This is a genomic window from Salmonella sp. 741265055_HSA (assembly GCF_046569525.1).
In the GTDB taxonomy this organism is placed as follows: domain Bacteria; phylum Pseudomonadota; class Gammaproteobacteria; order Enterobacterales; family Enterobacteriaceae; genus Salmonella; species Salmonella enterica.
The window spans coordinates 1-56,613 of the sequence record NZ_JBKFSQ010000031.1 but is presented as its reverse complement, the minus strand read 5'-3'; the positions used below and the strand labels follow the sequence as shown (position 1 = coordinate 56,613).

The 56,613-nt window shown below is 53.0% G+C and carries 51 protein-coding genes; 28 read left to right on the top strand and 23 right to left on the bottom strand.

What is annotated here, in order from left to right; all coding sequences use genetic code 11:
- The first annotated feature begins 242 nt into the window (after positions 1 to 242).
- Complete coding sequence (gene adk / locus ACLD4K_RS16645; protein ID WP_174896609.1) at positions 243 to 887, top strand: adenylate kinase; 645 nt, start codon at positions 243 to 245, stop codon at positions 885 to 887.
- 184 nt (positions 888 to 1,071) lie between these two features.
- Positions 1,072 to 2,034 carry a ferrochelatase gene (hemH, locus tag ACLD4K_RS16640; protein WP_001250078.1) on the top strand — a complete coding sequence of 321 codons (963 nt, stop codon included), beginning with the start codon at positions 1,072 to 1,074 and terminating at the stop codon, positions 2,032 to 2,034.
- On the opposite strand, the gene aes is transcribed toward hemH, so the two are convergent.
- Positions 2,031 to 3,002 (bottom strand): acetyl esterase, encoded by a 972-nt coding sequence (gene aes / locus ACLD4K_RS16635; RefSeq protein ID WP_411012180.1) that lies wholly within the window; start codon positions 3,000 to 3,002, stop codon positions 2,031 to 2,033. The genes hemH and aes overlap by 4 nt on opposite strands.
- A 152-nt stretch (positions 3,003 to 3,154) precedes the next feature.
- On the opposite strand from aes, the gene gsk reads away from it, so the two are divergent.
- Positions 3,155 to 4,459 carry an inosine/guanosine kinase gene (gene gsk / locus ACLD4K_RS16630; RefSeq protein ID WP_411012179.1) on the top strand — a complete coding sequence of 435 codons (1,305 nt, stop codon included), beginning with the start codon at positions 3,155 to 3,157 and terminating at the stop codon, positions 4,457 to 4,459.
- Positions 4,460 to 4,507: 48 nt separating this feature from the next.
- On the opposite strand, the gene ybaL is transcribed toward gsk, so the two are convergent.
- Complete coding sequence (gene ybaL, locus ACLD4K_RS16625; protein ID WP_411012178.1) at positions 4,508 to 6,184, bottom strand: YbaL family putative K(+) efflux transporter; 1,677 nt, start codon at positions 6,182 to 6,184, stop codon at positions 4,508 to 4,510.
- Positions 6,185 to 6,398: 214 nt separating this feature from the next.
- Positions 6,399 to 7,619, bottom strand: a complete 1,221-nt coding sequence (locus ACLD4K_RS16620; RefSeq protein ID WP_411012177.1) for an MFS transporter — start codon at positions 7,617 to 7,619, stop codon at positions 6,399 to 6,401.
- A gap of 172 nt (positions 7,620 to 7,791) precedes the next feature.
- Here ACLD4K_RS16620 and ushA point away from each other — a divergent pair, with 172 nt between their 5' ends.
- On the top strand, positions 7,792 to 9,444 hold the full coding sequence (ushA, locus tag ACLD4K_RS16615; RefSeq protein WP_000670398.1) for a bifunctional UDP-sugar hydrolase/5'-nucleotidase UshA: 1,653 nt from the start codon (positions 7,792 to 7,794) through the stop codon (positions 9,442 to 9,444).
- A 116-nt stretch (positions 9,445 to 9,560) separates the two neighbouring features.
- Here the strand turns inward: ushA and ybaK are convergent, their stop codons facing one another.
- The 4 genes from ybaK to copA form a co-directional block, all read right to left on the bottom strand.
- Positions 9,561 to 10,040 (bottom strand): Cys-tRNA(Pro)/Cys-tRNA(Cys) deacylase YbaK, encoded by a 480-nt coding sequence (ybaK, locus tag ACLD4K_RS16610; protein WP_000186618.1) that lies wholly within the window; start codon positions 10,038 to 10,040, stop codon positions 9,561 to 9,563.
- A gap of 201 nt (positions 10,041 to 10,241) precedes the next feature.
- Entirely contained in the window at positions 10,242 to 11,036 is a 795-nt protein-coding gene (locus tag ACLD4K_RS16605) for a TraB/GumN family protein (RefSeq protein ID WP_080250582.1), read from the bottom strand.
- An 85-nt stretch (positions 11,037 to 11,121) separates the two neighbouring features.
- Positions 11,122 to 11,949, bottom strand: a complete 828-nt coding sequence (locus ACLD4K_RS16600) for a lysozyme inhibitor LprI family protein (protein ID WP_411012176.1) — start codon at positions 11,947 to 11,949, stop codon at positions 11,122 to 11,124.
- Between the two features lie 152 nt (positions 11,950 to 12,101).
- Entirely contained in the window at positions 12,102 to 14,603 is a 2,502-nt protein-coding gene (copA, locus tag ACLD4K_RS16595; protein ID WP_000083913.1) for a copper-exporting P-type ATPase CopA, read from the bottom strand.
- A 109-nt stretch (positions 14,604 to 14,712) separates the two neighbouring features.
- On the opposite strand from copA, the gene cueR reads away from it, so the two are divergent.
- Positions 14,713 to 15,129 (top strand): Cu(I)-responsive transcriptional regulator, encoded by a 417-nt coding sequence (gene cueR, locus ACLD4K_RS16590; protein ID WP_001026760.1) that lies wholly within the window; start codon positions 14,713 to 14,715, stop codon positions 15,127 to 15,129.
- Here the strand turns inward: cueR and ACLD4K_RS16585 are convergent, their stop codons facing one another.
- Together ACLD4K_RS16585 and ACLD4K_RS16580 are read right to left on the bottom strand one after the other, a co-directional pair.
- Positions 15,130 to 15,582, bottom strand: a complete 453-nt coding sequence (locus ACLD4K_RS16585; RefSeq protein WP_000561177.1) for an NfeD family protein — start codon at positions 15,580 to 15,582, stop codon at positions 15,130 to 15,132. It lies immediately after the preceding gene.
- Positions 15,579 to 16,496 carry an SPFH domain-containing protein gene (locus tag ACLD4K_RS16580; protein ID WP_000906146.1) on the bottom strand — a complete coding sequence of 306 codons (918 nt, stop codon included), beginning with the start codon at positions 16,494 to 16,496 and terminating at the stop codon, positions 15,579 to 15,581. Before ACLD4K_RS16580 ends, ACLD4K_RS16585 begins: the two co-directional genes overlap by 4 nt.
- A 146-nt stretch (positions 16,497 to 16,642) precedes the next feature.
- Between ACLD4K_RS16580 and fetA the strand changes: the two genes are divergently transcribed.
- Positions 16,643 to 17,320, top strand: coding sequence for an iron efflux ABC transporter ATP-binding subunit FetA (gene fetA / locus ACLD4K_RS16575; RefSeq protein WP_411012175.1), 678 nt, complete (start codon positions 16,643 to 16,645; stop codon positions 17,318 to 17,320).
- Positions 17,307 to 18,086, top strand: coding sequence for an iron efflux ABC transporter permease subunit FetB (fetB, locus tag ACLD4K_RS16570; protein ID WP_001002130.1), 780 nt, complete (start codon positions 17,307 to 17,309; stop codon positions 18,084 to 18,086). The genes fetA and fetB overlap by 14 nt, the downstream gene beginning before the upstream one ends.
- 85 nt (positions 18,087 to 18,171) lie before the next feature.
- Here the strand turns inward: fetB and cnoX are convergent, their stop codons facing one another.
- From cnoX to tesA, 3 genes are all read right to left on the bottom strand, one after another.
- Positions 18,172 to 19,026: a chaperedoxin gene (gene cnoX, locus ACLD4K_RS16565; RefSeq protein ID WP_411012174.1), complete on the bottom strand. Its 855-nt coding sequence runs from the start codon at positions 19,024 to 19,026 to the stop codon at positions 18,172 to 18,174.
- A 59-nt stretch (positions 19,027 to 19,085) separates the two neighbouring features.
- On the bottom strand, positions 19,086 to 19,856 hold the full coding sequence (locus ACLD4K_RS16560) for an SDR family oxidoreductase (protein WP_411012173.1): 771 nt from the start codon (positions 19,854 to 19,856) through the stop codon (positions 19,086 to 19,088).
- Positions 19,857 to 20,010: 154 nt separating this feature from the next.
- Positions 20,011 to 20,625, bottom strand: a complete 615-nt coding sequence (tesA, locus tag ACLD4K_RS16555; RefSeq protein ID WP_001010574.1) for a multifunctional acyl-CoA thioesterase I/protease I/lysophospholipase L1 — start codon at positions 20,623 to 20,625, stop codon at positions 20,011 to 20,013.
- On the opposite strand from tesA, the gene ybbA reads away from it, so the two are divergent.
- From ybbA to ACLD4K_RS16525, 6 genes are all read left to right on the top strand, one after another.
- The gene (gene ybbA / locus ACLD4K_RS16550) at positions 20,596 to 21,282 is read left to right on the top strand and encodes a putative ABC transporter ATP-binding protein YbbA (protein WP_001110598.1); all 687 of its coding nucleotides are present in this window, start codon (positions 20,596 to 20,598) and stop codon (positions 21,280 to 21,282) included. The genes tesA and ybbA overlap by 30 nt on opposite strands.
- Positions 21,279 to 23,693, top strand: coding sequence for a putative ABC transporter permease subunit YbbP (gene ybbP, locus ACLD4K_RS16545; protein WP_411012172.1), 2,415 nt, complete (start codon positions 21,279 to 21,281; stop codon positions 23,691 to 23,693). The genes ybbA and ybbP overlap by 4 nt, the downstream gene beginning before the upstream one ends.
- Positions 23,694 to 23,879: 186 nt before the next feature.
- Complete coding sequence (locus ACLD4K_RS16540) at positions 23,880 to 25,013, top strand: porin (RefSeq protein WP_411012171.1); 1,134 nt, start codon at positions 23,880 to 23,882, stop codon at positions 25,011 to 25,013.
- Positions 25,014 to 25,257: 244 nt separating this feature from the next.
- Positions 25,258 to 26,088 (top strand): MetQ/NlpA family ABC transporter substrate-binding protein, encoded by an 831-nt coding sequence (locus ACLD4K_RS16535; RefSeq protein ID WP_000524315.1) that lies wholly within the window; start codon positions 25,258 to 25,260, stop codon positions 26,086 to 26,088.
- A 36-nt stretch (positions 26,089 to 26,124) separates the two neighbouring features.
- A complete protein-coding gene (sfbB, locus tag ACLD4K_RS16530) occupies positions 26,125 to 27,141 on the top strand; it encodes a virulence-associated ABC transporter ATP-binding protein SfbB (protein WP_000569662.1) in 1,017 nt (338 codons plus the stop codon).
- Entirely contained in the window at positions 27,134 to 27,793 is a 660-nt protein-coding gene (locus ACLD4K_RS16525) for a methionine ABC transporter permease (RefSeq protein WP_000342247.1), read from the top strand. Before sfbB ends, ACLD4K_RS16525 begins: the two co-directional genes overlap by 8 nt.
- A gap of 38 nt (positions 27,794 to 27,831) precedes the next feature.
- Here the strand turns inward: ACLD4K_RS16525 and mnmH are convergent, their stop codons facing one another.
- Together mnmH and allS are read right to left on the bottom strand one after the other, a co-directional pair.
- Entirely contained in the window at positions 27,832 to 28,926 is a 1,095-nt protein-coding gene (gene mnmH / locus ACLD4K_RS16520) for a tRNA 2-selenouridine(34) synthase MnmH (protein WP_411012170.1), read from the bottom strand.
- 69 nt (positions 28,927 to 28,995) lie between these two features.
- Positions 28,996 to 29,922, bottom strand: a complete 927-nt coding sequence (allS, locus tag ACLD4K_RS16515; protein ID WP_411012169.1) for an HTH-type transcriptional activator AllS — start codon at positions 29,920 to 29,922, stop codon at positions 28,996 to 28,998.
- Between the two features lie 226 nt (positions 29,923 to 30,148).
- Between allS and allA the strand changes: the two genes are divergently transcribed.
- The 10 genes from allA to glxK all read left to right on the top strand — a co-directional run bounded on the left by allA (position 30,149) and on the right by glxK (position 41,992).
- The gene (gene allA / locus ACLD4K_RS16510; protein ID WP_000764659.1) at positions 30,149 to 30,631 is read left to right on the top strand and encodes an ureidoglycolate lyase; all 483 of its coding nucleotides are present in this window, start codon (positions 30,149 to 30,151) and stop codon (positions 30,629 to 30,631) included.
- A gap of 78 nt (positions 30,632 to 30,709) precedes the next feature.
- Positions 30,710 to 31,528 carry an HTH-type transcriptional repressor AllR gene (gene allR / locus ACLD4K_RS16505; RefSeq protein ID WP_000141265.1) on the top strand — a complete coding sequence of 273 codons (819 nt, stop codon included), beginning with the start codon at positions 30,710 to 30,712 and terminating at the stop codon, positions 31,526 to 31,528.
- Positions 31,529 to 31,612: 84 nt separating this feature from the next.
- Positions 31,613 to 33,394 (top strand): glyoxylate carboligase, encoded by a 1,782-nt coding sequence (gene gcl / locus ACLD4K_RS16500; protein WP_079945074.1) that lies wholly within the window; start codon positions 31,613 to 31,615, stop codon positions 33,392 to 33,394.
- Positions 33,395 to 33,406: 12 nt separating this feature from the next.
- Positions 33,407 to 34,183 carry a hydroxypyruvate isomerase Gip gene (gene gip / locus ACLD4K_RS16495; protein ID WP_411012168.1) on the top strand — a complete coding sequence of 259 codons (777 nt, stop codon included), beginning with the start codon at positions 33,407 to 33,409 and terminating at the stop codon, positions 34,181 to 34,183.
- A gap of 99 nt (positions 34,184 to 34,282) precedes the next feature.
- Positions 34,283 to 35,161, top strand: a complete 879-nt coding sequence (gene glxR, locus ACLD4K_RS16490; protein ID WP_411012167.1) for a 2-hydroxy-3-oxopropionate reductase — start codon at positions 34,283 to 34,285, stop codon at positions 35,159 to 35,161.
- 65 nt (positions 35,162 to 35,226) lie between these two features.
- Positions 35,227 to 36,474, top strand: coding sequence for an MFS transporter (locus tag ACLD4K_RS16485; protein ID WP_061377223.1), 1,248 nt, complete (start codon positions 35,227 to 35,229; stop codon positions 36,472 to 36,474).
- A gap of 95 nt (positions 36,475 to 36,569) precedes the next feature.
- A complete protein-coding gene (locus tag ACLD4K_RS16480; RefSeq protein WP_411012166.1) occupies positions 36,570 to 38,024 on the top strand; it encodes an allantoin transporter in 1,455 nt (484 codons plus the stop codon).
- 78 nt (positions 38,025 to 38,102) lie between these two features.
- A complete protein-coding gene (gene allB / locus ACLD4K_RS16475; RefSeq protein ID WP_411012165.1) occupies positions 38,103 to 39,464 on the top strand; it encodes an allantoinase AllB in 1,362 nt (453 codons plus the stop codon).
- Between the two features lie 58 nt (positions 39,465 to 39,522).
- The gene (locus ACLD4K_RS16470) at positions 39,523 to 40,821 is read left to right on the top strand and encodes a uracil/xanthine transporter (protein WP_411012164.1); all 1,299 of its coding nucleotides are present in this window, start codon (positions 39,523 to 39,525) and stop codon (positions 40,819 to 40,821) included.
- A gap of 22 nt (positions 40,822 to 40,843) precedes the next feature.
- The gene (gene glxK / locus ACLD4K_RS16465) at positions 40,844 to 41,992 is read left to right on the top strand and encodes a glycerate 3-kinase (RefSeq protein WP_023138422.1); all 1,149 of its coding nucleotides are present in this window, start codon (positions 40,844 to 40,846) and stop codon (positions 41,990 to 41,992) included.
- Between the two features lie 79 nt (positions 41,993 to 42,071).
- Here the strand turns inward: glxK and allE are convergent, their stop codons facing one another.
- Genes allE through allD form a run of 3 tightly spaced genes read right to left on the bottom strand, consistent with a single transcriptional unit; the run spans position 42,072 to position 45,174 of the window.
- The gene (allE, locus tag ACLD4K_RS16460) at positions 42,072 to 42,857 is read right to left on the bottom strand and encodes a (S)-ureidoglycine aminohydrolase (RefSeq protein WP_411012163.1); all 786 of its coding nucleotides are present in this window, start codon (positions 42,855 to 42,857) and stop codon (positions 42,072 to 42,074) included.
- Positions 42,858 to 42,867: 10 nt separating this feature from the next.
- Entirely contained in the window at positions 42,868 to 44,103 is a 1,236-nt protein-coding gene (allC, locus tag ACLD4K_RS16455; protein ID WP_000589769.1) for an allantoate deiminase, read from the bottom strand.
- 21 nt (positions 44,104 to 44,124) lie between these two features.
- Entirely contained in the window at positions 44,125 to 45,174 is a 1,050-nt protein-coding gene (gene allD, locus ACLD4K_RS16450) for an ureidoglycolate dehydrogenase AllD (protein ID WP_411012162.1), read from the bottom strand.
- Positions 45,175 to 45,489: 315 nt separating this feature from the next.
- Between allD and ACLD4K_RS16445 the strand changes: the two genes are divergently transcribed.
- Genes ACLD4K_RS16445 through ACLD4K_RS16430 form a run of 4 tightly spaced genes read left to right on the top strand, consistent with a single transcriptional unit; the run spans position 45,490 to position 50,141 of the window.
- Complete coding sequence (locus ACLD4K_RS16445; RefSeq protein ID WP_411012161.1) at positions 45,490 to 47,154, top strand: acyl-CoA synthetase FdrA; 1,665 nt, start codon at positions 45,490 to 45,492, stop codon at positions 47,152 to 47,154.
- Positions 47,155 to 47,163: 9 nt separating this feature from the next.
- Positions 47,164 to 48,423 carry a DUF1116 domain-containing protein gene (locus ACLD4K_RS16440; protein ID WP_000495330.1) on the top strand — a complete coding sequence of 420 codons (1,260 nt, stop codon included), beginning with the start codon at positions 47,164 to 47,166 and terminating at the stop codon, positions 48,421 to 48,423.
- A gap of 11 nt (positions 48,424 to 48,434) precedes the next feature.
- Complete coding sequence (locus tag ACLD4K_RS16435; protein ID WP_017465363.1) at positions 48,435 to 49,244, top strand: DUF2877 domain-containing protein; 810 nt, start codon at positions 48,435 to 48,437, stop codon at positions 49,242 to 49,244.
- A gap of 3 nt (positions 49,245 to 49,247) precedes the next feature.
- On the top strand, positions 49,248 to 50,141 hold the full coding sequence (locus ACLD4K_RS16430; protein ID WP_000855337.1) for a carbamate kinase: 894 nt from the start codon (positions 49,248 to 49,250) through the stop codon (positions 50,139 to 50,141).
- A 40-nt stretch (positions 50,142 to 50,181) separates the two neighbouring features.
- On the opposite strand, the gene purK is transcribed toward ACLD4K_RS16430, so the two are convergent.
- From purK to ppiB, 4 genes are all read right to left on the bottom strand, one after another.
- Positions 50,182 to 51,249, bottom strand: coding sequence for a 5-(carboxyamino)imidazole ribonucleotide synthase (gene purK, locus ACLD4K_RS16425; RefSeq protein ID WP_000815601.1), 1,068 nt, complete (start codon positions 51,247 to 51,249; stop codon positions 50,182 to 50,184).
- A complete protein-coding gene (gene purE, locus ACLD4K_RS16420) occupies positions 51,246 to 51,755 on the bottom strand; it encodes a 5-(carboxyamino)imidazole ribonucleotide mutase (protein WP_000098736.1) in 510 nt (169 codons plus the stop codon). Before purE ends, purK begins: the two co-directional genes overlap by 4 nt.
- 117 nt (positions 51,756 to 51,872) lie before the next feature.
- On the bottom strand, positions 51,873 to 52,595 hold the full coding sequence (gene lpxH, locus ACLD4K_RS16415) for a UDP-2,3-diacylglucosamine diphosphatase (protein ID WP_411012160.1): 723 nt from the start codon (positions 52,593 to 52,595) through the stop codon (positions 51,873 to 51,875).
- 2 nt (positions 52,596 to 52,597) lie between these two features.
- Complete coding sequence (ppiB, locus tag ACLD4K_RS16410) at positions 52,598 to 53,092, bottom strand: peptidylprolyl isomerase B (protein ID WP_000255991.1); 495 nt, start codon at positions 53,090 to 53,092, stop codon at positions 52,598 to 52,600.
- A 172-nt stretch (positions 53,093 to 53,264) separates the two neighbouring features.
- On the opposite strand from ppiB, the gene cysS reads away from it, so the two are divergent.
- Positions 53,265 to 54,650 (top strand): cysteine--tRNA ligase, encoded by a 1,386-nt coding sequence (cysS, locus tag ACLD4K_RS16405; protein ID WP_411012159.1) that lies wholly within the window; start codon positions 53,265 to 53,267, stop codon positions 54,648 to 54,650.
- A 109-nt stretch (positions 54,651 to 54,759) separates the two neighbouring features.
- Here cysS and ybcJ read toward each other — a convergent pair whose 3' ends face one another.
- Both ybcJ and folD read right to left on the bottom strand, forming a co-directional pair.
- Positions 54,760 to 54,972 (bottom strand): ribosome-associated protein YbcJ, encoded by a 213-nt coding sequence (ybcJ, locus tag ACLD4K_RS16400; RefSeq protein ID WP_183059514.1) that lies wholly within the window; start codon positions 54,970 to 54,972, stop codon positions 54,760 to 54,762.
- Between the two features lies 1 nt (position 54,973).
- Positions 54,974 to 55,840, bottom strand: coding sequence for a bifunctional methylenetetrahydrofolate dehydrogenase/methenyltetrahydrofolate cyclohydrolase FolD (gene folD / locus ACLD4K_RS16395; protein ID WP_000729165.1), 867 nt, complete (start codon positions 55,838 to 55,840; stop codon positions 54,974 to 54,976).
- Positions 55,841 to 56,613: the final 773 nt, after the last annotated feature.

Genomic DNA, 56,613 nt, shown 5'->3' with positions numbered 1-56,613 from the left:
GGTACTGTTTTGTGACTGCCGGATGGCGACGCGAAGCGTCTTATCCGGCCTACGGGCGAGTACTGTTTGTAGGCCGGATAAGCGCCAGCGCCATCCGGCATTTTTTATAATACCTTCTCTTTTCTGGATTTCTCTTCGTTAACCGTTTCAGCATCAGGCGGCTTCCTTGAGCGAAATGCGTGATGGTGGTATCGTTTAGCGCTTTTTAAAAAATATCGACAACCTTTGAGGGGATTTTCGTAATGCGTATTATTCTGCTTGGCGCTCCGGGCGCGGGTAAAGGAACTCAGGCTCAGTTCATCATGGAGAAATATGGTATTCCGCAAATCTCCACTGGCGATATGCTGCGCGCCGCAGTGAAATCAGGCTCCGAGTTGGGCAAACAGGCGAAAGATATCATGGACGCCGGTAAACTGGTGACCGATGAACTGGTGATTGCGCTGGTTAAAGAGCGTATCGCCCAGGAAGACTGCCGTAACGGTTTTCTGCTGGACGGTTTCCCGCGCACGATCCCGCAGGCTGACGCGATGAAAGAAGCGGGCATTGCCGTGGATTACGTGCTGGAATTCGACGTACCGGACGAACTGATCGTTGACCGTATTGTGGGTCGTCGCGTACACGCCGCCTCTGGCCGCGTTTACCACGTTAAGTTTAATCCGCCGAAAGTGGAAGGCAAAGATGACGTCACCGGCGAAGATCTGACCACCCGTAAAGACGATCAGGAAGAGACCGTTCGCAAACGTCTGGTGGAATATCATCAGATGACCGCGCCGCTGATTGGCTACTACCAGAAAGAAGCGGAAGCGGGCAACACCAAATACGCTAAAGTTGACGGTACGCAGGCCGTTGCCGACGTGCGCGCAGCGCTGGAAAAAATCCTCGGTTAATTTTTTCGCGTAGTGAAGCACTTATCAGGCCTGCCATTATCCCGCAGGCCTGAACGCCTTATCCGGCCTACTGGCATCGTTAGCGCCATTCGGCAAATTCTCGTCTTACCTCTCGCAGCAATTAGTTCTTCTTTATCGCTTTTCCGCTACAATTATCAACAATTTGAATAGATAAGAGGCGGCAATGCGTCAGACGAAAACCGGTATCCTGCTGGCTAACCTTGGCACGCCAGATGCCCCAACTCCTGAAGCGGTAAAGCGCTACCTGAAACAATTTTTAAGCGACAGACGCGTGGTGGATACTCCTCGTCTGCTGTGGTGGCCGCTGTTGCGTGGCGTTATTTTACCGCTGCGTTCGCCGCGCGTCGCGAAACTCTATCAATCTATCTGGATGGATGGCGGTTCGCCGCTCATGGTATATAGCCGCGAACAGCAACAGGCGCTGGCCGCGCGGTTGCCAGACACGCCCGTCGCGCTGGGGATGAGCTACGGCTCGCCCTCGCTGGAAAGCGCTGTCGATGAACTGTTAGCAAGCGACGTCGACCATATCGTCGTGCTGCCGTTGTACCCGCAATACTCTTGCTCAACGGTGGGCGCAGTCTGGGACGAACTGGGGCGGATACTGGCGCGTAAACGCCGTATTCCCGGTATCTCATTTATTCGCGATTACGCAGATGACGGCGCTTATATCGATGCGCTGGCGAAAAGCGCGCGTGAGTCGTTCGCCAGACACGGCGAGCCGGATGTGCTTCTGCTCTCTTATCACGGCATTCCACAACGTTATGCGGATGAAGGCGATGACTACCCGCAGCGCTGTCGCGATACCACGCGCGAACTGGTTTCCGCATTGGGACTGCCGCCGGAAAAGGTAATGATGACGTTCCAGTCGCGCTTTGGCCGTGAACCGTGGCTGACGCCGTACACCGATGAAACGCTAAAAATGTTGGGTGAAAAGGGGACTGGCCATATTCAGGTCATGTGTCCGGGATTTGCCGCGGATTGTCTGGAGACGCTGGAAGAGATAGCGGAACAGAACCGCGAGATTTTCCTTGAAGCGGGCGGTAAAAAATATGCGTACATTCCGGCGCTGAACGCGACGCCGGAACATATTGATATGATGCTGAAACTCACGGCGCCGTACCGTTAACGCGGCGTCTTCATCCTCGCCATAAAGAAGCGTGCGCCGTCCTGCAAGGCATCGTCGGCGATTGTCATCATTCGCGAATAGTGCAGAAAGGCGTGCAGCGTGCCGGGATACATTTTGTATTCGCAGGGCTGCTGGTGCGCCTGTAATGTCTGGTGCAGCAAGCGGCTGTCATCAATGAGCGGATCAAACTCCGCGCTGGCAATAAAGCAGGGCGGCACATCGCGCGTGAGATCGTTATTAAACAGACAATACCAGGGCGATTCCCGATCTTCATCGTTACGCAGATAGGCCTTTTCGTACATGTCCAGATCTTCACGCGTCAGGCCGTCCCATGCGCCGCCGAACAGACGGCGGCTTACCGAATCCTGCAACCCATACAGCCCATACCACAACAGAATCGCGATAATGTTACCGCAGCGAATGTGCTTATCACGTAACCAGAGCGCGCTGGCAAGCGCCAGCATGGCGCCTGCGGAATCTCCGGCGAAACCGATTTTCTCCACATTGAGCGAGTATTCATCGGCATGTTGAGAGAAGTAGCTGCATACCGCGACGGTTTCTTCAATGGCCTGCGGATAACGCGCTTGCGGCGACAGCGAATAATCAATACCGATCACGGTGCAGCCGGCATAACGCGCCAGCAGACGCATTATCCGGTCATGCGTATCCAGGTTACCGAGGATAAATCCGCCGCCGTGCAGATAGTATAAGGTGGCCTGACTGGTCGGCTGCGGCGAGTAGAGCCGGGTTGTTACATCGCCATAAGGCGTAGGGACGACGCAGGTGCGGGTGGTCATGGACGGCGCGTCGGCATTCCAGAAACGGCGCTCAAGAAGATAATACTGACGCTGGGTCTCAATATCGCCATCGGCAGGCCAGGGGGGAAGGCCTGGTTGCTGGAAGTTTACGACGGCTGTCATTTCGTCAGATAGTCGGGTGAGTACGGGAATTTTATTTTCCGGCTTCATAAAACGCTCCTTGTGAAAGTGAACCATTGTAAAAAACGCGGCTGGAGAAACTGCGATCTCGTCGTCCGATATTGAAACGCCATCGTCCGTCGCGCGCAGCAGGGGGAATGTGCTACCATGCAGCGCTCCGTTATTCATCCGTAAGCACAATCATGAAATTTCCCGGTAAACGTAAATCCAAACACTATTTTCCCGTCAATGCGCGTGACCCGTTGTTGCAACAAATTCAGCCAGAACAGGAAACCAACGCCTCCTGGGTCGTCGGTATCGACCAGACGCTGGTGGATATTGAGGCGAAAGTGGATGACGATTTTATTACACGCTATGGATTAAGCGCCGGGCATTCTCTGGTGATAGAAGACGAGGTGGCGGAGAAGCTGTATCAGGAACTGACGCGGGAAAATCTGATCACCCATCAGTTTGCTGGCGGCACCATAGGCAATACGATGCACAATTACTCGGTACTGGCGGATGACCGTTCGGTGTTACTGGGCGTGATGTGCAGCAACATTGAGATTGGCAGCTACGCTTATCGCTACCTGTGTAATACTTCCAGCCGTACCGACCTGAATTATCTGCAAGCGGTAGATGGCCCGATTGGCCGCTGTTTCACGCTGATTGGCGAATCCGGCGAGCGTACCTTCGCTATCAGCCCCGGCCATATGAATCAGCTACGGGCGGAAAGTATTCCGGAAGCGGTGATCGCTGGCGCTTCCGCGCTGGTGTTGACCTCATATCTGGTGCGCTGTAAGCCTGGCGAACCGATGCCTGACGCGACGATGAAAGCGATCGAATACGCGAAAAAGCATAACGTGCCGGTTGTCATGACGCTGGGCACCAAATTTGTGATCGCCGATAATCCGCAGTGGTGGCAGGCGTTTCTCAAAGAGAATGTCTCGATTCTGGCAATGAATGAAGAAGAAGCGGAAGCGCTGACCGGCGAAAACGACCCGCTGCTGGCGGCGGATAAGGCGCTGGACTGGGTCGACCTGGTGTTATGCACCGCCGGGCCGATAGGGTTATATATGTCGGGCTTCACCGAAGAGGAAGCAAAACGTAAAACCCAGCATCCTCTGCTGCCGGGGGCTATTGCTGAATTTAACCAGTATGAATTTAGCCGGGCAATGCGCCATAAAGATTGTATTAATCCGCTACGCGTTTATTCGCATATTGCGCCATATATGGGCGGGCCGGAAAAAATCATGAACACCAACGGCGCGGGCGATGGCGCGCTGGCGGCGCTGCTGCACGATATTACGGCGAACAGTTACCATCGTAGCAACGTACCGAACTCCAGTAAGCACAAATTTACCTGGCTGACCTATTCGTCGCTGGCGCAGGTGTGTAAATATGCTAACCGTGTCAGTTATCAGGTACTGAACCAGCATTCTCCGCGTCTGACACGCGGGCTGCCGGAGCGTGAGGACAGCCTGGAAGAGTCGTACTGGGATCGCTAATCTGGCTTGCCCGATGGCGCTGCGCGCATCGGGCCGTCCGGCAAACCCTTAACTGGCGACGACCTCACCCGCGGGCGGCGTTTCAAGCAGTTCCAGCATCGCCCGGGCAATTTCTCGCTCGCCCATCACTACCTGATTGGCTCCCCGCTCGGTAATATATTTCACTTCATCATCATAGTGCGCGCGGGCGATTATCTCGATATCAGGACTTTTTTCCCGCGCTGAGGCGACAATCTCGCCGGCTTCGTAACCGTTGGGGATGGTCAATAACAGCCAGCGGGCGCAGTCCAGATGCGCCAGATTCATGATTTCTTCGTTAGCGGCGTTGCCCAGCACGGCGCGAATCCCGCGTTCGCGCAGCTCATCCACGCGGGTACGGGACGTTTCGATAACCACCAGCGGAATCCCCGCCGCCAGTAATTTTTCTCCCAGCAGACTGCCTACGCGGCCAAAACCCACCAGCAGGGCATGATTACAGATATCCACCGGAATTTGCTTCTCTTCTTCGATAGCCTCTTCCAGCGTTTGCTCTTCCAGCGTTTCGGTTTTCGCCAGATACTTCTCCAGCAGGGTAAACAGTACGGGATTAAGCATAATCGACAAAATAGCGCCTGCCAGCACCAGGTTCTGTCCCGCCTGCGGCAGCAGGTTGAGCGCCATGCCGAGTCCGGCGAGAATAAAGCCGAACTCGCCGATTTGCGCCAGGCTGGCGGCAATGGTCAGCGCGGTTCGCGGCGAGTGGCCGAACATACGCACCAGGAAAAACGCAGCGATCGATTTACCAAAGACGATAATGGCAAGCGTCGCCAGCACAGCCAGCGGCTGTTGAATCAAGACTAACGGATCGAACAACATGCCGACGGAAACAAAAAACAGGACGGCAAAGGCGTCGCGCAGCGGCAACGTATCGTGCGCCGCCCGGTGACTCAGTTCCGACTCATTAAGCACCATTCCAGCGAAGAACGCGCCCAGCGCAAAAGAGACGTCAAACAGTTCTACCGCGCCAAACGCAATGCCTAACGCCAGCGCCAGTACGGAAAGGGTAAATAATTCGCGCGAGCCGGTGGCGGCGCTGCGGGCCATAATCCACGGCACCAGGCGGCGTCCGACCAGCATCATGATGGCGATAAACGCCACCACTTTACCAATGGTTATCCCCATATCGACTGTCAGCGAGGCTATGCCGACATCGCCTTTTTCCACCATGCCGGCAACGGCGGGCAGCAAGACCAGCGTCAGCACCATCACCAGATCTTCGACAATCAGCCAGCCGATGGCGATTTGCCCGCGCTGGCTATCAAGGAGTTGTCGCTCCTCAAGCGCGCGCAGCAGGACGACGGTACTGGCGGTAGACAGACAGAGCCCAAAAACGATGCCGGTCATTAATGACCATCCCAGCACGGCGGAAAGCGCCATACCCAGCAGCGTCGCCACCGCTATCTGAGCGACAGCGCCGGGAATGGCGATAGACTTTACCGCCATCAAATCCTTCAGCGAAAAATGCAGCCCGACGCCGAACATCAATAGAATCACGCCGAGCTCCGCCAGCTCCGGCGCCAGTTTGGTATCCGCAACAAAACCCGGGGTAAAAGGTCCCGCCAGAACGCCCGCTAACAGATATCCCACCAGTGGAGAAATACGCAATTTGTTGGCAATCATGCCGAGAATAAAAGCGAGCACAAGGCCGCCGACAATGGTGGTGATAAGCGGGGTAGCGTGATGCATTCCGTCTCCTTTGGTTGCTGGACTCCAAAACTCCGGGTAATAGTTTATGACAATTTCAATCAGGATGTTTATAAAAAATGGTTGTGTTTTATAAAAAGATACAATCTGACGGTAAAAAGAGCACGGAACGGAAAAGTGATAAGTATGGGATGGGCAAAGCAAGATGGCATCAGGATGTACAGGCGGTTAAAGCGTACCTTTAACCGCCATAAAATCATGCTTTATGTCGATTATCAGGTAAGAATATGGTCAGTATCCCCAGAAGCGGCAGGAAAGCACAGATTTTATAAACTAAATAGATACTGGTATGGTCGGCAATCAGCCCCAGCACCGCTGCGCCCAGGCCTCCCATCCCGAAGGCAAACCCGAAAAACAGGCCGGAAACCATACCGATGCGTCCTGGCAGCAGCTCCTGGGCATACACCAGAATGGCGGAAAACGCCGACGCGAGAATAAAGCCGATAATTACTGTTAAAATCCCCGTCCAGTACAGTGTGGCGTAGGGTAAAACAAGGGTAAACGGCGCGACGCCGAGAATAGAGCCCCAAATCACATATTTCCTGCCGATTTTATCGCCCACCGGCCCGCCGATTACCGTCCCGGCAGCCACCGCAAACAGGAAGGCAAACAGATGGAGCTGCGCGTTTTGTATTGATAATCCGAATTTTTGCATCAGATAAAAGGTGTAATAGCTACTGATGCTCGCCATATAGAAATATTTCGAGAAAATGAGTAGCAATAACACGCTGACCGCCAGCACGACCTTATTGCGCGGCAGCGGGTTAGCGATTATCGCTTTTGGCTTGCCTTTCGCTATCCGGTGCTGGGCTGCGTACCAGCGGCTGATCTGCGCCAGCACTACGATCGCCAGCAGCGCGGCCAGCACAAACCAGGCGACATTCCCTTTGCCATAGGGCGCGATAATCACGGCAGCCAGCAGCGGGCCCAATGAACTGCCGAAGTTACCGCCGACCTGGAAGATAGACTGCGCCAGACCATGACGTCCGCCGGAGGCCATGCGCGCCACGCGGGACGATTCCGGGTGAAAAACGGACGAGCCGGTACCCACCAGCGCCGCAGCGAGCAATACGCCGCCAAAACTTCCCGCCATTGCCAGCAGTACCAACCCGCTCAGGGTAAAACACATGCCGACAGGCAGCGACCACGGCATGGGATATTTATCCGTCCAGTAGCCGACGACCGGTTGCAGTAGTGATGAGGCGAGCTGGAACGTCAGGGTGATCAAACCTATCTGGACGAAGGTCAGCGAGAACTCCGCCTGCAGCAGGGGATAAATGGCTAAGATTAGCGACTGGATCATATCGTTCAGTAGATGGGAAAGACTGATCGCGCCCAAAATACCAAACGAAGTACGTGCTTTAGCGGCCGCGGCGGGCGCGTCGGCTAACGGCTGGGTTGGTTCACTCATGGCCATAGAAAGTCACTTAAATTTTATGCGATGTTGGAGATAGTAGGATGTGTAATTATTACTTGCCTAACATACCTGTGAAATGTGTTTGAAGGAAGTCTCAATTCTGAAAACATATTTGTCTATTATTGCAAGGAAAGGTAATTTCTGCGGTTGATATTGAGTCAGGGAGAGAAAGATGAAATTTTTGAAACGGGGTGTGGCGCTGGCGTTACTGGCGGCGTTCGCGCTGACGACTCAGCCTGCACAGGCTTACGAAAAAGATAAAACCTATAAAATTACTATCCTGCATACCAACGATCACCACGGTCACTTCTGGCGCAGCGAATATGGCGAATATGGTCTGGCGGCGCAAAAAACGCTGGTGGACAGTATCCGTAAAGAGGTGGCGCAAGAGGGGGGAAGCGTCCTGTTGTTATCCGGCGGCGACATTAATACCGGGGTGCCGGAATCCGATCTCCAGGATGCGGAGCCCGATTTCCGCGGGATGAATCTGATTGGCTACGACGCTATGGCCGTCGGTAATCATGAATTTGATAACCCGCTCACCGTATTGCGCCAGCAGGAAAAGTGGGCGAAGTTTCCCTTTCTTTCCGCCAATATTTATCAAAAAAGTACCGGCGAGCGTCTGTTTAAGCCGTGGGCTATTTTTACACGCCAGGATATAAAAATCGCGGTAATCGGCTTAACCACCGATGACACGGCGAAAATAGGCAACCCGGAATATTTCACCGATATTGAGTTTCGTAAACCTGCTGAAGAAGCAAAGGTGGTGATTCAGGAACTTAATATGAATGAAAAACCGGACGTGATTATCGCGACCACACATATGGGGCATTATGACAACGGCGATCACGGTTCGAACGCGCCGGGCGACGTTGAGATGGCGCGTAGCCTGCCTGCCGGTTCGCTGGCGATGATTGTGGGCGGTCACTCACAAGACCCGGTATGCATGGCGTCGGAAAACAAAAAACAGGTGAATTACGTACCGGGAACGCCCTGCGCGCCGGATAAGCAAAATGGCATCTGGATCGTGCAGGCGCATGAGTGGGGTAAATATGTGGGTCGCGCGGATTTCGAATTCCGTAACGGCGAGATGAAAATGGTTAACTACCAGCTTATTCCGGTAAATCTCAAGAAAAAAGTGACCTGGGATAACGGGAAAAGCGAGCGTGTACTTTACACGCCGGAAATCGCCGAAAATCCGCAAATGCTCTCGTTATTAACGCCGTTCCAGAATAAAGGTAAAGCGCAACTGGAGGTGAAAATTGGTAGCGTGAATGGCCTTCTTGAAGGCGATCGCAGTAAGGTCAGATTTGTCCAGACCAATATGGGACGGGTGATTCTGGCTGCGCAGATCGCGCGCACCGGCGCCGATTTTGGCGTGATGAGCGGCGGCGGTATTCGCGACTCGATTGAGGCGGGAGATATTACCTATAAAAGCGTGCTCAAGGTACAGCCGTTCGGCAACATTGTGGTGTATGCCGATATGAGCGGCAAAGAGGTGGTTGATTATCTCACCGCCGTAGCACAGATGAAACCGGACTCCGGCGCCTATCCACAGTTCGCCAATGTGAGCTTTGTCGCCAAAGAGGGCAAGCTCACCGATCTGAAAATCAAAGGCGAGCCTGTTGATCCGGCTAAAACCTATCGCATGGCGACGCTGAGTTTCAACGCCACGGGCGGCGATGGTTATCCGCGCATCGATAACAAACCGGGATACGTGAATACCGGGTTTATTGACGCGGAAGTGCTGAAAGAGTTTATTCAGCAGAATTCACCGCTGGATGCGGCGGCGTTTACGCCAAAAGGCGAGGTGAGCTGGCTGTAGCGGTACGGATAGCCATCACTGCCTGATGGCGCGCAGCCTTAAGGCCTACGGATTATGTCTGCTGTAGGCCGGATAAGGCGTTTGCGCCGCTATCCGGCAATGTATTTTACGCAGGCTTAATCCCGACGCGCGATATCAGCGAATTTAGCACCCAGTATGGCGGCCAAATCGTCAGCCGCCAGTTCAATATCCAGCCCGCGTTTACCACCGGAAACATAAATAGTGGCAAACGTGCGGGCTGGCGCGTCAATCAGCGTGGGCAGCCGTTTCTTCTGTCCCAGCGGACTGATCCCGCCGACCAGATATCCCGTGGTGCGTTGCGCCACCATCGGGTCGGCCATATCGACCTTTTTCGCGCCCAGAGCTTTGGCGACTTTTTTCAAATCCAGCTGTCCGGCTACAGGCGTCACGGCGACGGCCAGTTGCTTCATATCGCCATTCACGGCAACCAAAAGCGTTTTATACACCTGATCGGCGTTTAGCCCGAGCTTACGCACCACTTCATCGCCAAAGTTAGTTTCATTCGGATCGTGATCGTAGGTGTGAATGTTAAACGGAATCTTGTTTTTTTCGAGTAACTTAACTGCGGGTGTCATAACGTTCCTTCTTACTACAGACGTGATTTGCCATCAGCATACGCCCGAAAGCGGACTAAAAAATAGTATAATCTTGTGCATTAGGTCTTGGCAGTTGCGGCAACTTTGAGCGACAATCTGAAGATCCGAAGCGAAAGCGTCGGGATAATAATAACGATGAAATTCCTCTTTGACGGGCCAATAGCGATATTGGCCATTTTTTTATTTCAATATTTGCGGTAGGTTGCCTTCGCCGTACAGATGTAGCGCCCCTACGGCTACCACGTAGCGTCCCGGCGGCAGCGCCAGCAGCGCGTCGCGCCAGGCTTCATTGCGTTTCACCATCAGTACATCATACAGCGGCTGGCTAAACGTTCTGGGGAGCGAAGCGCCAACGCTGGTCGGGGGCTGTTCAAGCCACCAGCCGATCATCACCTGCAAAAGCCGTGCGTTGGTGTGCCAGTGCGTCAGCGTGTCGTCAAGCAGCGCCATCCCGCCATCGGGCAGATCGCAGAGTAGTTCGAGCTGGTGTTTCGCCCCTTCCAGCTCTTGCACCGGCAGCGACATTTCGCGGGCAGCCTGTAATAGCTGATAATCAATGCCATAGTCCGGGCGCAATCCCAGCCGTTGCGCCTGCGTGACCTGTAGCACCATAGCTATCTGCCATAAAGGTTGATTATCAAAATGGATCAGCGGCATACCCAACTCGCTGACCCGTTTTTCCAGTGCGCTTAGCTGCCCGGCGCTGAGACGTTCGACCAATGGCGGGCATTTGGGGAGATTGCTGAATGGCGTTTCGTTACCAGAAATATCCGCTTCAACGACCAGCGCGTCGGCCTGGCGTAGCTTTTTCACCAGCTTTGCTGGAAGAGGAGCCATATCGCGTGTCCCCATATGAATACTGCCAACCAGATGCAGATGACGACCGCCGGGCAGGGAGAGATCGATAGCAGGCCAACTATTTGGGGTACCACGCAGCGCGCGCCATAAACGTTTAAGTTGATTTAATAGCTCCATACGCGCTCCCTTTGAAAAAGCTCATGCTAGCGCGTTGGAGAAAAGGGCGCAATGCGCCCTGACGGGATGTCAACGATCGGTCAGGTTATTCGCTGCCGTCGAGATAGGCCGTTCTGGCGATGGTCATTTCAAGCTGGCATTTATAAATACTGATGCGCTTCTCAGCAGGTATGGCCTCGGATTTTGCATCGCTAAGTTTGCCGCACTGCTGCTCTTTTTTGGTCACCCAGACTCGCTGCTCTTGTTTTAATGCCGTTCGGGCAGAGGCGGGTAGTGAATTCCAGACCTGATTAAGCTCGCGATCTCTACTCTCAAATTTCTTTGCTGCGATTTCAATCAGTGAGCTATTTTTTTTCTTTATGAGATTATCACCAGATACCGTCATTCTTGCCATTACATAAATAGACCACGCCAATTTATCGGTTTTTTTCACAGGGGTGACGACAATATCTTTGTTGTTGTCAGCTAGCTGGATATTGTAGTTAACCTCTTTCCAGGTCACCGTATTGTTTATTACCTGTCCATTCCCTTGTGAAATATAGAATAGAGTATCTGGTAAATATTTAATTACTTTAAACAATGACTGAGGAATGCCCATGGCGACGGTAGCCGAGCAAATTCGTAGATTGGCATTTTCTGATTGAGGATTTTGCGTTATTACATCACTGAATTGAACAGGAATAGCCCGGAGTTGCTGCTCGTACTGAGTCTGGGGGATATCGAAGAAAAGCGTGGAAGGCGCTTTAATATAGTCTTGCTGTAAACGACTTAATGCTTCATTGTAAATCCACTCTTTTGCTGCCGTGACTGCATTATCATTGCCGCATTTTAACTCTGGAGTGGAATCAAATAATCCTGCATAACTGACGGCGGGAGAAAGCAGGAAAAGAAACGTAACTGCTTTTCTAAACATAAATAACACATCCTTATGATTCAAAAAAATATTATAAAATGTTGTTTTTTATTTTTCTATAGGATGTGCGGTTAAATTTTTATATATTGATACGGTAAATTACTGATGGCTTAATAATATATCAGGCAACTGATGCTGCCTGATAGGACTTTTTACGCTTTCGGTTTAAAGCGTAATAGCCGGTTGGCATTGCTGACGACGGTAATGGAAGACAGCGCCATTGCCGCGCCCGCTACTACCGGGTTTAACAAGGTACCGGTAAACGGCCACAGAATACCGGCGGCCACCGGGATACCAATGCTGTTGTAGATAAATGCGCCAAGCAGGTTTTGCTTCATATTGCGCAACGTCGCGCGCGAAATGGCCAGCGCATCCGCCACGCCCATCAGACTATGGCGCATCAGCGTAATCGCCGCGGTTTCAATCGCCACATCGCTGCCGCCGCCCATCGCGATACCGACGTCCGCCTGCGCCAGCGCGGGCGCATCGTTGATACCATCGCCGACCATCGCAACCTGACGACCCTGGCTTTGCAGACGTTTAATCGCATCGGCTTTGCCATCCGGCAGAACGCCCGCAATCACTTCATCAATACCCGCTTCTTTGGCAATCGCGTTAGCCGTCGTTGGGTTATCCCCGGTGAGCATTACCAGACGGTATCCGGCGTTGTGCAGGCGTTCAAGCGCGGCAATACTATCGCTGCGCAATGGATCGCGTACCGCCAGTAACGCCGCCGCTTTACCGTCAATCGCCAGCAGGACCGGAGTAGAGCCTTGCGAGGCCTGCGCGGTGATTTCCGCCGTCATATCATCCGTGGCGACGTGCTGTTCGTTCAGCAACGCCTGGTTCCCCAGAAGCAGTTGATGACCTTCCGCTTCACCGCTGACGCCCAGTCCGCGCAGCGTTCTGAAACCGTTCACCTGCGGCAGTTTATCGTCGCCGGCTTTTTCCAGAATCGCATGGGCCAGCGGGTGGCTGGAGCCTTGTTCGAGCGCGGCTGCCAGACGTAATGCCTGAGCTTCCTCAACGCCGTTAAAGGTTTTTACCGCCACCACTTGCGGCTTGCCTTCCGTCAGCGTCCCGGTTTTATCAAAAACGAGGGTATCCAACGTACTGGCGCGTTGCAGGGCATCGGCGTCGCGTACCAGCACGCCGAATTCGGCAGCGCGGCCTACGCCGGAAATAATCGACATTGGCGTCGCCAGGCCTAATGCGCAAGGGCAGGCGATAATCAGTACGGTGGTGGCGATGACCAGCGTATAAACAATTTGCGGCGCCGGCCCGAAGAAATACCAGATAGCGGCGCTGAACAGCGCAATAGCCACGACGACGGGAACGAATACCGCAGAGATTTTATCGGCCAGTTGGCCAATTTCCGGTTTACTGCTTTGCGCCTGGCGTACCATGCGAATAATGCGTGACAGCGTGGTATGACTGCCCACCGCGCTGGCGCGGAACAGGACGCTGCCGTCCTGGACGACGGTGCCGGCATGAACGCTGTCGCCTTCGCCTTTTTGCTGCGGAATAGGTTCGCCGGTCAGCATGGCTTCATCAAGCCACGCTTCGCCCTGGGTAATTTCGCCATCCACCGGCACGCGATCGCCGGTAGTGAGCCGCAGTAGCATCCCTGGCTGAACGTCCGCCAACGGGACGCTTTTTTCGCCGTCTTCTGTCACGACGCGTGCGGTGGGCGGGGTGAGATCGAGTAATTTTTCCAGCGCTTTTGAGGAACGCTGACGGGCGCGCGCTTCCAGCATGTGTCCGAGATTAATCAGACCGATAATCATCGCACTGGCTTCGTAATAGAGGTGCCGCGCTTCCATCGGGAACCACTGCGGCCACAGGTTGACGCTCATGGAGTAGAGCCAGGCGACCCCGGTGCCGAGCGCCACCAGCGTATCCATCGTCGCCGTGCCGTTCAGCAGGCTTTTCCACGCGTTACGGTAAAAGTGACCGCCCGCAAAGACCATCACCGCAAGCGTGATCAGGCCAATAGCCAGCCACAGGCTGCGGTTGTCGCCGGTCACCATCATGTTATCGCCGATCATCCCCCAGACCATGACCGGTATACCGACCGCCAGGGCGACGATGGCCTGCCAGCGAAAACGTTTCATGGTGGCGATGGCGGTTTCCTGCTGGCGCTCGCGGCGTTTGATGTCATCTTCAATCGCCTCTGCGCCGTAGCCGGCTTTTTCCACCGCCTGCACTAAATCAGCGGCGGAGGCGCTGCCCATCACCAGCGCAGTGCGTTCCGCCAGGTTTACCCGTGCCTGCGTGACGCCCGGTACGCTTTGTAACGCATGTTGTACGCGGGTGACACAACTGGCGCAGCTCATGCCGCTTAACAGCAACTGTTGGCTTTCTTCATCGGCCGTCGCTACCGGAAGCTCATGAGGAACCGCTGCCAGTGCTTCCGACGGGATTGATGACTCCGTCAGCGGTTTAGCCTTTGGGTGGCTTAACGTCGCGCCATACCCGGCTTGTTTGATGGTTTCAATTAACGCGTCCGCACTGGCGGTACCGGTAACGTGCGCTTCGGTTACGGTGACGTCCGCCAGCTCAACATCCGGACGTTGTTCAAGACTTTCTTTCACGCGTTTAACGCAATGACCGCAGGACAAACCGTCCAGGGTCAGGTCGATAGTTTGAGACATAGTAAAAACTCCTTTATGATTGGTCATCAATTCATTGACCTTAGTAATCTTAGTGACTCACTGTGATAAAGGTTAAACCTTCCAGCAAGGTTAAGGTCAAGGGGGAAATATGAATATTAGCGATGTGGCGAAAAAAACCGGTTTAACCAGCAAAGCCATTCGGTTTTATGAAGAGAAAGGGCTGGTGACGCCGCCATTACGTAGCGAAAATGGTTATCGCACCTACACGCAGAAGCATTTAAACGAGCTGACGTTGCTGCGACAGGCGAGGCAGGTGGGGTTTAATCTGGAAGAGTGTGGCGAACTGGTCAATCTGTTTAACGATCCGCGACGCCATAGCGCAGATGTAAAAAAGCGGACGCTGGAAAAGGTCGCGGAGATCGAGCGCCATATCAGCGAGCTGCAATCAATGCGCGATCAACTGCTGGCGTTGGCGGAGAGTTGTCCCGGCGATGACAGCGCCGACTGCCCGATTATTGATAATCTTTCCGGCTGCTGTCATCACAAGGCGCAAAAGCCACGTTGATTAAACGGCGCGAATGCGTAAGGTGATGCCTTCCACGGCGATCACTTCGACATGCGTACCTGCGCGCAGGTCTTCGTCAGCGCATACCGGCCACGAGCTGTCGCCGACACGCATATGACCCCGTCCGTTCACTAACGCGGCATCAAGCATAAACCGGCGGCCTACCAGTTGTTGTCCGCGTTGGTTAAGGCGGCTGTCGGTCGGCTTCTGTTCCCGCACGCGACGCGCCAGCCAGCGCCACCAAAGCCAGGCTGCCAGCAACGTTAAGGCCGCAAACAGCACGCCCTGCCATTCCCAGCCGAGCGGTAAGAGCCAGACGGTTAAGCCGGTAATCACTGCCGCCACGCCGCTCCACAGCAAATAACCGTTACCGCCGAGCATTTCCGCAGCCAACAACAGGCCGCCGAGGCTAAGCCAGAAGATATGCGGATGTACCAGAATCATCGCTATCATGCTTTTTTCCGTTCGCTGGCGCTGTCCTTAACCAGCTCGCTGATCCCGGCGATAGCACCCATCAGACTGCTGGCATCCAGCGGCATCATGACCACTTTGCTGTTATTCGCCGAGCCGATTTGCTGTAACGCTTCGGTGTATTTCTGCGCCACAAAGTAGTTTATCGCCTGAATATCCCCGGCGGCGATGGCTTCAGACACCATCTGCGTAGCGCGGGCTTCCGCTTCGGCGGAACGTTCGCGGGCTTCCGCCTGCAGGAAAGCGGACTGACGTTCGCCTTCAGCTTTCAGAATCTGCGACTGTTTTTCCCCCTCGGCTTTGAGGATTTCCGCCTGACGTACCCCTTCGGCCTCAAGGATATAGGCGCGTTTGGTACGTTCCGCTTTCATCTGGGCGTTCATCGAGGAGATCAATTCCGCGGGCGGGCGGACATCGCGAATTTCGATACGGGTAACTTTAATTCCCCACGGATTGGTGGCTTCATCGACAATATGCAGCAGCCGCGTGTTGATGCTGTCGCGCTGGGAGAGCATTTCATCCAGCTCCATCGAACCGAGCACCGTACGGATATTGGTCATGGTCAGGTTAATGATCGCCAGTTCCAGGTTACTGACTTCATAGGCGGCGCGCGGCGCATCGATAACCTGAATAAAACAGACCGCATCGATAGTGACGTTGGCGTTATCTTTTGAGATCACCTCCTGCGACGGAATATCCAGCACCTGCTCCATCATATTGATCTTGCGGCCAATTCTGTCCATAAACGGTACAACAAGGCTTAATCCCGGCTGCAGGGTTTTGGTGTAACGTCCAAAGCGCTCCACCGTCCACTGGTATCCCTGCGGAACGATTTTGACGCCCGCGCCGACGATCACCAGCGCGACGAAAATGAGAATAGGGATAAGAATGAGCATAGCTAAACCTCCTGTTGCGTTGTCCATAAACCGATTTTGCTGACGAATTAAGCGAATTATACCTGATTCAGTAAAGCATGTTCCCCCCTTATTAATTACAGGGATACACTATCGCTATAAAAATATGAACAACGGATGCGAAATAAATGACAGAACGTAGCATGTTGCTTGAGTTAAAGCAGGTCGGTTACCGGACTGCGACGACAAAAATAGTGAATAACATCAGTTTTACGCTGCAACGCGGCGAATTTAAGTTAATTACCGGTCCTTCTGGCTGCGGAAAAAGTACGTTGTTGAAAATGGTGGCCTCGTTAATAAGTCCTGATATCGGCATGATTCTTTTTGCGGGGCAGGATATTACTACTCTGAGTCCGGAAGCCTATCGCCAGCAGGTTTCTTATTGCGCTCAGACGCCAGCGCTATTTGGCGATACGGTTTACGATAACCTGATTTTTCCCTGGCAAATTCGCCATCAGCGCCCGCAGCCGACAGCCTTCGCAGACGATCTGTCGCGTTTTGAACTGCCGGAGACGATTCTGCAAAAACCGATTACCGCGCTTTCCGGCGGGGAAAAACAGCGTATTGCTCTAATTCGTAATCTACAGTTTCTGCCGAAAATACTGTTACTCGACGAAATAACCAGCGCGCTGGATGAACATAACAAACGGAATGTGAATGATATTATTCATCGCTATGTTCGCGATAAGCAGGTCGCTGTCTTGTGGGTAACGCATGATAAAGATGAAATTCAACACGCGGATAAGGTGATAACGTTAACGCCATCTGCCGGAGAGATGCAGGAGGCGCGTTATGAACGAGCATAATATTACCAATACCTCGCTGGCGTTATCGATGCTGCTGGTGGTGGTCGCGATGCTCATCAGTCACAAGGAAAAGCTGGCGCTGGAAAAAGATATTCTGTGGAGCGTATGCCGGGCGGTGATACAGCTCATTATTGTCGGCTATGTACTGAAATACATCTTTGGCGTTAATCATGCCGCCCTGACGCTGCTGATGGTGCTGTTCATCTGTTTTAACGCCGCCTGGAACGCGCAAAAGCGCAGTAAATATATCGATAAGGCATTTCTCTCCTCGTTTATCGCCATCACCGTCGGCGCCGGACTAACGCTGACGGTACTGGTGCTTACCGGTTCGATTGAATTTGCGCCGATGCAGGTGATTCCCATCGCTGGCATGGTCGCCGGCAATGCGATGGTGGCGGTAGGGCTGTGCTACAACCAACTGGGGCTGCGTTTTCATAGCGAGCAGCAGCAAATCCAGGAAAAGTTAAGTTTGGGCGCAACGCCGAAAATGGCCTCCGCCGGGCTTATCCGCGATAGCATCCGCGCATCGCTTATCCCGACGATCGACTCGGCAAAGACCGTTGGGCTGGTGAGCCTGCCGGGGATGATGTCCGGGCTGATTTTTGCCGGGATCGATCCGGTAAAAGCGATTAAATATCAAATTATGGTAACGTTTATGCTGTTGTCGACAGCCAGCCTGTCTACCATCATTGCCTGCTATTTAACCTACCGGAAGTTCTATAATTCGCGTCATCAGTTGGTAGTAATGCCGCTCAAGAAATCATGATAGTTGCCGGATGATGGCGCAAGCGCCTTATCCGGCCTGAGGACGACAGGTAGGCCAGATAAGCGCGCCATCAGGCAAGAGAGGATTAATACAGTAGCGCGTACAACTGGCGGCGGTATTTCGACGCCAGCGCGTCGCCGGTGCCGAGCGCGGCAAGGATCTCCTGGAAGGTTTTGCGCGTCTGTCCCTCGGCGGCGGCAAGATCTTTTCTCAGATGGCTGAACAGCAATTCCAGCGCTTCTTCATTACGTCCGACCTGGTGCAACTGCAACGCCAGTTGCGTTGCCAAAGCCGCATCCTGCGGATTCTCCGCGACTTGCTGCTGAAGTTGCTGAATTTCCGGCGTATCTGCCGCCTGTTTAAGCAGTTCGATCTGCGCAACCAGCCCCTGATAACGGGTATCCTGATCCTGTAGCGGTATAGTTTTTAACACCGCTTCGGCCTCTTCAGAGCGGTTCAGCGCAATTTGCGCTTCCGCCAGTAACAGGCCAATCTCACTCTTCTGCGAAGAGAGCTGCCAGGCGTCTTTGAGCAACGGCAGCGCGTCAATGTAGTTGCCCTCCTGCATTAACTGCATCGCTTGTTGCGCTTTTAGCTCTTCTTCACGCGGCAGTACTTTATCCAGCAGGGCGCGGATCGCCTCTTCCGGCTGCGGCCCCTGGAAACCATCGACCGGTTGGCCATTCTGGAACAGATAGACAGTCGGGATGGCGCGCAGACCAAACTGAGCGGCGATCATCTGTTCGGCGTCGCAGTCCAGCTTTGCCAGAATAAACTGACCGTGGTACTGGGCAGCCAGACTTTCCAGCACTGGCGTTAATTGCAGACAGTGTTGGCTGCGTTCAGACCAGAAATAGAACAGTACCGGCGTGGTCATAGACTGCTCTAAGGTCTGCTGCAGGTTGGATTCATTAATATTGACAATGTTCTGTACGGACATGGCGTCGCTCTCTTTTGTCTGTGTCACGTTTACATGGGGGCTGACGGGCGCACTTCAACTCAGCTTTGTAAAATTTTATCCAGTATCCGGCCCGGCAATAGGCGTTTCAGCGCCATCACCGCCCAGGTGACCAGCGTAACGGGATAGCGCAGCCTGGGTTTATCGCTTGCAAAAGCATGACGTACTTTCGCTACTACCGCGTCAGGATCGCGGGTGAAACGTGCGGCGATGCCGGGATTTTCTACCGGTTTATCACGCTGCGTCTGGTTAACGTTATCCGTAAAACGGGTACGAATCGGCCCCGGTTCTATCAGGCTCACTTTAATGCCTGTGTGCCGTAGCTCCATACGTAGCGCGTCAGACCAGGCTTCGAGCGCATATTTGCTGGCGGCGTAAGCGCCGCGCCCTGGGGTGGAAATCAGCCCCATCACCGATGAGGTCATCACAATGCGTCCTTCGCCATGCGGCAACATGGCGGGAAGTAAGCGCATAGTAAGCTGATGCGCGCCGAAGAAATTACTGGAAAACTGTTGCTCCATCTGCTCACGGCTGATGGTGGAAAGGGGGCCATATACGCCGTAGCCGGCATTGTTAAAGATCCCATACAGACGATTATCGGTCAGGGCGATCACTTCATCGGCGGCACGATCCACGCTTTCAGGGGAGTCGAGATCGATCAACACGCCGGTAAATCCCATACTGTTCATCCGGGCGACATCATCAGGTTTGCGGCAGCCCGCCAGGATTTGAAAGCCCTGGCGTTTAAGCTCAAGCGCGCTGTCCAGACCGATTCCGCTGGAACATCCTGTTATTAAGACCGATTTTTGCATAACTTTACCTGTCAGGATCTCCGTTGATTTAAGAGTCGTGGTTAACTATATCCGTCATACTTCAAGTTGCCTGTGCGTTCGTTTACGCCAGTCACATAGGTATCTATGCTCCTGGAAATTCTCTTACGTGCCGCCTTCATGCAACTCGAATTATTCAGGAGAGAAAAGGGGTCAACTGCTTCGCCATCCAGTCGGCAATAAACGGCTGGGCGTCGCGGTTGGGATGAATGCCGTCATCCTGCATCCACTGCGGTTTCAGATATACCTCTTCCATAAAAAACGGTAACAGAGGAATATCGAACTCTTTGGCGAGCTTAGGATAAATGGCGCTAAAGGATTCATTATAACGGCGACCGTAGTTTGCGGGCAGATGAATTTGCATCAGTAACGGTTGGGCATCGGCGGCTTTCACCGTCTGAATGATTTTACGTAGCGTCTGTTCGGTTTGCGCAGGCGCAAAACCGCGTAGGCCATCGTTGCCGCCAAGTTCCACCACTACCCAGCGCGGGTGATGCTGTTGCAACAGCGCCGGCAAACGCGCCAGTCCCTGCTGCGAGGTATCTCCGCTTATACTGGCATTAACGACCGACGTTTTGTTTTGCCATTTATCATTAAGGAGCGACGGCCATGCCGCGCTGGCGGCCATACGGTAACCGGCGCTGAGGCTATCGCCCAGAATTAATAAGGTGTCTGCGGCGGCGGCACGGAAAGTTAACAGGATCAAAAACAGGAAGGGCAAATGCCAGCGGAAAACAGTGTTGAAGTTCATCGTCTCAGGAAGTCCGTCGGTCAGGGTGAGCATGAGCTTTCCATCCTTACCGGAGTTGAACTGGTTGTCAAACGCGGTGAAACCATTGCGCTGATTGGCGAATCAGGATCGGGAAAATCTACGCTGCTGGCGATTCTCGCCGGACTGGATGACGGCAGTAGCGGAGAGGTCAGTCTGGTGGGGAAACCGCTTCACCAGATGGACGAAGAGGCGCGGGCGCAGCTTCGCGCTCAGCATGTCGGTTTTGTTTTTCAATCCTTCATGCTTATTCCTACGCTTAACGCGCTGGAAAACGTTGAGCTACCGGCCCTGCTACGCGGTGAAAACAGCGGTCAGAGTAAGGCGGGGGCGAAAGCGCTGCTCGAACAACTGGGACTGGGAAAACGGCTTGACCACCTTCCGGCACAGCTTTCCGGCGGCGAACAGCAGCGCGTAGCGCTGGCGCGCGCGTTTAACGGGCGTCCTGATGTGCTGTTTGCCGATGAGCCGACGGGCAACCTTGACCGTCAGACCGGAGATAAAATCGCCGACCTGCTATTTTCGCTTAACCGCGAACACGGCACCACGCTGATTCTGGTGACGCACGACCCGGCGCTGGCGGCGCGCTGCGACCGGCGGCTGCGGTTGGTCAACGGTCAGTTACAGGAGGAGGCATGATAGCTCGCTGGTTCTGGCGCGAATGGCGCTCGCCGTCGCTGATTATTGTCTGGCTGGCGTTGAGTCTGGCGGTGGCCTGCGTACTGGCGCTCGGCAGTATCAGTGACCGGATGGAAAAAGGATTAAGTCAGCAAAGCCGTGAGTTTATGGCAGGCGATCGGACGCTGCAAAGTTCGCGGGAGGTACCGAAAGCCTGGCTTGAAGAGGCGCGTAAACGCGGCCTTAACGTGGGCGAGCAGTTAACCTTTGCGACCATGACGTTTGCCGGCGATACGCCGCAACTGGCCAGCGTGAAGGCGGTAGATAGCGTTTATCCGATGTACGGCGAATTGCAAACCCGTCCAGGCGGAGTGAAACCGCAGCCGGGTAGCGTACTGCTGGCGCCGCGTCTGATGGCGCTGCTTAATTTGAAAACGGGCGATGCCATTGATGTCGGCGACGTGACCTTGCGTATTGCCGGTGAAGTGGTACAGGAGCCGGATTCCGGATTTAACCCTTTTCAGATGGCACCGCGTCTGATGATGAATATGGCCGATGTGGCAAAAACCGGTGCGATACAGCCGGGGAGCCGCGTGATGTGGCGGTATAAATTCGGCGGAACGCCGCAACAGCTTGCTGGCTATGAAAGCTGGCTGTTACCGCAGCTTAAACCGGAACATCGCTGGTACGGACTGGAGCAGGATGACGGGGCATTGGGGAAATCGCTCGAACGTTCGCAGCAGTTTTTGCTGCTTTCGGCGTTATTAACGCTACTGCTGGCGGTAGCTGCCGTCGCGGTGGCGATGAGCCATTACTGCCGTAGCCGCTACGATCTGGTGGCGATTTTAAAAACGTTGGGCGCGGGCCGGGCCCAGTTGCGTAAACTTATTATCGGACAGTGGTTGATGGTGCTGGGGCTTTCCGCCGTCACGGGAGGCGCGATTGGGTTACTGTTTGAAAACATATTGCTGGTGCTGCTAAAACCGGTATTGCCCGCCGATTTGCCGCCCGCCAGCCTGTGGCCCTGGCTGTGGGCGCTGGGTGCGATGACGGTCATCTCTCTGCTGGTCGGTTTACGGCCTTATCGATTGTTGCTGGCGACCCAGCCGCTACGGGTGCTGCGCCGCGATGTTGTCGCTCGCGTCTGGCCGTTAAAAATTTATTTGCCTGTCGCCTGCGCCGTCGTGGTGGCGCTGCTCGCCGGATTGATGGGCGGAAGTATGCTGTTGTGGGCGGTTCTGGCGGGTGCAGTGATACTGGCGCTGCTGTGCGGTCTGGTGGGCTGGATGCTGCTTAACGTGCTGCGCGGCATGACGTTGACGTCGCTACCGCTGCGTCTGGCCGTCAGCCGACTTCTGCGTCAGCCGTGGTCAACGTTGAGTCAGCTTTCGGCGTTTTCGCTTTCGTTTATGCTGCTGGCGCTCTTGCTGGTGCTGCGCGGCGACCTCCTTGATCGCTGGCAACAGCAGCTCCCGCCGGAAAGCCCGAACTATTTCCTTATCAATATTGCTTCAGAGCAGGTCGCGCCGCTGAAAGCCTTTTTGGCGGAACATCAGGTGATTCCGCAGACGTTTTATCCGATTGTGCGGGCGCGGTTAACCAGGATAAACGGTAATCCGACGGAAGGTCAGCAGGATGAGTCGCTCAACCGTGAACTGAATTTGACCTGGCAGGATACGCGCCCGGCGCATAATCCGCTGGTCGCCGGTCACTGGCCGCCAAAACCGGGCGAAGTCTCTATGGAAGAGGGGCTGGCGAAGCGGTTGAACGTCAAACTCGGCGATAGCGTAACCTTTATGGGCGATACCCAGGCATTTAGCGCTAAAGTCACCAGCCTGCGTCAAGTGGACTGGGAAAGCCTGCGGCCCAACTTTTTCTTCATTTTTCCTTCCGGGGCGCTGGACGGGCAACCACAAAGTTGGTTGACCAGTTTTCGCTGGGAGAATGGCAACGGCATGTTAACGCAGCTTAACCGCGAGTTTCCTACCGTCAGCCTGTTAGATATCGGGGCGATCCTGAAACAGGTGGGACAGGTGCTGGAGCAGGTCAGCCGGGCGCTGGAGGTGATGGTTGTGCTAGTCACCCTCTGCGGCATGTTGCTATTACTGGCCCAGGTACAGGTCGGGATGCGTCAGCGCCATCAGGAGCTGGTGGTGTGGCGCACGTTAGGAGCCGGAAAGAAACTGTTGCGTACCACACTCTGGTGCGAATTCGCCATGCTGGGGTTAGTTGCCGGGCTGGTCGCCGCGATTGGCGCGGAAACGGCGCTGGCGATCTTACAAATCAACGTTTTTGATTTCCCCTGGGAGCCGGACTGGCATTTATGGGGCGCACTGCCGTTTTGCGGCACGCTGCTGCTTTCCGTATGCGGCGGCTGGCTTGGCGTTCGTTTGCTGAAAGGCAAAGCGCTATTCCGCCAGTTTAGCGGATGATTCATGATGTGAATAATTTCGCGCCGGTTTTTAAAACGGCGCGTACTTTATTTAGTCGCACAAATTGCTAACTCTTTGATTTTTAGTAGCACAAATCATTAAAAAATACACAACACGTAAGGTTTTATAACAGTTATTATTTGCCTGCTAAATGATTTGGATTGGCTATCTATCAAGGAAAATATAATGACAATTAAAATAACAGCGTTGGCGGCATCGATCGGCGCGGCAATGGCTTTCATGCCTTTCGCCACTCAGGCGGAAATCACCGTTTTAAAACAAGATCCCCGGGCGGGTAATCCACTCAGCCGACTCAATTTCACCGTTGGCGGGAGTATTCGTCCGCAGTTCCAGAATATGACCGGCAATGACGGCGCGAACGGTTATAAACGTAATGGTTTTGATGGCGGGACGCGTTTCCGCTTCGCCGCGGATTATTATCTGTTTGATGATATCAGTTGGATTAGCTATTACGAGCTGGGCGTCAATATCCCTGCGGTATTTGACTGGGATAACCATTATGCGAAGGGCGCGACTGATACCACTCGCCGTATGCTGTATACCGGCTTCAAGAGCGCGACGTGGGGAACGCTGACCTTCGGTCAACAGAACAGCATTTATTACGATGTGGTGGGCGTAAAAACCGATATCTGGGATTACGACATGATAGGTCAGGCGCCGGGCAACGGGATTAACGGCGACTACGATGGTTCTTATCGCACGCGTAAGTCATTGAAGTATAAGAAAAGCATTGGCAATGTCGATCTCTACGCGTCTTATCTGTTCAGCGACGATTATAATGCCAATAACGGCCTGAATTACAAACGTAAAGGCGGCGGTTCTTTAGGCGCGGACTACCATCTCACCGACGATCTGACCTGGGGGACGGCATGGAACTATACCCGTGCGGAGATGCGCGGCAACGGCAATAAAACTTACGATCAAAATATTGTCGGTACCGCGTTAAGCTGGACGCCGGAAAACTGGACTATTGCCGCAGGCGGCGGTTGGTATCAGAACTTTATGACGACCAAAAAAGTGTCTGTGAATGATTACTTTGCCGGCGATGCGTGGGGTCTGGAATATTTTGTCGGTTACGCTTTCCCGATTGGTCAGTATGCCGTGAAAGCTATTCAACCGTACTTTATGGGCGACCGCATTGAATATGTGAATGGCCGCGACTATCTGCGCACCGATAACGGCGTGGGGATCACCTTCCAACTGGATTATGGTTTCCGCGTTGATTATGAACATGTTTTCACCTCCAGCACTGACAATCTGGGCGATATGAACCTGGTGCGTCTGCGTTACGATTTCTAAAGCGTTTTCCTCTGCCGGATGTTGGCGTTAAGACCTCTTATCCGGCATTTCCCTTTACGCCATTCCCGCCTGACACACGCCTCGTACATTTAACGACACACCAGGAAACATCATGAAATAATTTCAAGGACAGCAGGCTGTGATCTGTGTCATGTTAAGAAATAGCCTTTCGTTTGGGCCAAAACAGACGATGCCGCATGAACGGCATCCGGCACAGCATCACACTATTTAAAATGGAGAAATTATGGGATTGCGTCAGAGTTTACGCATTGCGGCCAGCACGCTATTACTGGCCTGCGGATTACAGTTTGCCCATGCCGATAGTTCCCCGCAAACGATCGTATTTGGCGTCGCGCCAGGGCCGTATGGCGACATGGTGAAGCAGGCGATTGCGCCGACATTAAAAGAAAAAGGGTATAAGGTCGTGGTGCGCGAGTTTAGCGACTATGTCCAGCCCAATATGGCGTTAGCTAACGGCAGCATTGACGCCAACCTCTTTCAACATACCCTCTATTTTGACAAATTCACCGCTGACAAAGGGCTGAAGCTCAGCAAACTTATTGTGGTACCTACCGCCGGGATGGGCTTCTATTCACGTAAAATCAACAGTCTGGATGCGCTTAAAAAAGGGGACATTATTACCCTCTCCAACGATCCGACCAACCTGGCGCGCGGCCTTCGCTTCCTGCAATCGTTGGAGCTGATCACGATTAAGGACAATATCGATCCGACCAAAGCCTCTGAACGAGATATCGCCAGCAATCCAAAAGGACTGGTTTTCAAACCGCTGGAAGCCGCACAGCTACCGCGCACGCTGGATGGCGTGACCGGCGCGCTGGTTAACGGGAACTTTGCGGTGGCGGCAGGACTCGATCTCTCCAGCGCGATTAAGCAGGAACACCTGGATGAGAATCTGAAAAATATCATTGCGGTACGCAGTGAAGATGCCGATAAGCCGTTTGCCAAAGATATTGTCGAGGCGGTGAAATCGCCGGCTTATCGCGCGGTTATCGACGATCCAAAGAATATTTATAGCGCCTTCCAGAAACCGGAATGGATGACCGCGACACCCTGATCGCAGCGGTGGCCATCCCCAATTTCTGAGGTGAATATGATTGAAATAGAAAAAGTCTGCGTCGATTTTACCGCCGGTCGCGGTACCCCCACGCGCGCGGTGGATGATGTGAGCCTGCATATCGCCGCGGGCGAGATTTTTGGCATTGTCGGTACCAGCGGCGCAGGAAAAAGCACTCTGCTGCGTACCCTGAACGCCTTAACGCGTCCCAGCCAGGGGCGCGTCAACGTCAACGGCGTGGAAATTTCGGCGCTGGACGGAAAAGCGTTACGCCAGGCGCGGCAGCGTATTGGTATGATTTTCCAGCATTTTAACTTAATGCATACCCGGACAGTGGCGCAAAACGTTGCGTTTAGCCTGAAAGCGGCTGGCTGGGAACGCAGCAAAATCGCGCCACGGGTGGCGGAAATTTTAACGCTGGTGGGCCTTGCCGATAAAGCGAACCGTTTTCCGGTACAGCTCAGCGGCGGGCAAAAACAGCGGGTGGGGATAGCCCGCGCCATCGCTAACCATCCGGATGTGTTGCTGTGTGACGAACCGACTTCCGCTCTGGATCTGGAAACTTCCGCCACGATTCTGGCCCTGCTCAGACAGATCAACGCACAGCTCGGGATTACTATTGTGCTGATCACCCATGAAATGAACGTGATCAAATCTATTTGCGATCGCGTGGCGGTGATGTCGGGCGGTAAGGTTGTGGAATCGGGCGAGGTGTTTGATGTGTTTGCCCACCCGCAACACGCTTTCACACAGCAACTGGTGTCTCATACTCTTAATTTGACCCTGCCGGAACGTTTACGGGAACACCTGCCCGGGCAGTTGCTGAAAATTTTGTTTATCGGCGATTCGGCGGAGCAGCCGGTACTGTCAGAGGTGGCGATCACGTTTGGCGTCGCGGTCAATATCCTGCATGGCAAGATTGAGTATATCGGCGAACGCGCGTTGGGCATTCTGGTGGTGCAATTAACCGCGCCGCATAATCCAACGGCGGTGGCCGCCGCCGTGGAGCATATCCGTCAACGTACCGCACAGGTGGAGGTGATCCGTGGATGATTTATTGCCGGATTTAACGCTGGCGTTCAATGAAACTTTCCAGATGTTGAGTATTTCAACGGTGCTGGCGATTCTTGGCGGTCTACCGCTCGGTTTTCTGATTTTTGTCACCGATCGTCATCTGTTCTGGCAGAACCGTTTTATTTATCTCGTCGCCTCGGTTCTGGTGAATATTATCCGCTCGGTGCCATTTGTTATTTTACTGGTGCTGTTACTGCCGCTAACGCAGCTTTTGCTGGGCAATACCATTGGCCCGATTGCAGCCTCCGTCCCGCTGTCGGTGGCCGCAATCGCGTTTTATGCACGCCTGGTAGATAGCGCGCTCCGTGAAGTCGATAAAGGGATTATTGAGGCGGCGCTGGCATTCGGCGCTAGTCCGATGCGTATTATCTGTACCGTACTGTTGCCGGAAGCCAGCGCAGGGCTGCTGCGCGGCCTGACGATTACATTGGTAAGCTTAATCGGCTACTCGGCGATGGCCGGGATTGTCGGCGGCGGCGGGGTAGGCGACCTGGCGATTCGCTATGGCTACTACCGTTACGAAACCGAAGTGATGGTTGTTACCGTGGTGGCGCTGATTGTGCTGGTTCAGGTCGTTCAGATGCTGGGCGACTGGCTGGCAAAACGTGCCGACAAGCGCGACAGACACTAAGCCGGCTCAATGTAGCGTCAGCCGGCAATAAAAGTAAGCTATTGCGCTTTTAGCCAGTTGGCAACCTCTTGCCATGGGCCGCGAAAAACGATATTCGCGGCTTTTTTCTCCAGTTGATAGCGATACATTGGGTCGTAATATTTGTTAAGTAGCGGAACCAGCCATGCCATGTGGCCGTCGGTGCTGCCGCTGGATAATTGTTCCGCCAGCGCCCTATCCAGCGTGTCCGTCAGTTCGGCAAAGCGTTGCAACCCCAGACGGCGGCGAATAGCGAACAGTCCATGATGAAGATATTCACTATACGCCTGCCAACCGGCTTCATCGCCGTAGGCGTGGGTGAAGTCGTGATGCATACGGATGAAATACTCTTCACGCAGTCGTTCCAGACGAAGCGCAAACGGATCTTCCACTACCGCAATGGGGGCCTGCGCCATTCTTTCGCGTAAACACTCAGGCAGATGGTTGGCGCCGATCGTTCGCCCTTCATCTTCCAGTACCCACCTTTTTAGCGTCTGACGCGCGTTAATTTTCAGCAATTCAACGGCAAGTTTATTTTCAAAACTGGCCTGACTGAGCTGGGGTTTCAGCGTGCGGCCAAAAGAGGAGCCGCGATGACGCGCGAGACCTTCCAGATCCACGCCGTTGGGCTGTTGTCGCACCAGTTGCGTTTTGCCGCTGCCCGTACAGCCGCCAATTAAAAGTATCGGTTTTTGCGCCAGTTGCCAGGTCGCCTGAATTGCTGTCTGGCGCAGCGCTTTATAGCCGCCTTCAATAAGCGGGCAGTCAATCCCTGTTTCTTGCAGCCAACGTTGTACGATATGTGACCGCTGACCGCCGCGCGCGCAGCACAGATACCCGTTGGGGAAACGTTGATACGCGGCTTTCCAGGCCTCAAGCCTCTGCTGGCGAATGTCGCCGCAAACCAGCCGATGCCCCAGCGCTAACGCCGCATCCGCGCCCTGACGTTTGTAGCAGGTGCCGACGACGGCCCGCTCGTCGTCCATCATCAATGGCAGGTTGATAGCGCCCGGCATGGCGCCCTGTTCAAACTCAATCGGCGCGCGTACATCAATTAAAGGCGTATCGGCAAGGAGGAGCGCGCGATAGTCCTGTGCTTTTTGTCTGTCTTGCATAACGTAAAACGTAACCTTAAATCATCCTTTGCGCTATTTTACGCGCCAATTCGCAAAGTGGCTTGATTTTTAACAGCGTACCGTGTTGAAAATGGATAAAAAATCGGCTATTTCGGGTTGTCGTTGGGTAAATAATTTCACAATGTCTTCAACCGCTTTGCCTCCGCCAAATTTATGCCAGGCGAGGCTTAACGGTGAGGGCGGACGCATCGTCGGGATGGTACAGCTTACCAGTTCGTTTTTGTCGATCAGCGTTTGACAGAGCGGCTGCGGGACAAAACCGATACCGACGCCTGCCAGATGAGCGGCGATTTTGGTTTCCATATCAGGCACGATAATTTCCTTCTGCCCTGGAAGGCGCCAGGCTACCCGCTTGGTCAGCGTACGCGCGCTGTCTTCGATATTAATTGCCGGGAAACGGCGCAACTGCGCTTCTGTTAGAGGCCCGCTGACGTGAGCTAAAGGATGATCCGCGGACATCACAAAACGCCATTGTACGGAACCTAAAGGATCGAGCATAAAGGTATTAGCCAACGGCTCGGTGCCAGTTACGCCAATCGCCAGCGAAAAACCTTCATACAGGAGCGAATCCCAGACGCCCATATAAATTTGCCGGGAAAAGTGAAACTGAGTGAAAGGGTAACGCACATTAAGCCACGATAAGAGACTGGCGACCGCTTGCGGGCTATAGAGCAGGTTATTCACCACAATATTGACCTGACGCTCTACGCCGTCGTTAACCTGGCGTAGCTCGTCAGGCATACTGTCCAGCCACGCAAGCCAGTCTTTTGCCTGAGAGAGAAGGTGAGAGCCCGCCGCCGTCAACGAGACGCTTCGCGTTGTGCGAAAGAACAGCCCTACGCCGGTATTTTCCTCCAGCAGTTTGATGCGGTAGCTAATGGTTGCCGTGGTTTTACACAGACGCTCCGCCGCTTTGGAGAAACTCCCCGTTTCGGCAACGCTGATAAAGGTACGCAGTGTTTCCGGGTCAAACATCGTCAGACGCCTCCTTACGATCCTGATAAAAACAGAATTGTTTTCCTATGATTTTTAAGTAGTTTTACATAATAGCCATGTTTGATTTGTGGTCTAAATCTACTTTTGGAAAAATATTCCAACTTTTATGTTGATGTTAAATCCCGAAGGTTTTAGATTGCATGGTATTGAAACCGGACAGAGTCCAAACCGCGGTTAAACGGAATCGAGCTACAAGGGAAAAATAATGAAACTTGAGGTATTACCGTTAGATCAGAAGACGTTCAGCGCTTATGGCGATGTTATTGAGACGCAGGAACGTGACTTTTTTCATATAAACAACGGGTTAGTTGAGCGATATCACGACCTGGCGAAGGTTGAAGTTCTGGAGCAGGATCGCACGCTGATCAGTATTAACAGGGCGCAACCGGCCGCGATGCCTATTGTGGTACATGAACTGGAACGTCATCCTTTAGGTACGCAGGCGTTTGTGCCGATGAACGGCGAGGCTTTTGTCGTTATTGTGGCGCTCGGCGATGATAAACCCGATCTCTCCACGCTGCGGGCGTTTATTAGCAATGGACGGCAGGGCGTCAATTATCACCGTAATGTATGGCATCACCCGCTGTTTGCGTGGCAGACGGTTACCGATTTTCTGACGGTGGATCGCGGTGGCAGCGATAACTGTGATGTTGAAAGTATCCCGACACATGAACTCTGTTTTGCGTGACGCTATTGGCCTTCTTGCATAAGATGAACATATTGTTCATTGTTTATGCTCATATTTTGGGCCGGAGTTAACGTAAATATGACGGAAGTAAGACGACGCGGCAGGCCAGGACAGGCAGAGCCGACTGCGCAGAAAGGCGCACAGGCGCTGGAGAGGGGCATAGCGATATTGCAATATCTCGAAAGAAGCGGCGGCAGTTCATCAGTTAGTGATATTTCCGGCAGCCTGGATTTACCGCTTTCTACGACGTTTCGCCTGTTAAAGGTACTGCAAGCGGCTGATTTTGTGTACCAGGATAGCCAGCTTGGCTGGTGGCATATTGGTTTAGGCGTATTTAATGTGGGCTCTGCGTATATTCATAATCGCGATGTCCTCTCGGTGGCCGGACCCTTTATGCACCGACTTATGCTGCTTTCTGGCGAGACGGTCAACGTAGCGATTCGCAACGGTAATGAAGCGGTGTTAATCGGTCAAAAGGAGTGCAAATCGATGGTCAGAATGTGCGCGCCCTTAGGGAGTCGTCTGCCGTTACATGCTTCCGGCGCCGGAAAAGCGCTGCTTTACCCGCTCACCGAAGAAGAGCTGGTGGGGATCGTCGTCAATACCGGTTTGCGGCGGTTTACGCCGACCACTCTGGTGGATTTACCTATCCTGCTTAAAAATCTGGAGCAGGCGCGTGAACAGGGCTACACCGTTGACCAGGAAGAACATGTTGTCGGGCTGAATTGTATCGCCTCCGCTATCTATGACGATGCGGGCAGCGTGGTCGCCGCTATCTCAATATCGGGACCGGCTTCCCGGCTGACGGAAGATCGCTTTATCAGCCAGGGTGAACTGGTACGGGATACCGCGAAAGACATCAGTACGGCGCTTGGGCTAAAACCCCCTGTAGCCTGAGCCGCATCCCGCTCGCTGGAGCGGGACTTTTTTAAAATTTTTAAAAGTTGGAAACTTTTTCCAATAAAAAGAGGTAGCAATAAAATGGCAAAAATGAGAGCCGTGGATGCGGCAATGTATGTGCTGGAAAAAGAAGGTATCACCACAGCATTCGGCGTTCCTGGGGCTGCAATCAACCCCTTCTATTCTGCAATGCGTAAGCATGGAGGCATTCGCCATATACTGGCGCGTCATGTGGAAGGCGCTTCGCATATGGCTGAGGGCTACACACGTGCGGCGGCAGGTAATATTGGGGTCTGCCTGGGCACTTCCGGCCCGGCGGGAACCGACATGATCACCGCGCTCTATTCCGCTTCTGCCGACTCTATCCCGATTTTATGCATTACCGGTCAGGCGCCACGAGCGCGTCTGCACAAGGAAGATTTCCAGGCAGTCGATATTGAAGCGATTGCAAAACCAGTCAGCAAGATGGCAGTGACGGTTCGTGAGGCGGCGCTGGTACCGCGCGTATTACAACAGGCTTTTCATCTGATGCGCTCAGGCCGCCCAGGTCCTGTGCTGGTTGATTTACCGTTTGATGTCCAGGTTGCGGAGATCGAATTCGATCCGGATATGTATGAGCCGCTGCCGGTATATAAGCCAGCCGCCAGCCGCGTACAGATTGAAAAGGCGCTGGAGATGCTGATTCAGTCCGAGCGTCCGGTAATTGTCGCGGGCGGCGGGGTTATTAACGCCGACGCCGCGCCACTGCTGCAGCAGTTTGCCGAACTGACCAGCGTACCGGTGATCCCTACTCTGATGGGCTGGGGCTGTATCCCGGACGATCACCCCTTAATGGCGGGGATGGTCGGCCTGCAAACGGCGCACCGCTACGGCAACGCCACTCTGCTGGCATCTGATATGGTTTTTGGCATCGGTAACCGTTTCGCCAACCGTCATACGGGGTCCGTTGAGAAATATACTCAGGGGCGAAAAATCATCCATATCGATATTGAACCAACGCAAATTGGCCGCGTGTTGTGCCCGGATCTGGGCATCGTTTCTGACGCCAAAGCGGCGCTAACGTTGCTGATCGATGTCGCGCAGGAGATGCAAAAAGCGGGGCGTTTGCCATGCCGGAAGACCTGGGTGGGCGAATGCCAGCAGCGTAAACGGACTTTGCTGCGTAAAACCCACTTTGACAACGTGCCAGTGAAGCCGCAGCGCGTCTATGAAGAGATGAACAAAGCCTTTGGTCGCGATGTGTGCTATGTCACCACCATTGGATTGTCGCAAATCGCGGCAGCGCAGATGCTGCATGTGTTTAAAGATAGACACTGGATCAACTGCGGCCAGGCGGGGCCTCTTGGCTGGACAATCCCGGCGGCATTAGGGGTTTGTGCTGCCGATCCGCAACGCAATGTGGTGGCGATTTCCGGCGATTTCGACTTCCAGTTCCTGATTGAAGAGTTAGCCGTCGGCGCGCAGTTTAACATTCCGTATATCCATGTGCTGGTTAACAACGCTTATCTTGGCCTGATTCGCCAGTCGCAACGCGCATTTGACATGGACTACTGCGTACAGCTCGCCTTTGAAAATATCAACTCCAGCGAAGTGAATGGCTATGGCGTTGACCATGTAAAAGTGGCGGAAGGGTTAGGCTGTAAAGCAATTCGTGTCTTTAAACCGGAAGATATTGCGCCTGCATTTGAACAAGCCAAAGCGCTAATGGCGCAATATCGCGTTCCGGTGGTGGTGGAAGTCATTCTGGAACGCGTAACCAATATTTCCATGGGCAGCGAACTGGATAACGTAACCGAGTTTGAAGAGGTTGCGGATAGTGCGAAAGATGCGCCAACAGAAACCTGTTTTATGAAATATGAGTAAGGGAGGTAATCGATGTTACGTTTCTCTGCCAATCTTTCTATGCTGTTTACGGAATATGATTTCCTGGAACGCTTTGATAAAGCGGCGTTGTCGGGATTTTGCGGCGTGGAATTCATGTTTCCCTACGATAACGACATCGAAGTGTTAAAACGTAAGCTCAGGGATAATAATCTGGAACATACGTTACATAATTTACCGGCTGGCGACTGGGCGGCTGGCGAACGTGGAATTGCCTGTATTCCTGGGCGTGAAGAAGAGTTTCGCGATGGCGTAGCGGCCGCAATCCGCTATGCACGTGCGTTAGGCAATAAGAAAATAAATTGTCTGGTGGGTAAAACGCCGTCAGGATGCTCCGCAACGGAGATCCACGACACGTTGGTCGAAAACCTGCGCTATGCGGCAAATATGCTGGCGAAAGAAGACATTTTATTACTTATCGAACCTATTAATCACTTTGATATGCCGGGATTCCATCTCACCGGCACTCAACAGGCGTTAGCATTAATTAAGGATATCGGCAGCGATAATATCAAAATTCAGTATGATATTTATCACATGCAACGCATGGAAGGGGAATTAACGCAAACCATGACGGCATGGGCCGATAAAATAGGCCATTTACAAATTGCTGATAACCCGCGTCGCGGCGAGCCGGGGACCGGGGAAATCAATTATGACTTTATTTTTAATGTCATTAAACAGTCTGATTATGATGGCTGGGTTGGCTGTGAATATAAACCACTGACTACCACGGAAGCGGGATTATTGTGGATTAATCAGTACCGTTAAAACGCAGAATAATTCGGGCAGCGCTTTTTTTCCACTGTGTTGGAAGGGGATTGTGTTGCCTGAATCTGGAAACACCGAAAGCAATAAAAGAGGTTGTATATGAAACTGGGATTTATTGGCCTGGGAATTATGGGCTCGCCAATGGCTATCAATCTGGCACGCGCCGGTCATCAATTACACGTTACGACTATTGGTCCGGTCGCGGACGAACTGCTCTCGCTGGGGGCGGTAAATGTTGAGACTGCACGTCAGGTAACTGAATTTGCAGACATCATCTTCATAATGGTGCCGGATACGCCGCAGGTTGAAGAGGTGTTATTTGGCGAACACGGTTGCGCTAAAACATCGCTTCAGGGAAAAACCATCGTCGATATGAGTTCTATTTCTCCTATCGAAACCAAACGTTTTGCCCAGCGCGTTAATGAAATGGGCGCTGATTACCTGGATGCCCCGGTTTCCGGGGGCGAAATCGGGGCGCGTGAAGGCACTCTGTCGATTATGGTCGGCGGCGAGCAGAAAGTCTTTGACCGCGTTAAACCGCTCTTTGACATCCTGGGAAAAAATATCACCCTGGTGGGCGGCAATGGGGATGGGCAAACCTGTAAGGTGGCTAACCAAATTATTGTTGCGCTGAATATTGAAGCGGTTTCTGAAGCCTTAGTGTTTGCTGCAAAAGCAGGTGCCGATCCGGTACGCGTGCGCCAGGCGTTAATGGGCGGGTTCGCCTCTTCACGCATTCTGGAAGTTCACGGCGAGCGGATGATCAACCGGACGTTCGAGCCTGGTTTCAAAATCGCGCTTCATCAGAAAGACCTTAATCTTGCATTGCAAAGCGCAAAAGCGCTGGCGCTGAATTTACCGAATACGGCGACCTGCCAGGAATTATTCAATACCTGTGCGGCAAATGGCGGGAGCCAGCTTGATCATTCGGCAATGGTGCAGGCGCTGGAATTAATGGCCAATCATAAATTGTCCTAATTATGTGTATCGCTGCGGCTGCAGCGATACCTGTTCACAAGGAACACTCTGTAAAGGTGAAGAACATGAGTGAAACTAAAAAATCCGGGATTGATTACTGGAAACAAATTGTTGTCGTAATGAGTCTGGGCTGGGTAGCGATTTGGATCTATCGCACCGTGCTTACGCCAATTTATCCAGAAATTCAGGCATCTTTAGACAATGTAAGTAATGCAGAAATAGGCGCTATTGCAAGTTTTTACTTTTTTGCTTACTGCAGTATGCAAATTCCTTGCGGAATATTGGTCGATAAATTCGGTCAAAAAATCATGCTGATGGCCGGATTTACGCTATTTATTATTGGTACACTCTGTATCGCGAAAGCCAATGGCCTGACCATGATCTATATAGGGTCGCTAATGGCAGGTGGCGGATGCGCTTCTTTCTTTAGCTCGGCTTATTCACTCTCTTCGGCAAACGTGCCGCAGGCCCGTCGGGCATTAGCCAACGCGATTATCAACAGTGGGTCGGCTATAGGGATGGGGATTGGCTTAATCGGTTCCAGCGTATTAGTAAAAAACATGAGCATGGCCTGGCAAAATGTACTGTATATCGTGGCCGCGATATTAGTAATCATGCTGTGCGTCTTTACGCTGATCATTCGCGGTAAAGCCAAAAGCGACTCTGCGCAAGCGGAAAAGCAAACCCAAACCGTTACGGAAGATGAGAAACGCGCGCCTTTATTCTCTGGTTTATTGTGTAGCGTTTACTTCCTCTATTTCTGTACCTGCTACGGTTATTATTTGATAGTGACCTGGCTGCCCTCTTATCTACAGACTGAAAGAGGATTTGATGGCGGAGCTATCGGGCTGGCATCAGCGCTGGTAGCGGTGGTTGGCGTACCGGGAGCGTTATTTTTTAGCCATCTGTCAGATAAATTCCGTAACAGTAAAGTTAAGGTTATTCTCGGTCTGGAAATTGTGGCGGCAGCAATGTTGGCGTTTACGGTTTTGTCCCCGAATACCACGATGCTGATGGTCAGCCTGACGCTATACGGCTTGCTGGGGAAAATGGCAGTAGACCCGATCCTGATCTCCTTTGTATCTGAACAGGCTTCGGCAAAAAGTCTGGGAAGAGCTTTCAGCCTTTTTAATTTCTTTGGCATGAGTTCGGCGGTTGTCGCCCCAACGTTGACCGGATTTATTTCGGATGTAACGGGGTCGAAGGAGATCAGTTTTGTGATTTCAGCATGTTTAGTGGTTACCGGAACGCTGATCTTTGCTGCCGTTACATTATATAAAAAGAAAGCAACACAACGTATTGCTTCAGCTTAAAAATAATTATATCTATTAATTCTTTATTTTATATTTATTTGTTCCTCATAGCTAAACCCATAACAACGTTATCCGATGCGTGAAAAGAGGGATTTATGGAACATCAAAGAGAGCTATATCAGCAGCGCGGTTATAGCGAAGACTTATTACCTAAAACAGAAACCCAACGAAACTGGAAAGCATTTAATTATTTCACCTTATGGATGGGATCTGTACATAACGTGCCAAATTACGTTATGGTCGGCGGTTTTTTTATACTGGGGCTATCAACATTTAATATCATGTTGGCCATTATTATCAGCGCATTATTTATTGCGGCAGCGATGGTAATGAATGGCGCGGCAGGCAGCAAATATGGCGTTCCTTTTGCTATGATATTGCGAGGTTCTTACGGCGTCCGCGGCGCGCTATTCCCAGGATTATTGCGAGGGGGAATCGCGGCAATCATGTGGTTCGGCTTGCAGTGTTACGCGGGATCGCTGGCATTTCTTATTTTGATTGGGAAGATCTGGCCAGGATTTCTGACATTAGGCGGAGATTTCAAGCTGTTGGGTCTTTCACTGCCAGGGCTAATTACTTTTCTCATTTTTTGGATTATTAACGTTGGCATCGGTTTTGGCGGTGGTAAAGTATTAAATAAATTTACCGCTATCCTCAATCCATGTATTTACATTGTCTTTGGCGGCATGGCTATTTGGGCAATATCGCTGGTCGGCATTGGCCCGATTCTGGACTATCTGCCTTCAGGCGTGCAAAAAGCAGAGCACAGCGGCTTTCTGTTCCTGGTGGTGATTAACGCCGTAGTCGCCGTCTGGGCTGCGCCAGCGGTAAGCGCGTCCGATTTCACGCAAAACGCGCATTCATTTCGCGCTCAGGCATTGGGACAAACATTGGGGCTTATCGTAGCGTATATATTATTCGCCGTAGCCAGCGTGTGCATTATTGCTGGAGCCAGTATTCATTATGGTATGGATACCTGGAACGTGCTGGATATTGTGCAGCGCTGGGACAGCCTGTTTGCTTCATTCTTTGCGGTGCTGGTGATTCTGATGACGACAATTTCAACCAACGCCACCGGTAATATTATACCTGCGGGGTATCAAATTGCGGCACTTGCCCCGACAAAGCTTAACTATAAAAATGGCGTAATGATTGCCAGTATTATCAGTCTACTGATCTGCCCATGGAAATTAATGGAGAGTCAGGACAGTATTTATCTGTTCCTTGATATTATCGGCGGTATGCTTGGCCCGGTAATCGGCGTAATGTTAGCTCATTATTTTGTGGTAATGCGTGGAAAAATTAATCTTGATGAGCTGTACACCGCCAGCGGTGATTACAAATATTATGATAATGGATTTAACCTGACTGCATTTTCAGTCACCCTGGTCGCAGTCATTCTGTCATTAGGCGGCAAGTTTATACCATTTATGGAGCCTTTATCCCGCGTGTCCTGGTTTGTAGGCGTAATAGTTGCGTTCGTTGCTTATGCGCTATTGAAGAAACGCACGGGTTTTGAAAATACAGGAGAGCAAAAACTCGCAGGTTAAATATTGAAAAAGCATTAAGCGTATTTAATGAAGTGTGCGCTATTTAAAAACTATCTGTATCCATACAAGGAGTTTGTTATGTCTTTTGATTTAATTATTAAAAACGGTACTGTCATCTTAGAAAACGAAGCGAGAGTTATCGATATCGCCGTCCAGGGCGGAAAAATCGCCGCGATTGGCGAAAACCTGGGGGAAGCGAAAAATGTGCTGGATGCGACGGGATTGATCGTTTCGCCGGGCATGGTTGACGCGCATACCCACATTTCTGAACCGGGCCGTACCCACTGGGAAGGCTATGAAACCGGTACGCGCGCGGCGGCGAAAGGCGGTATTACCACGATGATTGAGATGCCGCTCAATCAGCTGCCGGCGACGGTCGATCGTGAGACGATTGAACTCAAGTTTGACGCGGCGAAAGGTAAGTTGACCATCGACGCCGCGCAGTTGGGCGGTTTGGTCTCTTATAACCTGGATCGGCTGCATGAGCTGGACGAAGTGGGCGTTGTCGGCTTCAAGTGCTTTGTCGCCACCTGCGGCGATCGTGGCATCGATAATGATTTTCGCGACGTTAATGACTGGCAGTTTTACAAAGGCGCGCAGAAACTGGGGGAGATGGACCAGACGGTACTGGTACATTGCGAAAATGCTCTGATTTGCGATGAGCTGGGCGAAGAAGCTAAACGCGAAGGACGCGTAACGGCGCATGATTATGTCGCCTCACGTCCGGTATTTACTGAAGTGGAAGCCATTCGTCGCGTGCTGTATCTGGCGAAAGCGGCAGGTTGCCGTCTGCACGTTTGCCATATCAGCAGCCCGGAGGGTGTAGAGGAAGTAACGCGCGCGCGTCAGGAAGGTCAGGATGTCACCTGTGAATCGTGCCCGCACTATTTTGTCCTCGATACCGATCAGTTCGAAGAGATTGGCACCCTGGCAAAATGTTCTCCGCCAATTCGCGACCAGGAAAACCAGAAAGAGATGTGGGAAAAACTGTTTAACGGCGAAATCGACTGCCTGGTATCCGACCACTCTCCATGCCCTCCGGAAATGAAAGCAGGCAATATCATGCAAGCATGGGGCGGAATTGCCGGACTGCAAAACTGCATGGACGTCATGTTTGATGAAGCGGTGCAAAAACGCGGTATGTCGTTGCCGATGTTTGGCAAATTAATGGCGACCAACGCCGCCGATATTTTTGGTCTGAAACATAAAGGACGTATTGCCCCCGGCAAAGATGCTGACCTGGTCTTTATTCAGCCTGACAGTAGCTATGTTCTGAAAAATGAAGACCTGGAATATCGCCATAAAGTCAGTCCGTATGTTGGCCGTACTATTGGCGCGCGTATTACCAAAACGATTTTGCGCGGCGATGTTATTTATGACATCGAGCATGGCTTCCCTGTGCCGCCAAAAGGTCAGTTTATCCTTAAACATCAGCAGTAATCCGGTGTGATTTAATGCCCGTCGTCACGACGGGCATTCTCTATTTTAAGGTGTGGATATGTTCCCTGTTATTAACCGCGAAAGTGTATTGTCCGGCTTTCAGTGGTTTTTCTTTATTTTCTGTAACACGGTTGTGGTTCCCCCTACCTTGCTGTCCGCTTTTCATCTTCCCGCTGATAACCTGTTAATGCTCACACAATACGCTTTTTTGACCACCGCGTTGGCCTGCCTGGTTCAGGCATTTTGCGGCCATCATCGGGCCATTATGGAAGGGCCGACAGGGTTGTGGTGGGGCGCTATTCTTACGATTACGCTTGGCGAGGCGTCTCGCGGCACGCCGCTGAACGATATCGCCTCCAGCCTGTCGGTCGGGATCGCGATCTCCGCGATGGTGACGATATTTATCGGCATTAGCGGCTTAGGACACCGTCTGGCTCGCCTGTTTACGCCGGCGGTAATGGTTTTTTTCATGCTGCTTTTGGGCGCGCAACTGACCTCAATATTTTTTAAAGGCATGCTGGGGCTGCCTTTTGGCATTGCCGATACCAGCGCCAGAATCAAATTGGCCCCCTTTGGGCTGGCGGTCGCGGTGATGTGTTTTATCCTCGCGATGATTATTTTCCTGCAGCAGCGTATCTCCCGTTACGCGTTACTGGTAGGGACCGTGGTCGGGTGGGGGCTATGGCGGTTATGCTTTCCTTCATCACACTTACCGCCAGGTGAATTAAGCTGGCGATGGTTTCCGCTGGGCAGCCACGGCACGCTGATGCCGGGTATTATTGTGACGGCGGTGATGACGGGGCTAGTCAACATCAGCAACACTTACGGCGCCATCCGCGGTACCGATATCTTTTATCTGCATCAAGGGTCGGGCAGTTCTCGTTATCGCCGAAGCTTTATGATTTCCGGACTGATGACGTTAGTGACGGTGCCTTTCGCGGTCGTGCCTTTTTCGCCTTTTGTATCTTCCATTGGTTTATTAACGCAAACCGGCGACAGTTCTCGCAAATCTTTTATCTGCGGTAGCGCGCTGTGTCTGCTGGTTGCCATTATAACGCCGTTAACCCGCTTATTTTGCGCTATTCCACTGGCGATCAGCAGCGCCGTTATGCTGGTCTCTTATTTACCTTTACTTTATTCCGGTTTGGTTTTTAGCCAGCAAATTACATTTACCGCGCGGAATATTTATCGCCTGGCGTTACCGCTTTTTGTCGGCATTTTTTTGATGGGGCTTCCTCCGGTCTATTTACAGGATCTTCCACTGATGATTCGTCCTTTGCTTAGCAACGGATTACTGGTGGGAATCTTACTGGCAGTGCTTATGGAAAATCTTATTCCGTGGGAACGCATTAAATAACGTGAGAAAACAAGGAGACATGATGAAGATTGTAATTGCGCCAGATTCATTCAAAGAGAGCTTAAGCGCTGATAAATGCTGTCAGGCTATTAAAGCGGGATTTTCAACCGTATTTCCTGATGCGCGCTATGTTTGTTTACCGATCGCCGATGGTGGAGAAGGAACCGTGGACGCGATGGTGGCTGCGACCGGCGGGAAACGGGTTTCTGTGGACGTTAGCGGGCCGATGGGGGAAAAAGTAAACGGATTTTATGGCCTGACCGGCGACGGCAAAACGGCGATTATTGAAATGGCGGCGGCGAGCGGATTGATGCTGGTGGCGCCAGAGGCGCGTAATCCGCTGCTGGCATCCAGTTTCGGCACCGGCGAATTGATTCGTCACGCCCTGGACGCGGGGATTCGCCATATTATTCTGGGTATCGGCGGCAGCGCCACGGTGGATGGCGGAATGGGAGTAGCGCAGGCGCTCGGTGTGCGTTTTCTGGACGCGCAGGGAACGCCGCTTGGCGCCGGAGGGGGCAATTTATCGCGCCTGGCGAGCATTGATCTGCAGGGGTGCGATCCGCGAATTTCAGAGTGTCGTATTGAGGTTGCCTGTGATGTTGATAACCCGTTGGTGGGGCCACGCGGCGCGGCGGCGGTATTCGGTCCGCAGAAAGGGGCAACGCCTGAAATGGTCGAGACGCTGGAAAATGGATTGCGTAATTATGCCCGTGTCTTACATGCCCTGACCGGACGCGACATGTCTCAAATACCGGGCGGTGGCGCGGCCGGAGGAATGGGGATTGCCGCTATCGTCTTTCTGGAAGCGGAAATGAAGCCCGGTATTGAGATTGTTATGCAGGCGGTGAAGCTGGAGGAGGCGGTAAAAGAGGCCTCGCTGGTGATTACCGGAGAAGGGCGAATCGACTCGCAAACGGCGGGAGGAAAAGCGCCGATAGGCGTCGCGTCAGTGGCGAAACGGCATCATGTCCCGGTTATCGGCATTGCCGGCGTACTGGGAGACGGCGTGGAGGTGGTCCATCGCCACGGTATTGATGCAGTATTCAGTATTTTGCCGCGGCTGGCGCCTTTGCCGGAAGTTCTGGCGAACGGTGAACAAAATCTCTACCACAGCGCCTGTAATATTGCCCGCGTCATCAAACTTGGCCAGAATATCGGGACTCGTTAAGCATAAAAAAAGCCACGGTTCTCACCGTGGCAAAATCCAACATAGCTAAATTAAAAATAATCAGGAGGGCTGCCCGCCGTTAAATCATAACGTCGCGGTTACAGTCTTTGGAGTAGATGTAGCTGAATGCTTCGCCACGACCTACACCGTATCCGGCCTGCAGGGAATAAGCGCCCATGAAAATGTAGTCGCCTTTTTTCACCGGCACCCAGTTGTTGTCGAGGTTATAAACTCCCTGGCCGGAAAGGATATAAGCGCCATGTTCCTGGACGTGGGTTTCAATATAGCCGTGGCTGGCGCCCGGTTCGAACGACAGAATATGCATATTCATATCGAAGCCCAGCTCTTTAGGCAGGAAATCCAGCAGAATAACATCTTCCATGCCTTCATAATGAATACGCTCCAGCTGGCTGGCATTGCCGGAAACCAACCACGGGGCATGACCCTCGACAGGAGTATAGCGGCGTTTATATAAAAATAGCTGGCTGTCTTCCGTTTGAGCGTTGCTAAAGGTCATCATCTCGCCCGGTGGACAATAGAGGTATCCGCCCTGGGTTAAAGAGAATGTTTTTCCTTCTACTTTAGCTTCAATATTTCCCGCAATGACATAGAGAAAAGTTTCAATCCCCTCGCCGCCAAAGCCCTGCTGGTTGCCGCCATTCTGATGTAAGGTGACCAGATAATCGACGAAAGAAGCACCCAGCTTCGGCGTCGAAAGGATGGTGACGTCACAGTCTTCAAAGCCGGGAATAATATTTTTCACCAGACCGTCCGGCGTTAAGAGCGCATAGTTACCGTGTTTCACAATGGCGCGGTTCGCCAGTAAATCATCGCGGTAACCCGTGACGTTATTCAGATATCCCATTGATGGCTCCTTATTTTTGCCAGGCAAGTTGATGCAGCATTAATGCCAGAGTTTTGACCCCTTCAGCAAGGTCATTAATGTTGGTACGTTCCGCCGGGTTATGGCTGATACCATTAATGCTGGGGACGAAAATCATACAGGTAGGGACGCGCGGCGCGAAAATTTGCGCGTCATGACCTGCGCCGCTATGCATTATGCGATAGTTCAGTTGTTCGGTTTCACACAGCCTGGTGAGGGCCGCGACCAGTTCGGCGTTCATCGGCACCGGCGCTTCGTCCATCCACAAATCGATATCGATGCTGATATCCATTTCATCGCAGATTGCGCGCATATCGTTTTCCAACTGTTCGGTAAATTCGCGAAGTACCGCGGCGTCCGTATGCCGGCAATCGATTGTAAATGTGGTTTTTCCAGGGACAACATTGACCGTATTCGGCTGCGGCTCAACTTTGCCAAACGTTAATACCAGGGGATCGCCATGCTGTTTGGCTTTTTCAATGGACTGACTGCAAATACGACTGAAGGCATGCACCGTATCGCGACGATAGCCCATTGGCGTTGTGCCTGCATGGTTGGACTCACCGTTGAGCGTCACCGTGTAGCGACGTTGCCCGACGATGGCGTTGACAACGCCAATCGACTGTCCGTTGCTCTCCAGAACGCAGCCTTGCTCAATATGCAATTCAACAAAGGCGCGGATATCGGTTCGCGCAGCGAGCGGCGCGGCGGGAAGGGTAAATCCGCACGCCTGCATAGCGTCGACAAAGCCTGTGCCTTTGGCGTCCTGGATATGGCGTACCTCTTCAGGATTCGCCAGGCCAAAAATGTTCTTGCTGCCCCAAAAAACGTAAGGGAAACGGCTGCCTTCTTCCTCAGCCATTGACACTACCTCGACGGTGCGCAGCGGCGCGCCGTAGGTCGCTTTTAGCCAGTCGAGCGCCAGCCAGGCGGCAAGCGCGCCGAATTGCCCGTCCAGATTGCCGCCGTTGACGACCGTATCAATATGCGAACCGCTTAAAATCACCTGCTCCGGAAATTGTGTGCCGCAAAGGCGGCCATATAAATTTCCGACGTCATCAAAGCGTGTTTCCAGACCGCTTTCTGCCATTCGCTTTTTAAACTGCTGCTGTGTTTCCAGCCACTCAGGCGAATAAAGTAAACGCGTCATTCCACCCGTAGGATCGGCTCCAATGGAAGAGAGCCAGGGCAATGTTTCTTCTATCGCGTGGCGAAAATGCTTTATCATAGAAAATTCCTGTTTCAATAATTATTGGGCAAAGGGATTTTTTGTTTCGTATGACTTGAGATAGAGGGCATCGGAAATCAGATATTGATAAATATCATCAACAATATCGATACCATTCATATCGGCATTTTTCTGTTTAATATCCTGATCCTGTCCAGGATAATAAACCTGTTTAAAACCGGGGGCGGGCTTCACGGAATTGAGTTCCTGCATGGTCTGACTAATATGTTTGCGGAATAATTCACAGGAAGAAAAGAACGCCGGATTAATGACCAGATGAAGTTGTCCTAAATTGCGTCCGGCGTGTAAATCTTCATACATCGAACTGACCTGGCGGCCAAACGGCAGCCCCAGCAGAATACCGGACAGAATATCGATCATCATCATCAGGCCGTAACCTTTCGGGCCTGCGGCGGGTAATAACGCATTGACGGCAAAAGGATCATGTGTCGGCGCGCCGTTTTTATCGACGGCCCAACTCTCCGGAATGGACTCATTGCGGGACCGTGCATCGAGGACTTTTCCCCAGGCCTGCACGGTGGTGGCCATATCAAAGGTAATGATGTCCTCGCCTTCGCCCGGCGCGGCAAAGGCCAGCGGATTAGTGCCATAGTAAATATCCGCCCCGCCAAACGGCACGACCATAGGATCGGACTGACAGATAGACAGACCAATCAGGCCTTCGCGAGCAGCCTGGCGGACGAAATAAGAGATGGCGCCGCTATGGCCCATTCTGCTAATGCCGACAACCGCGACGCCATTTTTTTTGGCTATTTCAATAGCATGCTCCATTCCCATTTTGGCTGCGACCTGCCCGGCAGCATTATCGGCATGCAGTATCGCCGTACAGGGACCGGTATTCTCAATGCGGAACGTCGGCTCTCGGTTGGTGCCGCCTTTTGAAATTCGTTCGGCATAATATTCAACGCGTACGGCGCCATGTGAGTGAATACCTCTGGCATCTGCATAAACCAGTACGTCGGCGACGATGGCGGCGTGCTCACGTTTTAGTCCAGCTTTATAAAGCTTATTTTCGATAAGCTGATGGAGTGTTTCCCGACTGATTTTCATCTGTCTTCCTTTTTAACGACGGTGTGAAGCATGACTGCGATTAACATACCGGGAAAATAAAATGATTATGTGATCCAGACAGGCAAAAAAATATAATTAGAATTTATTTGATAATCAGGCGGGTTTTATCTTTTTGCTTAAATAAAAAGCTTTTTTAGAAAATCATAACTAATCCTTTAGCCGTTGTTTGAATTCTTTTGTTAATAAACTTGATGTGACGTTAATCACTCTATTTACCCTCCCGGATATATACCGTGAAGCGCACATTAACACTGCTCGTGCAATTGCAATGGGTGCAATTATTAAGGAGTTGTTATGATCCACGCCTTTATTAAAAAAGGGTGTTTTCAGGACTCTGTTAGCTTAATGATTATTTCTCGAAAGCTGAGTGAGTCCGAAAATGTTGATGATGTATCGGTAATGATGGGAACGCCTGCGAATAAGTCGCTGCTGGAAACTACCGGTTTCTGGCATGACGATTTTCATGGCGCTACGCCCAATGACATTTGCGTGGCGATTCGTACCGAAGCGGTAGATGACGGCATTACGCAAGTGATTGTGCAACAGCTCGAAGAAGCATTGCAGCAGTTGGCGCAGGGAAGCAGCGGCAGCCAGTCGTTAATTCAGGTCAGACGCTGGGAAAGCGCCTGTCAGAAACTGCCAGAGGCGAATCTGGCGCTGGTGTCGGTGGCCGGCGAATATGCGACGGAACTGGCGGAGCAGGCGCTGGATCGTTCGTTGAACGTGATGATCTTCTCCGATAATGTCACGCTGGACGATGAAATCAGACTAAAACGCCGGGCGCGTGATAAAGGACTGCTGGTCATGGGGCCGGATTGCGGCACCGCTATGATCGCCAACACGCCGCTGGCTTTCGCTAACGTCATGCCAGAGGGCAACATCGGGGTGATTGGCGCTTCCGGCACCGGTATTCAGGAGCTCTGTTCACAGATTGCGCTGGCGGGGGAAGGGATTACCCATGCCATCGGGCTTGGCGGACGCGATTTGAGCGCCGAGGTCGGCGGGATCAGCGCGCTAACGGCACTGGAGATACTCAGCGCGGATGAAAAGAGCCAGGTGCTGGCCTTTGTCTCCAAACCGCCTGCCGATGCGGTTCGTCAGCATATTATCGCGGCGATGAAAGCCACCGGGAAACCCGTTGTAGCGCTGTTCTTAGGGTTTTCCTCCCCCGTTGCGCGTGAGGAAAATGTCTGGTTTGCCTCGACGCTGGATGAAGCCGCCCGCCTGGCATGTTTATTGTCTCGCGTGACGTCGCAGCGTAAAGAAATGGTTTCAACAGGCGGCGTGATTCGTGGCCTCTATACCGGCGGAACGCTGGCGGCGGAAGCGGCGGGGCTGCTGGCCGGCTATCTGGGCGTCGCGACGGATACGGAACATCACCATGGCATGATGCTTGACGCTGACGGCCACCAGATTATCGATCTGGGCGATGACTTTTATACCGTTGGGCGACCACATCCGATGATTGACCCGGCGTTACGTAATCAGCTTATCGCCGGGCTTGGCGCACAGCCGCAGGTCCGCGTGTTATTAGTGGACGTCGTTATTGGTTTTGGCGCGACCGCCGATCCCGCCGCATCGCTGATTCAGGCCTGGCAGAAGGCATACGCCGCACGCGCCGGCGACCAGCCGCTGTTCGCCATCGCAACCGTCACCGGAACGGAACGCGATCCTCAGTGCCGCTCGCAACAAATCGCCGCGCTCGAAGATGCCGGCATCACGGTAGTGGATTCTCTTCCCGAAGCCACTCTGTTGGCCGCGGAACTGATTCGACCCACTCTCTCTTCCACTCATCCATCAGCTCCCCGGTTACTGGAAGCGGTGGCGGTGATTAATGCCGGGTTACGTAGCTTCGCGCTGGATTTACAGGCTGCCGGTATGCCCGTGGTGCACTACCTGTGGGCACCTGTCGCTGGCGGTAATAAAAAACTGGCTCGTCTGTTAGAACGTTTGCAATAAGGGGTTCCCATGTTTACATCAGTGGCGCAAGCCAACGCTGCAGTCATCGAACAAATTCGTCGCGCACGTCCGCACTGGCTGGATGTGAAGCCAGCTTCTTCATTAATTAGCGTGCTCAATCAGGGGAAAACGCTTCTTCATGCCGGGCCGCCGATGCGCTGGCAAGAGATGACCGGCCCGATGAAAGGTGCCTGTATCGGCGCGTGCCTGTTTGAAGGATGGGCCAAAGATGAAATGAGCGCGCTCGCGCTGTTAGAGCAGGGAAAGGTCAACTTTATTCCCTGCCATCACGTTAACGCTGTGGGGCCGATGGGCGGTATTACCTCAGCCAGTATGCCGATGCTGGTCGTGGAAAATATCACCGATGGCAATCGCGCGTACTGCAATCTCAACGAAGGGATCGGCAAAGTGATGCGTTTCGGCGCCTATGGCGAGGATGTTCAGCAACGTTTGCGCTGGATGCGTGATGTGCTGATGCCGGTATTAAGCGCAGCGCTGGGACGTCTGGAGCGGGGCCTCGACCTGACCGCAATGATGGCGCAGGGCATTACGATGGGAGATGAATTCCACCAGCGCAATATCGCCTCTTCCGCATTGCTGATGCGCACGTTGGCGCCGCATATCGCCCGTCTGGAACACGATAAGCAGCAGATAGCGGAAGTGATGGATTTTCTGAGCGTCACCGATCAATTCTTCCTTAATCTGGCGATGGCCTACTGTAAAGCCGCCATGGACGCGGGCGCGCAGATTCGCGCCGGCAGTATTGTGACGGCGATGACCCGCAATGGCGATATGTTTGGTATTCGGGTTAGCGGTCTGGGCGACCGTTGGTTCACCGCGCCTGTTAATACGCCACAGGGGCTATTTTTTACCGGTTTTTCGCAGGATCAGGCCAACCCGGACATGGGCGACAGCGCCATTACTGAAACGTTTGGTATTGGCGGCGCAGCGATGATTGCCGCGCCTGGCGTAACGCGTTTTGTCGGTGCCGGGGGAATGGAAGCGGCGAAATCTGTTTCTGAAGAGATGGCTGAAATTTATCTCGAACGCAACATGCAGCTACAAATCCCCGGCTGGGATTTTCAGGGGGCCTGTCTGGGACTGGATATCCGCCGCGTGGTCGAGACCGGAATTACGCCGCTGATTAACACGGGTATCGCGCATAAAGAGGCGGGGATTGGCCAGATTGGCGCGGGAACCGTCCGTGCGCCGCTGGCCTGTTTCGAGCAGGCGCTGGAAGCGCTGGCGGAAAGCATGGGCGTAAGTTAAGAGAGCGTCTCATGAAATGTATCCATCCTCTTATGGCAAGCCGACAATCGGCGGATTATCGGCAACCCTGGCAGATGTCAGGGGTATGGCGTCGCTCTATTAATTTTGTGGCGAAAAGCGGTGAGTTATTAACGCTTCACCGTCGGGGGAGCGGCTTCAGTCCGGGAGGGTGGATACTGCGCGGCGGCGATTTTGACGCATTGCGCGATGTGCTCACCGATGGCGAAAAACCGCAGTCAACCGCTGCCGGTATTCAGATTGGCGAGTTTCTTTTATGCGAGCCGGAGAGGCGCTGTTCGCTGCGGGTTCCACGCTATCTTGCGTCGCCGCGTCTTAACGCGACGTACATGCAGCGTAGTGAGGAGACGGGGCTGTTTGGGCCGTTAACCGTCGCCGCAGCCCAGCCTCTATGTCCGGAACTTCGCCAGTTTTGTCACTGCTTTCAGTCGGCGCTTGCAGGTGCTGCGACTGACTGGCGGCTATGGCTGGGTAAAGGGCCGGGCTTAACGCCCAGTCATGACGACACGCTGACGGGAATGTTGCTGGCGGCCTGGTATTTTGGCGCCATAGATGAACGCGCCGGGCGTAATTTTTTTGCCCAATCCGGCAGCCTTGATCGGGCGACGACGCTCGTGAGCGTTAGCTATTTACGCTATGCGGCTATGGGTTATTTCGCGTCGCCTTTACTCCACTTTATTCATGCGCTGCGACGAGATGCTCGCACAGAAACGGCGATTGACGGACTGCTGGCGCTGGGGCACACCTCTGGCGCGGATACGCTGCTGGGGTTCTGGCTTGGACAACAAATAGTAAAAGGATAGGGAATGAAAACGTTGGTAGTTGCTCTTGGCGGCAACGCATTATTGCAGCGCGGAGAAGCGCTAACGGCAGAGAATCAATATCGCAATATTGCCGACGCGGTGCCTGCGCTGGCGCGACTTGCCCGCTCGTATCGGCTGGCGATAGTACATGGCAACGGCCCCCAGGTCGGCTTGTTGGCTTTACAGAACCTTGCCTGGAAAGCCGTTGAGCCTTATCCGCTGGATGTGCTGGTAGCGGAAAGTCAGGGAATGATCGGCTATATGCTGGCGCAGCGTCTGGCGCTTGAACCCGATATGCCGCCGGTGACTGCGGTATTAACGCGGATAAAGGTATCGGCGGACGATCCTGCTTTTCTTGAACCGGAAAAGTTTATCGGTCCCGTTTATTCGCCAGAAGAGCAAATGGCGCTGGAAGCGACTTATGGCTGGCATATGAAACGTGATGGAAAATATCTGCGCCGTGTCGTCGCTTCCCCGGCGCCGCGTCAGATTATCGAAAGCGCCGCTATTGAGTTATTGCTAAAAGAGGGCCATGTGGTGATTTGCAGCGGCGGTGGCGGGGTTCCTGTTGCCGGTGAGGGCGAAGGGGTCGAGGCGGTGATAGATAAAGACCTGGCGGCGGCATTGCTGGCGGAGCAGATAGCGGCTGATGGTTTGATCATTTTGACGGATGCGGATGCGGTGTATGAACATTGGGGAACGCCGCAGCAGCGCGCTATTCGTCAGGCTTCGCCCGATGAGCTGGCGCCGTTTGCCAAAGCCGATGGCGCGATGGGGCCGAAGGTGACCGCGGTAAGCGGGTATGTGAAGCGGTGCGGAAAGCCGGCATGGATTGGCGCGCTGTCGCGTATTGACGATACCCTGGCGGGCAGAGCGGGAACCTGCATCTGTCTGTGATCGCGACGGGCGGCGACAGAGAATGCGCCGCCCACGCTGTTTATTTAAGCTTACTTTGCGCCCAGATAATGCCGCTGGCGTATTCGCCCGGCAGGAGCGGAGAGAGCGCTTCCAGGGTGGCGCTAAGACGTGACGTATCGCTGTCGGTCAGATTCAGATGGCCGACTTTTCGCCCCGGACGTACCGCTTTATCATACCAGTGCAGATGTACCAGCGGCAGCTTCAGCCAGTCGTAATTCAGCTCGCTGCCGATCAGGTTGATCATCACCGACGGGGCGTTAATCACCGGCGCGGGCAACGGCAGGCCGGTAATCGCGCGCAAATGCAATTCAAACTGACTGATGCTGGCGCCATTTTGCGTCCAGTGTCCGCTGTTATGCACGCGCGGTGCCAGTTCATTGATTAACAAGCCTTCCGGCGTGATAAAACATTCCATCGCCATTACGCCGACGTAGTTCAGCGCCTGCATAATTGCTGACAGCATCGATTCCGCCTGCTCCTGCTGTTCGGCGTTCGCCTGTGGGAACGCGACGCTGGTCCGCAAGATGCCGTCCTGATGCAAATTGTGCGTCAGCGGGTAAAACACGGTACTGCCGTCATGAGCGCGCGCGCCGACTAACGACACTTCGCCGGAAAAATGGATACCGCGCTCAACAATACATTCGCCATAGCAGTCATCCGGCAGTTGCCCGGTTTCGTCCGCGCGTAGACGCCACTGCCCGCGACCGTCGTAGCCGCCAACGCGACGCTTAATAATCGCCAGTTCGCCCAGACGGTCAAAGATGCCGGACCACTCGTCGGCGCTGGTCAGCAGTTGCCACGGCGCGGTCGCGAGTCCCAGTTTATCGAAAAGCTGTTTTTGTGTCAGACGGTCGGCGATGATCGGAAATACATCGCGATTGACGAAGGCTGGGTGGCGCGCCAGCTCGCGGGTAAGCGCGGTTTCCGGCCAGCGCTCAATCTCTGCGGTAATGACGCTCTGCTGTACCGGCACGGCGGTAGGCTCTGCATCCAGACCAACCGGCCAGACGGCGATACCCAGCGGTTCGCCCGCCTGGCGCAGCATTCGGCCCAGTTGTCCGTTGCCGAGAACGCAAACTTGCTTCATAGCGTCCCCCGCGGATCGGGATTTTCCAGAACTTCATCGGTTTGCGCTTTGCGCCAGTCGGCGATGCGCTGATGCAGTTCCGCGTCGTGTTGCGCCAGAATCTGCGCTGCCAGCAGGGCGGCGTTAGCCGCACCGGCTTTACCGATCGCCAGCGTACCCACCGGAATGCCGCGCGGCATCTGCACAATGGAGTAAAGGCTATCCACGCCGCTTAGCGCAGCGCTTTGTACCGGCACGCCGAGCACCGGGACCAGCGTTTTTGCCGCAATCATTCCCGGCAGGTGTGCCGCGCCGCCCGCGCCGGCAATAATCACTTGATATCCGTTCTCTTCCGCCGTTTCGGCGAAGCTGAACAGCTTATCGGGGGTGCGATGAGCGGAAACCACTTCTACATGGTGCGGGACATCCAGAATTTCAAAAATTTCGGCGGCGAATTGCATGGTAGCCCAGTCGCTTTTGGACCCCATCACGATGGCGACACGCGCCGGATTATTGCGGGAAGACATGCGTCTTAAAACTCCTGTGGTGCGGGACACGCTGCTTTTGAGGTGTCAAAGAATAGCATGATAATCAGGCAAGGAAAACGGTTGCGTGTGCGCCGTAACGGACGATTCGACGAACATTTACAGGGGGAAGGCGATTAACTCAACGTTGTCCGGCGTGACTTTTACCATTGAACCTTCATGATGCCATGCGCCTAACACCACGCGGAACTCGGGCTGGTCGTTGACGGAAAGTTCATGCACTGCCGGGCGGTGGGTGTGACCGTGAACCAGCCACTGTACGCGGTGTTTTTCCATTTCGGCGACGACGGTCTGCGCATTGACGTCCATAATATCCAGCGATTTGCTGCTGTTGGCGGCTTTACTGCCGGCGCGCATTCTGGCGGCGATACGGCGGCGGATAAACAGCGGCAGGGTAAGGAACAGTCGTTGAACCCACGGATTATGGACTTTGGCGCGAAACGCCTGATAACCGGCATCATCGGTACAAAGCGTATCGCCGTGCATAATCAACACGTTGCGGCCATACAGGTCGAGCACCTTTTCCTGCGGCAGTAGAATCATGCCGCTTTCGCGGGCAAAGCGTTTGCCAATCAGGAAGTCGCGATTACCATGAATAAAGAAGCAGGGAACGCCAACATTCACCACCGCTTTGATGGCGGCGGCTATCTCACGATGTAGCGGGTTGGGGTCGTCGTCGCCAATCCAGGCTTCGAAGAGATCGCCAAGAATATACAGCGCGTCGGCCTGACGGGCTTCTACATCTAAAAAACGCAGAAAACCGGCGACGATCGCCGGTTCTTCCGTTTGCAGATGCAAGTCTGCAATAAACAGTGTCGCCACGATTACTCGCTGACGGTCACGTTTTCAATGATGACGTCTTCTTTTGGTACGTCCTGGTGCATACCGCTACGGCCAGTGGCGACGCCTTTGATTTTATCTACCACGTCCATACCTTCTACGACTTCCGCAAAGACGCAGTAGCCCCAGCCCTGTAGACTTTCGCCGGAGAAGTTCAGGAAGTCGTTGTCTGCCACGTTGATGAAGAATTGCGCGGTAGCCGAGTGTGGTGCCTGAGTACGCGCCATTGCCAGCGTACCACGGGTATTTTTCAGACCATTGTTGGCTTCGTTTTTGATCGCCTCTTTGGTGGCTTTCTGTTTCATGCCCGGCTCAAAGCCGCCGCCCTGAATCATAAAACCGTTAATTACACGGTGGAAAATGGTGTTGTTGTAAAAACCTTCGCGGCAGTAGTCCAGGAAGTTTTTAACTGTTTCAGGCGCTTTATCATCAAAGGTTTTGATTACGATATCGCCGTGATTAGTGTGGAAAGTAACCATTTTTGCATCCTGTTCCAAGAGAGTGGTGCTTTAGCCCGCAATAGGGCACATATAGGGGCTTGTTATAGCATAACCGTAAGCTGCGATCACCTTGCAAAGTGTGCTGCTTCAAGGTTGAATTATGAGTATTATACACACCTAATTACCCACACACGTCTATACGGAATCTTCGATGTTAAAAATTTTTAATACACTGACGCGCCAAAAAGAGGAATTCAAACCCATTCATGCCGGGGAAGTCGGCATGTACGTGTGTGGTATCACCGTTTACGATCTCTGCCACATTGGCCACGGACGCACGTTTGTCGCTTTTGACGTTGTCGCGCGCTATTTGCGTTTTCTCGGTTATAAGCTGAAGTATGTGCGTAACATTACCGATATCGACGATAAAATTATTAAACGCGCCAATGAAAACGGCGAAAGTTTTGTCGCGCTGGTCGACAGAATGATTGCGGAAATGCATCAGGACTTCGACGCGCTGAATATTCTGCGTCCGGACAGCGAGCCGCGTGCGACGCACCATATTCAGGAAATTATCGAGCTCACCCGCACCTTAATCGAGAAAGGGCACGCCTATGTGGCGGATAACGGCGATGTGATGTTCGATGTACCGACCGATCCGACTTATGGGCAGCTTTCCCGTCAGGATCTTGAGCAGCTTCAGGCGGGCGCGCGCGTAGATGTCGTTGACGTGAAGCGTAATCCGATGGACTTCGTGCTGTGGAAAATGTCGAAAGAGGGCGAGCCGAGCTGGCCGTCGCCGTGGGGCGAAGGGCGTCCGGGTTGGCACATTGAATGTTCGGCAATGAACTGCAAGCAGTTGGGCCACCATTTTGATATTCACGGCGGCGGTTCCGATCTGATGTTCCCGCACCATGAAAACGAGATTGCCCAGTCTACCTGCGCGCATGACGGCGAATACGTCAACTACTGGATGCACTCCGGTATGGTGATGGTGGATCGCGAGAAGATGTCCAAATCGCTGGGCAACTTCTTTACCGTGCGCGACGTGCTGAAATACTACGATGCGGAAACCGTGCGCTACTTCCTGATGTCCGGGCATTACCGTAGCCAACTGAACTACAGCGAAGAGAACCTCAAGCAGGCGCGCGCCTCGCTGGAGCGGTTATACACCGCATTGCGTGGAACGGATAAATCAGCGGCCCCGGCGGGCGGCGAGGCCTTTGAAGCGCGTTTCGTGGAGGCGATGAATGACGATTTCAATACGCCGGAAGCCTATTCCGTCCTGTTTGATATGGCGCGTGAAGTCAACCGTCTGAAGGGCGAAGATATGACCGCCGCGAATGCGATGGCGTCTCATCTGCGGAAGATTTCCGGCGTGCTGGGACTGCTGGAGCAGGAGCCGGATGTTTTCCTGCAAAGCGGCGCGCAGGCGGATGACGGTGAAGTCGCGGAAATTGAAGCCTTGATTCAACAGCGTCTGGATGCCCGTAAAGCGAAAGACTGGGCGGCGGCGGACGCGGCGCGCGATCGTCTCGCTGAAATGGGTATTATTCTGGAAGATGGCCCGCAGGGCACCACCTGGCGGCGTAAGTAATAGCCGTATTGCCGGAGGGTGACGCAAGGCGACTCATCCGGCCTGCCGTTCATTGTATAGTAGGCCGGATAAGGCATGAGCCGCCATCCGGCGCATTCACCGACGCAACTCAGTCGGTGACATTTACGCTTTGACCGGCATAACTTACCGTTTGCCCGGCCACGATTTTGCAGCGTTTACGCGTTTCAGCCGCGCCATCAACCTTCACCAACCCGTCGGCAATGGCGATTTTCGCCTGCGCGCCGCTTTCGCTCCAGCCTTCCAGCTTGAGCAGATCGCACAGCTCGACGTGCGGGTGCTTGCCTAAAGAGAATGTCGACATGTTATTTTCCTTGTGGATCGTGATATTCAATGCACGCCTGCAGCGTGTTTTCGATAAGCGTGGCGACCGTCATCGGGCCGACGCCGCCCGGTACTGGCGTGATGTATGACGCGCGCGCTGCGGCTTCGTCAAACACGACGTCGCCAACGACTTTGCCATTTTCCAGACGGTTAATACCGACATCAATCACAATTGCGCCTTCTTTAATCCATTCGCCGGGAATAAAGCCCGGTTTACCTACGGCGACAATGAGCAAATCAGCATGCTCGACATGGTGACGCAGATCTTTGGTAAAGCGGTGCGTAACGGTAGTCGTACAGCCAGCCAGTAGCAGCTCCATGCTCATCGGGCGTCCAACGATATTGGACGCGCCAATGACCACCGCATTCAGGCCGTAGGTATCAATGTTGTAACGCTCAAGCAGGGTCACAATACCGCGGGGCGTACAGGGACGCAGGCGCGGCGCACGCTGGCACAGACGACCGACATTATAAGGATGAAAACCGTCTACGTCTTTATCTGGCGCGATACGCTCCAGCACTTTAACGTTGTCGATACCTGCCGGTAAAGGCAACTGCACCAGAATACCGTCGATCGTGTTATCTGCATTCAGAGTATCGATAAGCGCCAGCAGTTCGGCTTCGCTGGTGGTTTCTGGCAGGTCATAGGAGCGGGAGACGAACCCCACTTCGTCGCACGCTTTACGTTTGCTTGCGACATAAATCTGTGAGGCCGGATTGCTGCCGACCAGCACCACAGCCAGGCCGGGAGCGCGAAGACCTGCTGCGACGCGTGCCTGAACTTTTTGAGCAACCTCAGATCGCACCTGCTGCGCAATCGTTTTACCGTCAATAATCTTTGCTGCCATCAGAGAGAAGATTCCATCTGTTACTTCAAGTCAAAGGGGATAACGCTATTTTGTCAGAAGCGGGCCTCGCTGTCAGTTAACGTTTGTGTTTCCGATGCAAACGCGACGTCTCCCCCGTCTGTTGACGATACTGAGACGTGACCAGTAAGCGCGCCATGATGAACCAAAAAGAAACAATTCATCACCCTGGTTATGGTTACCGTAATCCCTCGTCGTTAATAGCATCAGGCGGCATAATGCGATATTTTATACAAAATAAGATTAGACCCTTATTATATACCAATAAGAATTAGCTTAGGTCATTAAAAGAGTTTGTGGCTGTTTTTTATTTAGCGAAATGTTTAATTTATTACCGTGACGAAATGTCATATTCGCCAGGATTAATTACTGCGTCTGATACTCAGGGGAGAAACAGAAAACTAATTAATCTGCGATATCTATCTTTACAGGATGAAGAGATAACTTTTCTGACATGTTATGTCGATAATAATTCAAACGGAGCCGACAGGATGCCGAAACCGGGTGTGTGTAATTCAAGGGAAATCCATGAAACATAAATTAATGACCTCTACTATTAACAATATAGATTATACCTGTTCTGATTTCTCGGAAAAGTCTAGCGAAATGTGAATTATGGGTAGCGGATAGGATGTTCTGTGACGTTATAGAGAATTCGTTCATGGTTGGGTTATTTTCTTTAGAGTTAATGTTGGGTGGTTTATACCCTTCATACTTCAAGTTGCTTATGTGTTGGCTACGGATTACTCGGCCCA

Coding starts and splice junctions, on each gene's coding strand:
- hemH (WP_001250078.1), top strand. CDS start 1,072: ATGCGTCAGACGAAAACCGGTATCCTGCTGGCTAACCTTGGCACGCCA.
- folD (WP_000729165.1), bottom strand. CDS start 55,840: ATGGCAGCAAAGATTATTGACGGTAAAACGATTGCGCAGCAGGTGCGA.
- ACLD4K_RS16605 (WP_080250582.1), bottom strand. CDS start 11,036: ATGGAGCTATTAAATCAACTTAAACGTTTATGGCGCGCGCTGCGTGGT.
- glxK (WP_023138422.1), top strand. CDS start 40,844: ATGAAGATTGTAATTGCGCCAGATTCATTCAAAGAGAGCTTAAGCGCT.
- purK (WP_000815601.1), bottom strand. CDS start 51,249: ATGAAGCAAGTTTGCGTTCTCGGCAACGGACAACTGGGCCGAATGCTG.
- ACLD4K_RS16585 (WP_000561177.1), bottom strand. CDS start 15,582: ATGATAGCGATGATTCTGGTACATCCGCATATCTTCTGGCTTAGCCTC.
- ybcJ (WP_183059514.1), bottom strand. CDS start 54,972: ATGTCGACATTCTCTTTAGGCAAGCACCCGCACGTCGAGCTGTGCGAT.
- purE (WP_000098736.1), bottom strand. CDS start 51,755: ATGTCTTCCCGCAATAATCCGGCGCGTGTCGCCATCGTGATGGGGTCC.
- ACLD4K_RS16600 (WP_411012176.1), bottom strand. CDS start 11,949: ATGTTTAGAAAAGCAGTTACGTTTCTTTTCCTGCTTTCTCCCGCCGTC.
- allC (WP_000589769.1), bottom strand. CDS start 44,103: ATGATAAAGCATTTTCGCCACGCGATAGAAGAAACATTGCCCTGGCTC.
- gip (WP_411012168.1), top strand. CDS start 33,407: ATGTTACGTTTCTCTGCCAATCTTTCTATGCTGTTTACGGAATATGAT.
- ACLD4K_RS16440 (WP_000495330.1), top strand. CDS start 47,164: ATGTTTACATCAGTGGCGCAAGCCAACGCTGCAGTCATCGAACAAATT.
- fetA (WP_411012175.1), top strand. CDS start 16,643: ATGACAGAACGTAGCATGTTGCTTGAGTTAAAGCAGGTCGGTTACCGG.
- cnoX (WP_411012174.1), bottom strand. CDS start 19,026: ATGTCCGTACAGAACATTGTCAATATTAATGAATCCAACCTGCAGCAG.
- allR (WP_000141265.1), top strand. CDS start 30,710: ATGACGGAAGTAAGACGACGCGGCAGGCCAGGACAGGCAGAGCCGACT.
- copA (WP_000083913.1), bottom strand. CDS start 14,603: ATGTCTCAAACTATCGACCTGACCCTGGACGGTTTGTCCTGCGGTCAT.
- glxR (WP_411012167.1), top strand. CDS start 34,283: ATGAAACTGGGATTTATTGGCCTGGGAATTATGGGCTCGCCAATGGCT.
- gcl (WP_079945074.1), top strand. CDS start 31,613: ATGGCAAAAATGAGAGCCGTGGATGCGGCAATGTATGTGCTGGAAAAA.
- ACLD4K_RS16435 (WP_017465363.1), top strand. CDS start 48,435: ATGAAATGTATCCATCCTCTTATGGCAAGCCGACAATCGGCGGATTAT.
- tesA (WP_001010574.1), bottom strand. CDS start 20,625: ATGAACTTCAACACTGTTTTCCGCTGGCATTTGCCCTTCCTGTTTTTG.
- fetB (WP_001002130.1), top strand. CDS start 17,307: ATGAACGAGCATAATATTACCAATACCTCGCTGGCGTTATCGATGCTG.
- allA (WP_000764659.1), top strand. CDS start 30,149: ATGAAACTTGAGGTATTACCGTTAGATCAGAAGACGTTCAGCGCTTAT.
- ACLD4K_RS16560 (WP_411012173.1), bottom strand. CDS start 19,856: ATGCAAAAATCGGTCTTAATAACAGGATGTTCCAGCGGAATCGGTCTG.
- allD (WP_411012162.1), bottom strand. CDS start 45,174: ATGAAAATCAGTCGGGAAACACTCCATCAGCTTATCGAAAATAAGCTT.
- allB (WP_411012165.1), top strand. CDS start 38,103: ATGTCTTTTGATTTAATTATTAAAAACGGTACTGTCATCTTAGAAAAC.
- ACLD4K_RS16580 (WP_000906146.1), bottom strand. CDS start 16,496: ATGCTCATTCTTATCCCTATTCTCATTTTCGTCGCGCTGGTGATCGTC.
- cysS (WP_411012159.1), top strand. CDS start 53,265: ATGTTAAAAATTTTTAATACACTGACGCGCCAAAAAGAGGAATTCAAA.
- ACLD4K_RS16620 (WP_411012177.1), bottom strand. CDS start 7,619: ATGGCCATGAGTGAACCAACCCAGCCGTTAGCCGACGCGCCCGCCGCG.
- ACLD4K_RS16480 (WP_411012166.1), top strand. CDS start 36,570: ATGGAACATCAAAGAGAGCTATATCAGCAGCGCGGTTATAGCGAAGAC.
- mnmH (WP_411012170.1), bottom strand. CDS start 28,926: ATGCAAGACAGACAAAAAGCACAGGACTATCGCGCGCTCCTCCTTGCC.
- adk (WP_174896609.1), top strand. CDS start 243: ATGCGTATTATTCTGCTTGGCGCTCCGGGCGCGGGTAAAGGAACTCAG.
- gsk (WP_411012179.1), top strand. CDS start 3,155: ATGAAATTTCCCGGTAAACGTAAATCCAAACACTATTTTCCCGTCAAT.
- ACLD4K_RS16430 (WP_000855337.1), top strand. CDS start 49,248: ATGAAAACGTTGGTAGTTGCTCTTGGCGGCAACGCATTATTGCAGCGC.
- ACLD4K_RS16470 (WP_411012164.1), top strand. CDS start 39,523: ATGTTCCCTGTTATTAACCGCGAAAGTGTATTGTCCGGCTTTCAGTGG.
- ACLD4K_RS16535 (WP_000524315.1), top strand. CDS start 25,258: ATGGGATTGCGTCAGAGTTTACGCATTGCGGCCAGCACGCTATTACTG.
- ushA (WP_000670398.1), top strand. CDS start 7,792: ATGAAATTTTTGAAACGGGGTGTGGCGCTGGCGTTACTGGCGGCGTTC.
- ACLD4K_RS16485 (WP_061377223.1), top strand. CDS start 35,227: ATGAGTGAAACTAAAAAATCCGGGATTGATTACTGGAAACAAATTGTT.
- ybbA (WP_001110598.1), top strand. CDS start 20,596: ATGCCAGCGGAAAACAGTGTTGAAGTTCATCGTCTCAGGAAGTCCGTC.
- ybaL (WP_411012178.1), bottom strand. CDS start 6,184: ATGCATCACGCTACCCCGCTTATCACCACCATTGTCGGCGGCCTTGTG.
- allS (WP_411012169.1), bottom strand. CDS start 29,922: ATGTTTGACCCGGAAACACTGCGTACCTTTATCAGCGTTGCCGAAACG.
- ACLD4K_RS16540 (WP_411012171.1), top strand. CDS start 23,880: ATGACAATTAAAATAACAGCGTTGGCGGCATCGATCGGCGCGGCAATG.
- ybaK (WP_000186618.1), bottom strand. CDS start 10,040: ATGACACCCGCAGTTAAGTTACTCGAAAAAAACAAGATTCCGTTTAAC.
- allE (WP_411012163.1), bottom strand. CDS start 42,857: ATGGGATATCTGAATAACGTCACGGGTTACCGCGATGATTTACTGGCG.
- ACLD4K_RS16445 (WP_411012161.1), top strand. CDS start 45,490: ATGATCCACGCCTTTATTAAAAAAGGGTGTTTTCAGGACTCTGTTAGC.
- ybbP (WP_411012172.1), top strand. CDS start 21,279: ATGATAGCTCGCTGGTTCTGGCGCGAATGGCGCTCGCCGTCGCTGATT.
- ppiB (WP_000255991.1), bottom strand. CDS start 53,092: ATGGTTACTTTCCACACTAATCACGGCGATATCGTAATCAAAACCTTT.
- cueR (WP_001026760.1), top strand. CDS start 14,713: ATGAATATTAGCGATGTGGCGAAAAAAACCGGTTTAACCAGCAAAGCC.
- sfbB (WP_000569662.1), top strand. CDS start 26,125: ATGATTGAAATAGAAAAAGTCTGCGTCGATTTTACCGCCGGTCGCGGT.
- aes (WP_411012180.1), bottom strand. CDS start 3,002: ATGAAGCCGGAAAATAAAATTCCCGTACTCACCCGACTATCTGACGAA.